A 57671-nucleotide genomic window follows, 5' to 3' on the forward strand; every position below is an offset into this window, starting at 1 on the left:
GGCGACGGCGCTGATGCGCTGCAAGCCTTGCCCAGAGCGAGTTTTGCGCATGGCAAGCAACTTTCTTGGCTGAGGGATGGGGCTAATCAGGACAACTATTGGACCGCCGAAATGCGGTGTTGCGCTGAGTATCCTCGATCGCTGGCGCTTTGTGAATGGGGGAAATCTTAGCCGCGATCACGGGATTGCAAGACGGCAAGCGGCCGCGACCATGCAGATGCTTGCGGTGTTATCCAGCAAGGACACAGACGTATGAATTACACCCCCAGCAACAATGGCGTAATAGCACGTCCGCTGACGCGGTTGCTCGATCAAGTGCGCGGCCATTTGCGCGCTCGGGACTACAGCCTGCGCACCGAGCAGCGTATTTCCGTTGGATGGCGTCACAGTGCAAAACCGTGCACGTACGACGTCCACCGCCAGAAACGAAAAAACCGCGCAATGCGCGGTTTTTTCGTCGGGCCACTTGCCAACCGATCAAGGACGCCGCGCCAGCGCCTCCACGTCCTTGGCCTTGGGCAGCAGGTCCTGCTTGGTCACCGCAAACGGCCCGATGCTCAGCATCGGCACGGCCACGATCACCGAGGAGATCACCACGATCACCGCTCCAATCATGTGGGTCTCGGCCAGGCCTTCCATCGACTCGCCGCCGTAGATGTACAACGCCATCGCCGACAGGAAGAACATCACCGCCGTAATCACCGTGCGCGACAGCGTCTGGTTGATCGAACGGTTGAGTACTTCCAGCGGTTCCACGCGCAGCGCGCGGAAGTTCTCGCGCACACGGTCGAACACCACGATGATGTCGTTGATCGCAAAGCCCATCACCGACAGCAGGCCGGCCAGCACGGTCAGGTCGAACTCGCGGCCAGTCAGCGACACGTAGGCCACCGTCACCAGCAGGTCGAACAGTGCGGTCAGGCTGGCGACCACCGCGAACTTCCATTCGAAGCGGAAGGCGATGTAGATCAAAAAGCCCACCAGCATGAACACCGTGGCGTAGACGCCGTTCAGGGCCAGGTCCTTGCCGACCTGCGGGCCGACGAATTCGCCAGGTTGCACGGTGGCCGGGTTCTCGTCGCTGGTCACCGCCTTGCGCACATCCTCGGCCACGGTGCGTGCGGCATCGTCGCGGTTGTTGTGCTGGCCGTGCGGCTGCAGGCGGATCATGACCTCGTTGCCGCCGCGAGCATTCTGGACCTGGGCGTTCTCGAACCCGGCCTTGGCCAGCTGCTCACGCACCCTGTCCACGTCCACGGTCTTCTGGAACGAGGTCTGCACCAGCGTGCCGCCGGTGAACTCCAGCGCGTAGTTGAAGCCCCTGCCGACGATGACGCCGATCGAGGCAACCGCGATCACCAGCATCAACACCAGCACCGGCTTGCGCAGGCGCATGAAGTCGATCTTGGTGTCGTTGGGAATCAGATGGAGCGGGAACAATTTCATGGAAAAGATCTTCCGTTTAGACGTTGCGCACCGTCAGGATGCGCAACGCTTGCGAAGGGATTCATCCCCCGCCCCTGGCAGCGCGCTGCCGGGGCAAGGCCGGACTCGCATCAGATGGCGACGGTCTTCAGCTTCTTGCGGCTGCCGTAGATCAGCACCGCCAGCGCACGCGATACGGTGATCGCGGTGAACATCGAGGCGAAAATACCGATCATCATGGTCAGCGCAAAGCCGCGCAGCGGGCCGGTGCCGAAGGCATACAAGGCCACTGCGACGATCAAGCCGGTGAGGTTGGCGTCGAGAATGGTGCCGCCTGCCTTTTCGTAACCGGCGGCGATCGCCGATTTGGCCGGTACACCCAGCCGCAGCTCTTCACGGATACGCTCGTTGATCAGCACGTTGGCGTCCACCGACAGACCGACCGACAGCGCAAGGCCGGCAAAGCCCGGCAACGTCATGGTGGCGCCGAACAGCGACATCACCGCCACCACGATCAGCAGGTTGAACAGCAGCGCCACCGAGGTAATCGCGCCGAACACGCGGTAGTAGATGGTGAAAAACACCAGCGTAAACAGGAACGAGTAGATCACCGCAGTGACACCGCGCTCCACGTTCTCTGCACCCAGGCTCGGGCCGATCACGTATTCCTCAACGAAGTCCATCGGCGCGGCCAGCGAGCCGGACTTCAGCAGCTTGGCCAGGTTCTCGGCCTCGGTCTTTTCCAGGCCGGTGGTCTGGAAGTTCTTGCCGAACACGCCGGCGATGCGAGTCGGCGACAAGGCTTCTTCCTTGACCCGCACACTGCGCACTTCCTTGCCGTCAACCATGGTCACCGTTGGGATGCGCTCGATGTAGACCACCGACATCGTCTTGCCGACGTTGGCGCTGGTGTAGTCGAACATGCGCTGGCCGGCGACGTTGTTGAGCGTCACCGCGACCGCCGGCATGCCGTTCTGGTCGGTGCTGACCGAGGCACTGACCATCTGGTCGCCGGTCACCAGTGCGCGCTTGTTGAGCAGCACCGGCGCGCCGGTATCACGTACGCGGTAGACCTTGGCCTCCGGCGGGATGGTGCCGCTGCGCACGGCATCTTCGGCGTTGCCTTCGACCACGGCGCGGAATTCCAGCGAGGCGGTGGCACCGATCAGGCGCTTGGCTTCGGCGGTGTCCTGCAAGCCGGGCAGTTCGACCACGATGCGGTCCTCGCCCTGGCGCTGGATGGTCGGCTCGGACACGCCCAGTGCATTGACGCGGTTACGCAAGGTGGTGAGATTCTGCTCGATCGCGCCACTGGCGATCTGCTTGAGCTCGGCCTCGGGCACCTTGACGGCAATGTTCTGGCCGCTGACGTCGTAGGTCAGGGTCGGCTGCGCCTTGGCCAGCGCCACGCGCGCGGCATCGGCGTTGGCGCCCTCGCCCAGGCTGACCTGGATGCTGTTGTCGCCGCGGCGCTCCACCGAGCGGTAGGCGATGCGGGCGTCGCGCAAGGTGGTGCGGATATCTTCGGCAAAGCCGTCCAGCCGCTTCTCCAGCGCGGCCTTCTGATCGACCTGCATGGCGAAGTGCACGCCGCCGACCAGGTCCAGACCCAGCACCATCGGCCGGCCGCCCAGCTTGGCCAGCCATTGCGGCACGGTGGACGCCAGGTTCAACGCCACGGTGTAATTCTCGCCCAGCTGCTGACGCAATACGTCGTTGGCGCGGGTCTGCGCCTGCAACGAGGGTAGGCGCACCATCAGGCTCTCGCCCTCTTTGGTGATCGCCTTGGGCGTGATGCCGGCGCTCTTGAGCTCGCCGTCGATGCGGCTGCGCAATGCGTCGTCGAGCTGCGCACCGCGGCTGGCGGCGGTGATCTGCACGGACGGGTCCTTCTGGTAGACGTTGGGCAGCGCATACAGCGCGCTGACCGCCAGTACCAGCAGGATCAGGAAATACTTCCAGCGAGGAAATTCGAGCATTGCGACAGTCCCGCGCAACACCGTCCCGGCGCCGCGCCTAGCAGTGGGAACGACTTCAGGCGACCGACACGAGGTCGCCAGCAGTCATCCGGTGGATGCGAGCAGTACGCGGAAACCGCAGCACCAGGGTGCGATGCGGCTCCTTGCACCGACTGCGCCCGCCTGACGGTGCGCGCAGCAGTGATGTTGCGGATGGTGCAAAGCGAACAACGGCAGGCACAAACGGCCGGTCAAGCGTCGGTGGCGCAGCGATCACGGAGTGTACGAGGGGTTCCTGCCGTTTTCGAGCGCCGACCGGGCGGCGCTCAGCTGGCCGACTTCAGCGTGCCCTTGGGCAGCACATGGCCAACGGCGCTGCGCTGTACGCGAATACGCACATTGTCGGCCACTTCCACGGTGATGAAGTTTTCGCCGATATCGGTAATCACGCCGGCGACGCCGCCGGAGGTGATGACTTCATCGCCACGGGCCAGCTTGTCCAGCAGCGCCTTGTGCTCTTTCTGGCGCTTCATCTGCGGGCGGATCATCAGGAAGTACATGACCGCGATCAGGATGATCGGCAGCGCGAAGGTGGACAGGCCGCCCACCGAGCCGGGTGCCGCTGCGCCGCCGGCCGCTTGGGCCTGGGCCGCGGGAATCAGGAAATCGAGCAAATTCATTCAATGCATCCTAGTTTGGTGCCAGCGCACCCACCGGCGCGCTCGCTATTCAGGTACCGCCTTGGCGGAACAGCCGGGAATTATGCCACGCAGGGTCCACCCCGTCCGCGTCGGGCACGGACGGCAGGGCTCAGCTGGTCTCCCCCGGCAACGGCGGCGTGGTGGCGCCGCGTGCCGCATAGAAGGACCGCCGGAACTGCACAAAGGTTCCCGCCGCGATGGCTTCGCGCATGTCGGCCATCAGTTTTTCGTAGTACCAGAGGTTGTGCAGGGTGCCCAGCATTGGCGCCAGCATCTCGTTGCAGCGGTCCAGGTGACGCAGATAGGCGCGCGTATAGCCACTGCTGCAGGCGTGGCAACCGCAGCCTGGCTCGATGGTGTCCAGGTCACGTTCGTATTTGGCGTTGCGGATCCGCACCGTGCCGAACGAGGTGAAATAGTGGCCGTTGCGCGCATTGCGGGTGGGCATCACGCAGTCGAACATGTCCACCCCGCGCGCCACGCCTTCCACCAGGTCTTCCGGCCGGCCCACGCCCATCAGGTAGCGCGGGCGCTCGGCCGGCAGCCGCGGATGCAGGTGTTCGAGCATGGCATTGCGCTCGTGCTCGGGCTCGCCCACCGCCAGCCCGCCGATGGCGTAGCCGTCGAAGCCGATTCCTTGCAGGCCCTCCAGCGAGCGACTACGCAGGTCCGGATGCACCCCGCCCTGCACGATGCCGAACAGCGCCGCATCGTTGCCCAGCCCGTCGTGCGCATCGCGGGAGCGCTGCGCCCAGCGCAGGCTCAGCTCCATCGAGCGGCGCGCCACCTCTTCGGTGGCCGGGTATGGCGTGCACTCGTCGAAGATCATCACGATATCCGAATCGAGCACCTTCTGGATCTGCATGCTCTCTTCCGGCCCCAGGAACACCCGCGCGCCATCGGTGGGCGAGGAGAAGGTCACGCCCTGCTCGGTGATCTTGCGGCGATGTGCCAGCGAGAACACCTGGAAACCACCGGAATCGGTGAGGATCGGCCCGTCCCAGCGCGCAAAGCCATGCAGGCCGCCGTGGTCGCCGATCACCTCCAGGCCCGGGCGCAGGTACAGATGGAAGGTATTGCCCAGGATGATCTCCGCCCCCAGCGCGCGGATCTGCTCGGGCAGGATGCCCTTGACCGACCCGTAGGTGCCTACCGGCATGAACGCCGGCGTTTCCACCGTGCCGCGCGGAAAGGTCAGGCGGCCACGGCGCGCGTGGCCGTCGGTGGTCTGGAGCTGGAACTGGAGTCGGGACATTGAGGGGCCGGGAATGGGGAATGGGGAATGGGGAATCGGGAATGGAGAATCGGAAAAGCGGTTTGCAGGCGGCTGATCGTTTGGCGGATACCGCCTTACGATTCCCCATTCCCGATTCCCGATTCCCCGCCCCACAGCAACATCGCATCGCCATACGAAAAGAAGCGATAGCGCTGCGCGATGGCGTGCTGGTAGGCGGCGAAGATGCGCTCGCGGCCGGCGAAGGCCGAGACCATCATCAGCAGCGTGCTTTCGGGCAGGTGGAAGTTGGTGACCATCGCATCGACACTGCGGATGCGGTAGCCGGGCAGGATGAAGATCCGGGTTTCGCCGGCGAACGGCTGCAATTCGCCCTCGGGCGCGGCATCGGTGATGCGCCAGGCGCTTTCCAGCGAGCGCACCACCGTGGTGCCCACCGCGACTACGCGGCCGCCGCGCGCCCGGGTGCGGCGCACCTGCTCCACCAGTGCCGCGCCCACGTTGAGCCATTCGGTATGCATCACGTGCTGGTCCAGCCTGTCCACGCGCACCGGCTGGAAGGTGCCGGCGCCCACATGCAGGGTGACGTGGCCGAACTCCACCCCGCGCTCGCGCAGGCGCGCCAGCAGGGCCTCGTCGAAATGCAGGCCGGCGGTGGGTGCGGCCACCGCGCCGACTTCGCGGGCGAACACGGTCTGGTAGCGCTCGCGATCCTCCACACCCGGCTCGCGGCGGATGTACGGGGGCAGCGGCAGGCGGCCGGCCTCGGGCAACCACTGCTGCAGCGGCACCGGGATATCGAACCGCAGCAGGTAGAATTCGCCATCGCGGCCCAGCACCTCGGCCTGGCCGCCGGCATCGAGCGCGATCAGGCTACCGGCCTTGGGCGACTTGCTGGCGCCGATCTGCACCCGCGCTTCGCGTTCGCCCAGCAGCCGCTCGATCAGGATCTCCACCCGCCCGCCGCTGGCCTTCTGCCCGAACAACCGCGCCGGAATGACCCGGGTGTCATTGAAGATCAGCAGGTCACCGGGCTGCAGCAGCTCCGGCAGATCGCGCACCTGGCGGTCGCTGAAGGCCGCCGGCGCCGGCGGCACCACCAGCAGGCGGCTGGCCGCCCGCTCGGCCAGCGGCGCCTGGGCGATCAGGTCTTCGGGCAGTGCGTAGTTGAAATCGGACTTCTTCAAGGCCGCAGGATCGGTTGGCTGGGGAGCCGGGCATTGTAACTGCGGCCGGGAATGGAGAATCGGGAATGGGGAATCGTAAGAGCGGTGAGCCGGGCGCAGCACTGGTGACGGTGAAGCGCTATTGCTGTTGCTGTTACGATTCCCGATTCCCGATTCACCGCTCGAACTTGGTCGACAGAATGATCGAACTGGTGGTGCGCTCCACCCCGTCGATGGCGCCGATGGCATCGGTGAGCACGTCCATCTCGTTGACGCCGCCCACCACGCCCAGGGCGATCAGGTCGTAGGCGCCGCTGACCGAGTGCAGCAGGCGTACCTCGGGGATGTCGCGCAGCGCCTTGACCACCGCCGGCATCTTCTTGGGCAGGACGGTAATCAGGATATGCGCACGGATGCGCCCCTGGTCGTAGGCGTCGTGGGTGCGCACCGTGTAACCGCTGATGACGCCATCGCGCTCGAGCTTTTCGATGCGGCTCTGCACGGTGGTGCGCGACAAACCGAGCCGGCGCGCGATCTGCGCGGTGGAGGCGCGGGCGTCCTCGCGCAGTAGCGACAACAAGCGCTCATCGGAGGGGGTGACTTTCATTTTTGCGCAATGATTTCGGCGAATCGACGAAAATAGCGCACATCTCGCCAGATTTCACGCTGCCAAACGCCGATCTCCTGCCGATAATAGGAAGACAATGCCATCTTGCTGGAGAAGCGCCATGTCCGTCCTCGCCCCGCTCGCCCCGCTGCGCGCCCATACCGGCCGTCGTCTGACCGATGGCCTGGACGATGCCGCCATCGTGCGCTTGGCCGGCAACCACCCGGACCTGGCGCAGGCCATCACCGCTGCCGCTGCCGAATACGCCCAGGTGCGTGAAGAGGCCGGCGACCTGCTCGAGCTGGACGAAGAGGCGCAGATCGCCGCCGTACAGGACGGTTTCATCAACTTCTACGCCGATGATGCGATCACGCCGTACGTGGCGCTGGCCGCACGCGGACCGTGGGTGGTCACGCTCAAGGGCGCGGTGCTGTACGACGCCGGCGGCTACGGCATGCTGGGCTTCGGCCACACCCCTGCCGCGGTACTGCAGTCCATGGCGCGCCCGCAGGTGATGGCCAATGTGATGACGCCCAGCCTGTCGCAGCGCCGGCTCGACCGCGCCCTGCGTGCCGAGATCGGCCATACCCGTGGCGGCTGCCCGTTCGCGCGCTTCATGTGCCTCAATTCCGGCTCGGAGGCGGTCGGCCTGGCCGCGCGTATCGTCGATACCAACGCCAAGCTGCACACCGACCCGGGCGCGCGCCACGCCGGCGCCCGTATCAAGCGGCTGGTGGTCAAGGGGAGCTTCCACGGCCGTACCGACCGCCCGGGGCTGTATTCCGATTCCAGCCGCAAGACCTACACCAAGTACCTGGCCAGCTATCGCGACGAGGATTCGGTGATCGCCATCGCCCCGTACGACGTGGCGGCACTGCAGCACGCCTTCGACGAGGCCGCGCGCAATCACTGGTTCATCGAGGCGGTGTTCCTGGAGCCGGTGATGGGCGAAGGCGATCCGGGCCGCGCCCTGCCGGCCGAGTTCTACGCCGCCGCGCGGGCGCTCACCCGCAGCCATGGCAGCCTGTTGCTGGTGGACTCCATCCAGGCCGGGTTGCGCGCGCACGGCGTGCTGTCGGTGGTGGACTATCCCGGCTTCGAGCAGCTCGACCCGCCGGACCTGGAAACCTATTCCAAGGCACTCAACGCCGCGCAGTACCCACTGTCGGTCCTGGCCGTGACCGAGCATGCCGCGCAGGTCTATCGCAAGGGCACCTACGGCAACACCATGACCACCAACCCGCGCGCACTCGATGTCGCCTGCGCCACGCTGGCCTTGTTCACCCCGCAGGTGCGCCAGAACATCCGTGTGCGCGGCGCACAGGCGATCGCCAAACTGCAGACACTGCAAGCGGAGCTGGGCGGGCCGATCACCAAGGTGCAGGGCACCGGCCTGCTGTTCTCCTGCGAGCTTGCGCCGCAGTACAAGTGCTACGGCGCTGGCTCCACCGAGGAATGGCTGCGCCAGCGTGGCGTCAACGTGATCCACGGCGGCGAGAATTCGCTGCGTTTCACCCCGCATTTCGCCATGGACGAAGACGAGCTGGACCTGCTGGTCGGCCTGATCGCGCGTGCCTTGCAGGAAGGCCCGCGCCAAGCCCAGGCGCAGGCGGCCTGACCCGGCGCCGCCGCATCGCCCATCAGCAGGCGTCGCGCCGCCGGTCAGTGCCGGCGGCGCCAGCGCAGCAGGCGGCGCACGGCCGTCAAGGCGCGCATGTCTTCAAGCGCAGGCTGCGCGCCACATCGCGCCAGTCGAAGGCCGCCACGGCCTGATCGTCGTGCAGCGCATAGAACACCCCGCCCGGGAAGCGCGCATCGCCACGTTGGTCCAGCCACACGCCATCGGTATTGGCGGTCACCCGGCCGGCAAAGGCGCCCACATGCGCCAGTGTCTTGCGATCGAAGACCTGGAACACGCTGCGGTCCTTGAACTGGTCGGTGGCGATCCAATAGCCGCTGCCATCGGGGCACTGCAGCAGGGTCAGGCCTTCGGCCTGCGCCTTGAACAGCCCGGTGCCGACGTTGCGCCCGCGATAGCGCCCATCCATCCCGTACTCGCGCAGTTGCGTGCCCACTGCCACGTCTTCTTCGGCGATCATCAGACGGCCATTGGCCTCATCGCCGAATACCGACTCGGCAATGCGGATTGCGCCGGCCTCGGTGGTGTCGCCGAAGGTCTGCGTCAAGCGCGCTTGCCAGCCCGCTGCGGCCGCATTCAACTGATAGCGGCGGAAGCGCTGCCCCAACTCGGCCAGCGGCGGCGGCTGGTCCTTGTTGCCCGGCGACATGTAGTTGTCGCTGACCACCACCTCGTAGTCGCCGTCGTGCTTGCGTACCCACAACCCGTAGGGTTCGCGCAGCGCATCCTGGCCAAAGCTGGTCAGCGGCGTGAATTCCGGCAGCGAGAACACCTGCACCCGGCGGTTGTCACGCTCCACCACGAACAGCAGGTCGTCCACCACCGAGATCCCGTTCGGGCGATCCAGCTTGCCCGGCGCCTTGCCCTTGCCGCCCACCACCCGCAAGCGCGTGCCGCTATCGCCATCGAAGACCACCAGCGTATGGGTAGCCTTGGCGGTGGCAATGATCCAACGCTTGCCCTCCGGGCTGATCCAGCTGGCCGGCGAATCCAGGTTGTCCGACGGCGTGGACACAGTGATGAAGGCTTCCGGCACCACCTCATGGGCCACGTTCGCTGCAACCAGCGTGGGGTCGGTGAGCAGTGCTTCATCGGCTTCGCGATCGACCGGTTTGCTTGCACAGCCGGCCAGGACCATCGCGCTGGCCAGCACGGTGGTTTGCAGCCGCATCCGCGCGCCCATCACAGCGCCACCTTCAGGCCAAGTGCATAGGTCCGGCCATATTCCTCGTTCTGCAACGTGCGCGAGCGCACGCCCTGGTACAGCTCCAATGGCGCGTCCAGCAGGTTCTGCGCTTCCAGGTACAGGCTGATGTGGGGATTGAACTGATAACTCATGCTGACATCCAGTTGGGTGTGCGGGGCGACATAGATATCGTAGGCGCGGGCCTGACCGATGGTGTCCAGGTACTCGCTGCGGTGCACCGCCGCCACGCGGGTGCTGAGGCCATATTTCTCATAGCCCAGGTGACCGCTGTAGATCCGCCTGGACGAGCGCGGCAACGTGAAATCCTCGCCGGCGCGGTCGCTCAGGCCCGGATCGAAGTCGCTGGCCAGGGCGGTGGCGCTGGCACCGACCAGCAGCCCGTTCCAGCCCTCCGGCAGGAAATCCAACGTCTGTTGCCAGTTGAACTCGGCACCGCGCACCTTGGCGGTGTCGCCATTGATCGCGCGCGTCACCTGCAGGCCGGGGAACTGCGCATCGGTGGTGGTCAGGGTCTGCACGATGTAATCGTCGATCGATTTGTCGAACACGCCCAGCGACACCACGCCGGTGCTGCCGATGTATTTTTCGACAGACAGATCCAGGTTGGTGGAGCGATACGGGTTGAGCTGTGGGTTGCCGATGCTTACTGCGTTGTCGCCACGATTGATGCTCACGCGTGGGGACACATCGCCAAACGCCGGGCGCGACAAGGTCTTGTTGGCTGCAACGCGCAGCACCCAGTCATTGCCGCTGTCATAGCGCAGGTGCAATCCCGGCAACACATTACTGTAGCTGCTGGATGCCTCGCGCGGGGTGACCGTGGCGGTACGGCCATTGGGCGCCACGTCCACCTGGTTGCCGGTGGCGTTGAACTGGGTATTTTCCACGCGCACGCCGGCGATCATGCGCAAGGCGCCGATATCCCAGGTGCCCATTGCGTAGGCGGCAAAGACGTTTTCGCTCGCGGTGTAGTCATCCTGCAACGACAACTGCTGGTTGCCGCCAACATCCTGTGGGCGCGCACTGTACAGATCACCGGACGCACGCCAGTAGTCACGCATGGTATCGGAGCTGAGGCTTTCGCCCAGCGTGCCACCGCGGTGCTCCGGCGCTGCCGTGGTCCAGCTGCTCAGATCGATCGCCGGGCCGCGACGCAGCTCGCGTTCGTCCACGTTGACATCGCGCTCGCGCCAGCGGCCGAGCACACCCATTTTCAGACTGGAATGCTCGCCGTCGAAACGCACGTTGACCTGCGCGCTGTGCTCGTCGTCGTCTACCTGCTTGGGCGCGATGACGAAGCGGTCGAACACGAAGTCCTGGTTGCGCTGCCAGCCGTTATCGGAAAATCCCAGGCGCGGGATGCTGCTGCGCTGATCCACCGTGGCCGCCAGATCGTCGCCGTCGTAGTTGAAGCGCGCTTCCATCTCGTCGTTCACGCGCTCGGTGGTCTTGGTATAGCCAACCTTGTAATCGACGGTGGCGCTGCGCAGGCGGTTCTCGCCACCAGCGCTGATCGCCATGTTGTCTTCCTTCTTGGTGCGGAAGCGCACCCGCTTGGAGATGCTGCTCGCCGGCAGAGCGGCCACGGTGTAGGTGCCGTCGCCATTGGCGGTGACCTGCCCATCGGCCAGCCCGAAGGCGGTGAGCTGACGCGTTTCGGCATCGTCGAAGCGGCTGTACAACGAGCGCAGGTAGTAGCGATTATCCGCATCCGGCCGCCAGTCCAGATTGACATTGGCGCCCGTGCGGGTGCGCTCGATGAAGTATTTGCGCCGTTGCACCCGGCCTGCGAACAGATCGTCTTCGGCGCCACCATCGAAGCTGTCGTAGGCCACTTCGGTGTTGTCCGATTCGAACTGGCGATCCTGGTGGTTCACCCCCACGGCCACGCCAAGGGTGCCGCCGAAGATGTCGCTGTAATTGAACGCACCCTTGGGGCTGGTCTTGCCGGACAGCGACTGGTGGCTTCCTTCGATCGAACCACGCAGCGTGCGTCCATCGCGATCGAAAGCAGAGGTGGATTCCACCTGGATCGCGCCGCCGATCGAGTCGCCCGGCATGTCCGGGGTTGGTGACTTCACCACCTTCAGGCGCTCGGTCGAATCGGAAGGAATCACGTCCAGCGGCGTGGAACGCGTGCCGTCTTCAGGCGTGCCCATGTTCATGCCGTCGATGGTGACGCTGTTGAGCGATGCATCCAGACCGCGAATCACCACGAAACGACCCTCGCCCTGGTCGCGGGTGACGCTGACACCCGGCAGGCGCTGCAGGGACTCTGCAACATTCTTGTCGGGATAGCGGCCCAGCGCATCGGAGGCGACCGCATCCTGGATCGCATCGGAAGCGCGCTTGAGATCGACTGCGCGCTCCTGCGCTTCCAGCTGCGGGCGCACTTCCAGCCGTTCAAGCTCCACGGCCGCCGCGCTGGTGGCGGCGCCAGACGGGACAGCCACTTCTGCCGCATGTGCCTGCCCGCCAAGGCTGGCGGTTGCCAGCGTCAGCGTGATCGCCAGGCAGAGCGGAGTCTTGTTCAACACGCAGGCATCCCCTATCGGTCAAGAATGGGTGTGCACACTATGTCTGCGACGTTTCATCGACATGACATGTGCCAGCGCAAGTGCCTGCGTGTGTGGCAACGCCGCACATGGCTGCGGCACACTGTGCTTCTTTCCTGCCTGTCGCCGCCCATGAAAATTGTCGAAGTCCGCCACCCGCTCGTCCAACACAAGATCGGCTTGTTGCGCGACGCAGCCTTGAGTACCAAAGGCTTTCGCGAACTGGTCACCGAACTGGGCACCTTGCTGGCCTACGAGGCCACGGCGAACCTGGACACCGAGTCGCATGTGCAACCCGGCTGGGCCGGTCCGGTGAACGTGCAGCGCATCGCCGGCGCCAAGATCACCCTGGTACCGATCCTGCGTGCGGGCCTTGGCATGTTGCCGGGCGTGCTGGCGCTGATCCCGGCTGCGCGGGTCAGCGTGGTCGGCCTGCAGCGCGATGAGGAAACCCTGCAACCGGTGCCCTACTTCGAACGCCTCACCGGCCGCTTGGAAGAACGCGATGCACTGATTCTGGACCCGATGCTGGCCACCGGCGGCACCTTGATCGCCACCGTCGACATGCTCAAGCGCGCCGGTGCGCGCCGCATCAAGGGCATCTTCCTGGTTGCCGCGCCGGAGGGCCTGAGGGCGCTGGAAGCCGTGCACCCGGACGTGGAGGTGTATACCGCCGCCATCGACGATCACCTCAACGAAAAGGGCTACATCCTGCCCGGCCTGGGCGATGCCGGCGACCGAATTTTTGGCACGCGGGTGGAGTGAACTGCGCTGGCTTGAAGCCCCTCTCCCCTCGGGAGAGGGGTTGGGGTGAGGGTACGGTGCGTCAGTGTTCCTGCCAACGCCGCACCCTCATCCGGCGCTACGCGCCACCTTCTCCCGATGGGAGAAGGAAGAGCACTGAAGCCCGCCTCAGCGCGTCAACGCCTGGATCGCCGCACTGACATACACCAGCGGCGCGTTCCAGTTGATCGCCACCTCGTTGGTCGCGTAACTGCAGGCATCATCCAGGTACGACAGCGCCGGCCGCCTGGACGGATACGCCACCTTGCAATCCTTGGCATCCTGATGGCCCGGCTGCGGCCCGCCCACCAGCCAGCCAGGCACTGGCGCAGCGATGCCATCGGCCTCCGAAGGGCGATGGTGGATATGCATCGGCGTGCGCTGCCCCACCCCGGTGACGAACGACAGCCCCAGCGGGTTGCGTCCCAGGATGTAGTCCAGCTGCGACTGCGCGGCATCCAGGTAACCGCGGTGCTGCGTCACGCGATAGCCCTGCAACAGCATCATCGCCTGATTGAGGACGACCGCATTGCTGCCCCAGACGAAATCGGTATCGGTCATCGCCAACCGCCACGGCGATGCCTGCCACTGCTCGGCCAGGCGCTGCGCAAGGCCGGTGACCTCACCGAGGATGCGCGCACGATCCGCGTGCGGGGTGAGTGTGTCGCGATGCGCGGCCAGCGACATCCACGCCAGCCCGCCCACGTTGCTCCAACCCGGCACGCTGGCGGGCACGTTGCGCGCCAGCATGGCGTCGTAGTACCCATCTTCGCCGGTGGTGACATACAGCTCGGCCGCCGCCCAGGCGAATTCATCGGCCACCTGTGCATCGTCGTAACCACCGGTGCGCACGTCGTCGGGCTGGCGATAGATCACATCCGGATGCTGTTGCGCCCACGCCCAGGCGGCACGCGAAGCCTTCAACATGCGCGCGGACACGCCCGGATACTGTTTGTCGAACGGGGCGTACACGCGGCTGGCGGCCGCCATCACCGCCGCAAAATCCAGCGTAGCCGCAGTGGCCTTCATCACCACATAGCGCTGCTGCCTGGCCTGCGCCGGCATCACCAACCCATCGAACTGCTTGTCGGTGAGCTTGTGGTAGACCCCGCCATCGGCCGGGTCCTGCATGGCCAGCATCCATTCCAGGTTCCACCAGGTTTCCTGCAGGATGCCGGGCACGCCGGGCGCGTCATTGGGAATGCTCACCGCCTGCGCCTTGAACAGCGCCGGGTAATGCTCGTAGGCCGCCAACACGGTGTAGGTGCTGATGCCGGAGTTGACGATGTACTTGTTGTAATCGCCGGCGTCGTACCAGCCCTTGGGCGCGCTGATGGTGCTGTCTGCCGGCCGCGTGGCCGAGGCGGCCGTGGGGTGGATGCGCACATCGGTATCCGGATGCCCGGCCGCGCGCATAGCGCCCGGCGAACTGCACCGGCAACGCGGTACTGGCACGGTTAAAATAGAACGCCTTCAGCGCCGAGTCGATCACCGGCTGGTAGGCCGAGGCGTTGATCGGGAAGGCATCCGACGGCGGCAGCCCATCGATCTTCAAACGGTAGGTTCCGGCTGCACGCACGCTGGAAAAATCCGCCACCCGGGCCTGTTGCCCGGCCGGCGGCCACGCTGCGACAGGCTGCAACGTGCCCTGCAACACGCGCCGACCTTGCGCATCTTCGAGGGTGAAGCGATCCGCGCGGATTGCTGTGCCTTGTGGCAGCCCGAGCACGGCAAGTTTTTCCGAGCCCGGTAGATAGCCGAGTTGGTTGACGTGGATTTCCGCACCGGAGCCAGCTATTGCGGGCTCAGCAGTACAAGCAGCCGATGGGACGGCTAGCGCAGCGGCAATCGATAAAGCGGTAAATTTTTTCATATCTCATGGTGTCCGCACTGCACCGCTACTACAAGGCCGATCAGCGAAGGCGATTACAGCTGAGCGACGGAACCAATCTCTTGGTCAGCACTTGGGCTTGCTGACCAGTTTCGAATTCACTGAGTAAACAAGCAAGTTCCAGGATTCAACAACGGCTCGCCAAGACGGTGATATCGATACCTTCGGTTCAGTGTACTGCCGGCTGTTTCGCAGTCCTTCGGTAATTGCACCGAAGCGATTGGCCGACGCCGCCTAAACGCCGCCCAAGCATGGCGACGCGCAGCTACATCGCATCGAAACGGCCAAAACTTCCGTGATTTACGCCAATTCTTCGCGCCGATACCAACCTACTTTGGCGCTGCGGTGATGCCGCGCACCACCGCAGTGCAGGCCCAACTGGAAGCTCACTACATCCAACGGGCTCTACAGCAGACCATTCTCTATGCAAAGGATGAACACATGACAATCCTGTTGACCGCTCCCTCTTTTTTCTCCTACCGCAGCGCATGCCAGCCGCACCCCTCGCAACGACATCTAAGCGGAGCAAGAAGTCTCGCCATCGTGCTGTCCATAGGGCTGCTCAGCTTGAGCCAGGCCGCGCTCGCCACCAAGGTATGGAATGCCAGCCCCAACCAGGTTCAGAACAACTGGATTTCCGGGATGTACGCCAACATCAGCGGCCCGTTGAAGGCGACGTTGCAACAGTGCGAGGCGGCTGCGCAGCCGGCATGTGAGGTAACGATTGAGGCCAATGGCGGTGTCCATGCAAGCGCAGACAAGAGGCAGCACTTCACGGTACGGTTCACCGGCAACGCTGCTGCGTATACCGCCTGCCACGTCTATCCGAGAACGCCAGACACTCCCGGCAGCATAGGTCTGGAAGGCGCTAACTGCTACAACGGGGGCAGACCCACCTACTTCAAACTCAACTGATGCAGGCGGCGGTCGCTGGATGCTTGCAACATGCGCGCGGCCATCGCAATGCGGCCGGTTGCCTGACACAACACGGGGTGGGCTTTCGCCACCCCGTGTTGCGGTCCCTGTTTGCCATCCGCCCTGCGGCGGCGCGCGCAGCAGACCTGCGTGCGTTACTGCGCAGGCGTGCCCAGCTGCACTTGCGCCTTGCCCACCGGGTTACGCGGGTCGCTGCCGCCACTGAGCACGTTGCGGCGCTTGTCCCATTCCACCGTCTGCAGGTTGCCCCACACATGGCTGGAACCGCGCCCGCCTTCGGCGCTGTCGCCCGGCTGTTTCAGCGCGTGCCCCATTGCCTGCAAGCCGTTGGCGGTCTGCGGCGAGAACGCATTGCTTTCGGCATCGATGACGTCCGGCAACCACTGGTGGTGGTAGCGCGGCAGCGCGCTGACCGCCTGCGCATCCAGCCCGGCGTCGTAGCCCAGAATACCCAACAGCACCATGGTGATGATGCGGCTTCCGCCCGGTGTACCGAGTACGATCGCCTTGTCGGCCGATTCCATGAAGGTCGGCGTCATCGAGCTGAGCATGCGCTTACCCGGCTTGGGGGCATTGGCGTCGTAGCCCATCACGCCAAACGCGTTCGGCGTGCCTGGCTTGAGCGCAAAGTCGTCCATCTCGTTGTTGAGCAGCACGCCGGTGCCCTTGGGGATCAAGCCCGAGCCATACAGCAGGTTGACGGTCTGGGTGCCGCCGACGCGGTTGCCCTCGCCGTCGATGATGGAGAAGTGCGTGGTTTCGTCGTCTTCCAGCGGGGTCGGATTGCCCGACAGCAGATCGCTGGGCGTGGCCTTGTCCGGGTTGATGGTGGCACGCAGGCCTTGTGCGTAATCCTTGCTGGTCAGCACGCGCTGCGGCACATCGACAAAGTCCGGGTCGCCCAGGAAGAACGTGCGGTCGCGGTAGGCACGGCGCATCGATTCCACCACCAGATGGGTGCGATGCACCTCATCGAGTTTGTTCACGTCCCAGCCTTCCAGAATCTGCAGCATGGCCGCGAGCGCGATACCACCAGAGGACGGCGGCGGTGCGGTGGTGATTTTCCAGCCGCGATAATCGAACTGGATCGGCGCGCGCGCTTTCACCGTGTAACCGGCCAGCTCGGCCGCCGTCCAGCGCCCGCCCGCCTGCTTGACGCCGGCGATCAGCTTCCTGGCGGTTTCGCCTTTGTAGAAGCCGTCGAAGCCCTTGTCGCCCAGCAACGTGAGCGTGCGCGCCAGCTCGGGCTGCTTGAAGATGTCGCCTTCGGCGATGGGCTTGCCACCGCGCAGGTACACCTCGCGCGTGCCGGGGTAGCGCTCCATCACCTCGCGCCGCGAAGCGTAGCCCTTGGCCATGCGCGCATACACCGGGAAGCCCTCGCTGGCAATACGGATCGACGGCGCCAGCGATTGCTTGAGCGGCAGCCGGCCATGCTTGGCCGCCAGCTCCACCAGCGCGGCCGGCAGGCCGGGAATGCCGGCCGACCACGGGCCGTTGACCGAGCGGTCGCGATCCAGCTCGCCCTGCTGGTTGAGGAATTTTTCCGGTGTGGCCGATTCGGGCGCGTACTCGCGCGCGTCCAGCATCACGTCCTTGTCGGTCCTGGCGTCGTGCAGCAGAAAGAACCCGCCGCCGCCCAGGCCGGAGCTGATCGGCTCGACCACCGCCAGGGTGGAGGACACCGCAATCGCCGCATCGAAGGCATTGCCGCCCTCACGCAGGATCTGCAGCCCCGCATCGGTGGCCAGGGCATGGCCGCTAGCCACCGCCGCGCCAGGTGGATGTGCGGCCGCTGCGGTGTTGGTGGCGGCGGGCCTGGCGGCATCGGCGGCCCAGGCCGGCGGTGCCAGCACCAGGGCCAGCAGCCACAGGCCGCGCACGGAAAAACGTCGGGAGAAAGTGCTCACGGGATGGGGGGCTCCTGTTCGTACAGTTCGGGATGATCGCGCTGCAGCTGCATGAGCTTGGCCAGCAATTGATCGTGGGTTTCCGGAATGTCCGGATCCGGGTCGATGCACTCGACCGGGCACACCACCACGCACTGTGCCTCGTCGAAATGCCCCACGCACTCGGTGCAGCGCGCCGGGTCGATCACGTAGATGGTTTCGCCCATCGAGATCGCCTGATTCGGACAGGCCGGCTCGCAGACGTCGCAGTTGACGCACAGTTCGTTGATCTTCAGCGACATGGCGGCAACTCGCAGGGCAGCGCCGGGCACCGGCAGTGAGCGCGCTGCCGCAGGCGGGCGCGCAGCTCCGCAACGCCGAGGGCGTTGCCGGGAACCGGCCAGCAGTGGCCGGCCCCGATGGAGTGCGACATCAGCAACATGGTGCGTGTCCACGCCGCGGCCGGCTGCGCCCTCCCGCGCATCCGGCCTGGCACGGCATTACTTGGCTTCAACGAAGGTGTATTCCGCGCCCTTGGGCTGGACGATGGTCTGCACGCGCGCGTTCTCGGCCGCATCGCCGATGAACAGCACGCGCACGCCCTTCATCGAATCCGGCGGCACGTCCTTGAATGCGGCCTCGATCAGGTCGGCCATCTTGGCGGAGGCCGACGAACCGAAAGCCAGCATGTTGCCCGGCGTCACGCCACGCGCCAGCGCGGTCTTGACGCTTTCCAGCTGGCGCTCGTAGCTGCCGGTGAACTCGGCATCGGACTCCGGTGGCAAGTAATACAGGAACGGGCTGTTGGTGGTGGTGCCCAGATTCTGGCCGACGACTTCCGGCAGGTACTTCTTCCAGCCGGCATTGTCGTCCTTGGCCGGCGCCTTCAGCGGCGCGGGCGCCGCGGCAGCGGTCGGCGCGGCCTCTTCCTTCTTGCAGGCGGTGACCGCCAGCGCGGCGATCGAAGCGAGCGCCAGAGCGCGCATGGTGTGTTTCATGAAACTCCTCCCGTTGAAAAGCGTGTGGTGATGTAACGAACGATCGGATCAGGCCTGGGCGCGGGATGCGCGCACCTGGCGCAGTGCCTCGACCACCGAAGCCGGAACGAAACCGGAAACATCGCCGCCCAGCCGCGCGATCTCGCGCACCAGCGACGACGAAATGAAGCTGTACTGCTCGGCCGGGGTGAGGAACAGGGTTTCCACCTCCGGGATCAGATGGCGGTTCATGCTGGCCATCTGGAACTCGTATTCGAAATCCGACACCGCGCGCAGGCCGCGCAGCAGCACCCCGGCGTTCATGTCGCGCACGAAATGGGCCAGCAGCGTATCGAAGCCGCGCACCTCCACATTGGTGTGCGCCGCCAGGGCTTCCTGCGCCAGCGCGACGCGCTTTTCCAACGGCAGGGCCGGCCCCTTGGACGGGCTGTAGGCCACGCCCACCACCACGCGCTCGAACAGCGGCGCGGCGCGGTTCACCAGGTCGATATGGCCATTGGTGATCGGGTCGAAGGTACCGGGATAGACGGCGGTGCGGCTATTGGCCACGCTCATACGGAAACTACCGGGGTCGGATCGCCGTTCAGTGTAGCAGCGGCCCGGCGATACAGCGCATAGCGCACCTGCCGGGTACCGCCCTCGCGGTGCAGCTGCCAGCTGGCCGGCAGCTGCAGGACCGCATCGGCCGGCGCTTCCAGGTACAGCCATGCCTCGGCGGCCAGGTGCGCGGGCAGGCGTTCGAGCACGCCGGCCCACAGGCCGTCCGCGAACGGCGGGTCGACGAACACGATATCGGCTGCGGCCGCAGGCGCGCGCTCCAGCCAGCGCAGCGCGTCCTCCTGCAGCACCTGTACCTGCTCGGCCGCACCCAGCCGGGCCACATGCTCGCGCAGGCGCTGCGCCAGCCCTGGGTCGCGCTCGATCAAGGTGGCGTGTGCCGCCCCGCGCGAGACCGATTCCAGGCCCAGCGCGCCGGAGCCGGCGAACAGGTCCAGCACGCGCGCACCGGGCAGGCGCGGCATCAGCCAGTTGAACACCGTCTCGCGCACGCGGTCGCTGCTCGGCCGCAGGCCCGGTGCCTCGGGCACCGCCAGCCGCGTATTGCGCCAGCGCCCACCCACGATCCGCACCTGGCCCTCCACGCCACGCGGCGCCGGCCGCGCCGGGCGGCTCATCGCGGCCTGCCGCTGGCGGGCCGAAACAGGTGGAGCATGACGGGATCGAGTGACGGCATGGCTCAAGGCGCGACCAGGGAGCGCCCATGATACCGCCGTCGCTGACGCCCCCGCCCTCCCCGACGCGGCAGCACTGCACGACACATTCGTGCCCATGCGCCTTGAAAAAACCTGCCCACGGCCACATCCCCCAAGCCATCGGCCGACATGCGGCCTGGACCACCACGGAGCACGACCCCAATGACCGTTGACACCGACAAGCAGACGCTGGGCTTCCAGACCGAGGTCAAGCAGCTGCTGCAGCTGATGATCCATTCGCTGTACTCCAACAAGGAAATCTTCCTGCGCGAGCTGGTCTCCAATGCCGCCGACGCCGCCGACAAGCTGCGCTTCGAAGCCTTGGTCAAGCCCGAACTGCTGGAAGGCGGCGGCGAGTTGCGCATCCGTGTGGAATGCGACAAGGACGCCCGCACGGTCACCATCGACGACAACGGCATCGGCATGAGCCGCGAGGATGCCGTCTCGCACCTGGGCACCATTGCCAAGTCCGGCACCGCCGACTTCCTCAAGCACCTGAGCGGCGACCAGAAGAAGGACGCCAACCTGATCGGCCAGTTCGGCGTGGGTTTCTACAGCGCCTTCATCGTCGCCGACCAGGTGGATGTGTACTCGCGCCGCGCCGGCCTGCCCGCCAACGAAGGCGTGCATTGGTCCTCGCGTGGCGAAGGCGAATTCGAAGTGGCCGGCATCGACAAGCCCGAGCGCGGCACCCGCATCGTGCTGCACCTGAAGGACGGCGAAGACGCGTTTGCCGACGGCTGGACCCTGCGCAACATCCTCAAGAAGTACTCCGACCACATCGGCCTGCCGATCGAGATGCGCAAGGAGCATTACGGCGAAGAGGCCGACAAGCCCGCAGAGCCGGAGTGGGAAGTGGTCAACCGCGCCAGCGCGCTGTGGACGCGACCCAAGTCCGAGATCAAGGATGAGGAATACCAGGAGTTCTACAAGCACATCGCGCATGACGCCGGCAACCCGCTGGCATGGAGCCATAACAAGGTCGAAGGCAAGCTGGATTACACCTCGCTGCTGTTCGTGCCTGGCCGTGCCCCGTTCGACCTGTACCACCGCGACTCGGCCAAGGGCCTGAAACTGTACGTGCAGCGCGTCTTCGTGCTGGACCAGGCCGAACAATTCCTACCGCTGTACCTGCGCTTCATCAAGGGCGTGGTGGATTCCTCGGACCTGTCGCTCAATGTTTCGCGCGAACTTCTGCAATCGGGCCCGGTGGTGGACTCGATGAAGTCCGCGCTGACCAAGCGGGCGCTGGACATGCTGGAAAAACTCGCCAAGGACAAGCCCGACGATTATGTGACGTTCTGGCGCAACTTCGGCCAGGCGCTGAAGGAAGGCCCGGCCGAGGACTATGCTAACCGCGAAAAGATCGCCGGCCTGCTGCGCTTCTCTTCCACGCACGACACCACCGGCGCGCAGAGCATCGGCCTGACCGATTACGTGAGCCGGTTGGCCGAAGGCCAGGACAAGCTGTACTACCTCACCGGCGAGAGCTACGCGCAGATCAAGGACAGCCCGCATCTGGAAGTGTTCCGCAAGAAGGGCATCGAAGTGCTGCTGCTCACCGACCGCATCGACGAATGGCTGATGAGCTATCTCACCGAGTTCGACGGCAAGTCGTTCGTGGACGTGGCCCGCGGCGACCTGGACCTGGGCAAGCTGGACTCGGAAGAAGACAAGAAGGCGCAGGAAGAAGTGGCCAAGTCGAAGGAAGGCCTGGCCTCGCGCATCAAGGCCGCACTTGGCGACGAGGTGGCTGAAGTGCGCGTCTCGCACCGCCTGACCGATTCGCCGGCTATTCTGGCCATCGGCCAAGGCGACCTGGGCCTGCAAATGCGCCAACTGCTGGAGGCCAGCGGTCAGGCCGTACCGGAAAGCAAGCCGGTGTTCGAATTCAACCCTGGCCACCCGCTGATCGAGAAACTCGATGCGGAGCAGGATATGGACCGCTTCGGCGACCTGAGCCGCGTGCTGTTCGATCAGGCCGCATTGGCCGCAGGCGATAGCCTCAAGGACCCGGCCGGGTATGTGCGGCGGTTGAACAAGCTGTTGCTGGAATTATCGGCGTAGTCGCCGCTGCCAGGATGCAGAGGAAAGACCGGCATTGATGCCGGTCTTTTTTTGCTCGCGTGACGACCTTGCAAGGGTACTGGATCAGGCGTTGCGGCCGTCCTCCAGCACCCAGCACCCAAACGCCGGCCCTGCCGAATAACCGGTCTCCGGCTCGATACGGATCTGCAAGGTGGCGCGGCCTGCGACCGCTGCGGGCAAGGCGTAGTCCACATCGACGAAGTCCAGGCCGCGGTTGCCGTCGAGGCGTTCGTTGGCGATGAGTTCGCCATCGGCGAGGAGGCGGAAGCGGCGACGGGTTTCGTCGCCCCAGTAGCGCAAGCGCAGGATGCGGGCCTGGGCGGTGTTGCGCAAGGTGAAAGCGATGAAGCCGCCAGTGCGCGCGTCGCGGCCGGCACGCCTGCGGTAACTGAGGGCGTAGGAGCTGGCGCTGGTCAGGGAGTGGGCCTTCTCGGAGGCTTCGTCGCCCAGGGCCATGTAGTCGAGCGCACTGGCATCCAGCGTCTGCTGTCGATGCGCGGCGGCGGCCTGCTCGACCTGGCGTTGCTGCCAGGCGACGGCATCGCGGTGTTCGAGATAGACCGCGCTGCGGCGGTCGAACTGGGCGTAGAACGGCGACAGGCGCCATTGCTGCGTGCCGTTGAGATACTGGTAATGGCCATGCGCCGGTAGCGGCTGCAGGCGCTGCAAGACCTCGTCGCCGCCGATCAAGGCCGGCGTCTGTTGGTTCCATGGTTTGGCAGCGTCGCCAAGATCGGCGGCCAACACCAGCGGGCCGCGCATGACCGTCACCCACGCAGGATCGTCGGGGGTGGGCTCCAGACGCAGTGGCATCTCCAGTTGCAGCGACACCGTGTCGCCAGCAGCCCATACCCGTTCGATGCGCAGATAGCCGTCGATCGGCTGCAAGCCCTGCAACTGATTGTTGACCCGTAGCGTGAATGCGCTGGCCCAGCCGGGCACACGTAGCGCGAGCGTGCGCGCCGCTGCCGGCGCCGCATCGACCTGCAGCGTGACCTGGCCCTGTTCGGGCAGTGTGCTGCGCAGGCTGAGCGCGAAACCGGCCGCATCGCGCACCGTGGAGGGCACATACAGGTTGACGTACACGCCCTGCCCGTCTTCCCAATAGATCGAGTCACCAAACTGCGCATGCGATTCCATGCCGCTACCGACGCAGCACCAGAAATCACCGAACGGCGACGACCAGGCGCGCGCCTCGCCGGCCAGCAACGGTGTCATGTAGGTGAACATGCCGGTGCGCGGATGCTGCTGGGCCATCACATGATTGAGCAAGGTGCGTTCGTAGTAGTCGAAGAACGCCGCTTGCGGCCCCCACTGATGCAGGTGGCGGGTGAGCTTGAGCATGTTGTAGCTGGCGCAATGTTCGCAGGTCTGCTCGGTGAGAAACTTCGAAATACTGTTGGGTTGCTGGAAGTATTCGCGGTCGCCATTGCCGCCAATCACGTAGGTATGCTGGTCGGTCACGGTATGCCAGAAGAAGCGCGCCGCCGCGCCGGCAGCCGCATCGCCGGTGACTTCGTACTCGCGGGCCAGGCCGATGAGCTTGGGAATATTGGTATTGGAATGCTGGTGCACCAGTTCATCGCGCTGGGCGATCAAGGGGTCGAGCACGGCGTGGTGATGCAGCCGTCGCGCCACTGTCAGCCACTGCGTCTCGCCGGTGCGCAGATGCAGTTCGACGAACGATTCGTTGAGGCCGCCGAACTCGCAGGACAGCACCTGTTGCAACTGCGCATCGTCCAGTGCCGAGAACACATCTTGCAGATAACCAGCCAGGCCAACGGCCACCTGTAGCGCCTGCGCGCTGTCGCAGTGCGCGTGCACATCGAGCAGGCCGGCAAACAGCTTGTGCCAGGTGTACAAGGGCGCCCAGCTTCCGTTGAGGTAGAACGGCGCAGGATCGATCTTGCCGCGTTTGAGCTCGTCGAACACCGCGCGCCCACTCTCGATCTGCCCGGCTGCATTCTTGCGGGTGAAGCCGGCCACGTATCCATCGCCGGCATGCGCCTGGCAACGCGCCAGTTCGCTGACCAGATAGGTAGCGCGTGCCGCACATTGCACATCGCCGGTCTGCGCATGCATCAGCGCCAGCGCACTGAGGTAATGGCCCAGTGTATGGCCGGCGATGGTGTCCGCCTCCCACCCCCCGTACGCCGGCGCCTTGGGATCGAGCCCGGCGTACAAGACGAAGTTGTGCAGCAACCGATCCGGTTCCAGCTGCATCAGGTAGCGGCGATTGACGTGCAGTGCGTCCAGGAACAGCGAAGGTACCAGCCGCACCTGCTTCAGCGGCACCGCACGCATGCTGCCCGGCTGGGCAGCGGCGGCATCGGCGGGAAAACGTAGAAAGCCGGCGGCCACCGCAAGACTGCTCCACGCCAGGAAACGTCGCCGCGACAGGCGACCAGCCTGATGGTGGAGTCCATTGTGATCGAATACGTCGGTCATTGGCTCAGTTCAAGCTCCGGTCAATGGAGGCGTTGGGTGACGAACATGCCCAGGCATGCCATTCAACGATGCATCCCGCCGCCAGGATAAACGCATCGGGATGCATAACCATACGTCTGCTGGTCAGAACTTCACCGTAGCACGCGCCCAGTAGAAACGCCCAAGTACATCGTAGGTGGCCACATCGGTGTTGGCGTTGCCCGCGTTGTTGGAGTAATACAGCGGCGGCTGTTTATTGGCGATATTGTCCACGCCCACTTCGAAGCGGGTGTGCCAGGGCTGCACGTTGTAGCCCAGCTGCAGGTTGTTGTAGACATAGGCACCGACCTTGCGCACCACGCCCGGCTGGCCGGCATCGGCAGACAGGCTTTGATCCGGGTCCGTGCTACCGATGGCGGTATTGCCCACGTAACGGATGCGCCAGGTAGCACTCCAGTCATCCAGCGACCAGCTCACCGTGCACAGGCCCCGCCAACGTGGGAAATTGCCATATGCCTGGGTGTAGCGACCCACGTTGTGGATGGTGACCGAGCTGGGATCGGTGGTATCGGGCAGCACGTCGTAGCGTGTCAGATAGGTCCCGTTGAGGCCGGCGACCAAGTTGCCCCAGGACGTGGATGGCAGGCGATAGGTCAGGTTGAAGTCCATGCCCTTGGCCCAGAGCTTGCCCAGATTGACCGTGGGTTCGGCGATATAGTTGATGGTGCCGTTGCCGTTGCGATGGATCAATGCGCAGAATGCGCTGGCCGAGTTGGCATAACACTGGTTGAGCACCGTCTGCGCCGAGACCGTGGTGATGGTGTCTGCCAGGTCGATCCGCCACCAGTCGGCGCTGAGCGAGAGCCCATCGATCCATTGCGGGTCGTAGACCAGGCCCACATCGTAGGAAGTACCGGTCTCGGGCTTGAGCTGGTAGCCAGCCACGGCCGCACCGGACGCCTTGCCCGCCACCTGGCCGTCCGCCTGCCGGTAGCTGCCATCGATGGGCACATTGGCGCAGGCCACGGCATTGCCGCCGGTGTAGCCATTGCACGGGTCGTTGACGGTGGCCGAATCGCCGGCCACGCCGGCATACAACTCGTTGATGTTGGGTGCGCGGAACACCTGCGACACGGTGCCGCGCAGCAGCAGGTCTGCGACCGGCCGATACTCCAGCGACAGCTTGCTATTGGTCTTGCTGCCGACCGAGCTGTAGTCGGAAAAACGCGTGCCCAGGGTGATGTTGAGTGCGTTGATGCCTGGCAGGTCCTTGAGCAGCGGGAACAGGGCTTCCGCATAGGCTTCCTTGACGTCGAAGCTGCCACTCAAGGTGGACGAGCAGAATTCGATCACACCGCACAAGCCGTTCTCATCGCCTGTCCATAGCGCGTCCGATGCCGTGCTGGAGCGCTCCTTCCGATAGGAAAGACCGGCTGCAAGACTCACCCCGCCTGCAGGCAGGTCGAACAGCGTGCCATTGGCATTGGCTTCGAACTGTTTGACGGTATAGACACTGGTGACGATGGGATTGACCACCTTTCCCTGCAAGGTCGCAAGATTGGACGGGTCGTTGAGGTTGAAGAAATTGAGCGGCGTGCAGCCGGCAATCGGTGCACCTGCACTGCCGCAACGGACAGTGCCGTCGCTATCGAGGAACGATGGGCCGATGGCGCGATTGAATTGCGCATAGTCAAGAAACCCGTTGTTGATCGATTTCTGCTTGACCTTGCCGTAGTTGAAGGTGGCATCCCATTGCCAAGAGCTGTCACCGAAACTCCCGCGCAGCCCGGGGCTGATCTGGAAGTTGTAGGTGTTGTACTGGTAACTGCGGTTTCCCAGCACCGTGGCGCGCGTATTGAGGTCGTTGTATGACGTCCCGGTGCTGCGATCGGTGCCGAAGTTCACGCCGAACGGGTTGTAGTAGCTCTGCGAGGACACCAGGATGTTGTCGCCATTGGAGAAGATCGGAATCGGCGCGATGATGGATGCGGATTCGGTCTTGCTGAACCATGTATTGACATAGCCCTCCACGCGGTCACTGAAGCGATAGGTGCCGAGCAAGAACGCGTTGGTGCGCTTTTGTGGGGTCTGCAATAGGTTGAAGGGTTGGTAGTTGTAGGAATCGGCAGCGGCGTTGTAGCAATGAAAATCGCCTGGGCCGGCGCGGCCGCTGACACCGCTGTTGAGGGTGACGCGCCCGCAGCCGTTGGCCTGCGCAAGTTGCATGGACTGCGCAGATCCATCGTTGAAGTTGACCGTGCCGGTGGGTGTAGCGGACGAGCCCTGCTTCACCGGCTGGCCATCGATCAAGGCCAATGCGTCCTTGGAGTAGGCGCGTGCGCCGGCCGACACCGGGTCGATGCTGTGATACGAGAGCCCGCCGATCAGGCTGCCGCGCTCCCAGCTGTGGCCGGCGGTGAGCGCGAAGTTGCGACGATTTCCATCACGCTCGCTGCTGGTACCGAAGTCGCTGCTGAACTGCACGCCATCGAAGCGCGTGCGCAGGATGAAATTGACCACGCCGCCAATGGCATCGGAGCCGTAAACGGCAGAGGCACCATCGCTGAGCACCTCGATGCGTTCGATCATGCTGGCCGGAATGGCGTTGACGTCGTTGTAGGCCAGCCGGATACCGTTGACCAGTACCAACGTGCGTTTGTCGCCCAATCCGCGCAATGAAATCGCCGATGCACCGGTGCCACCGCCGTTGTTGGTATAGGGATTGGTGGCATTGCCGGCAATGGACGGCAGCTCCTGCAGCAGGTCGCCCACCGTGGCCTTGCCGGTGGCCGCGATCTGCTCCTGGCTAACGGTCACTACCGGGTTGGCGGTTTCGGTATCCACACGGCGCAGACGCGAACCGGTGACCACCACGCTGTCCAGGGTCTGCGTTGCATCGCCGCCAGTCGTTTGCTGCGCATGCACCGGCGCCATGGCAGCGAGAGACAGCACGGCCATCAGTGCGCTGGCGAGCGTGCTCCGTGCCGGGTGCGTGCTGGCAAACGCGGCGTGGGAGTGAGACAACGGCAACATCGGCATGCAGAACTCCTGGTTGGGACGACAGACGTGCGGCAACACACGCCCGAGCCGGCATGCACCAGCGCGGGTCGGAACAGATGGCAGGCGGTCCCGGATGCAGCAGGCCGCGATCAGGCGCTGCGGACGCAGGAAAACAGCGCAAAGCGCACACCGGCAAGTGGTGTTGCCGCAACGCGCGGTCTCTCAACGAAGTGGATACGTAGCGGAGTCGCCCATGCGCCCCGCTTTCATCAGTTGGTCACAATGTGCCTGCGTACACGCCCTGGCGTCTTGTCGCAATTGGCGACAAGGCATGCGGAAAACTGCATGTTCCAGATATTGATGGTCATGCAATGAGGTATGCGGTGCAGCGGTCTGTACCGCAGCACGCATAATCGACCAATGCTGCGCAACGGCAACCTGTGCGCGTTGGCAGCACGCCTGGTTGGGCGTGCCTGGAAAACCTGCGTGCGTTCAGCACCGACCCGGCTTGGTCGGATGCAGCGGTGCCTCAGGGCCGCAGTGCCAGCAGAACCACACCATGTGCTGCCACCCGCACGCTTCGGGTGGATGGCCCCAGGCGGCGTCCGCGCCAGAGGTCACGCACCTGGGCGATGTGCGCCAAGCCTGCGTCTGCGGGCGTAAACGTCACATCCCGTGCCTGCGTGCCGCGATTGAACACGCCCAACGCCACCCTGCCATCAGCAAGCGGCTTGGACCACAGTTCGATGCCGTCGGCCTTGCGCACCGCGCGCCCCTGCCGGCCAAGCGGGTCCTGATCGATCGCCAGAACATCCTGGTTGCGCAACAGCCGCAAGGTGGCTGGCGACATCGCCCGCAGATCGTTGCCCAGCAGCAGTGGCGCAGCCGACAGTGCCCACAGACTCATGTGTGTGCGGTACTCCTCTTCCTGCATGCCGCCGTTGCCGATCTCCAACATGTCCGGGTCGTTCCAGCCACCCGGTCCGGCGTCGTCAGGGTTGCCGTTGCTGTCGAAGCCAATCCGCGCCATCGATGCGTAGTGGTCTTCGATATCACCGGTGGTGCGCCACAGATGTCCGCCGACCTCGCGGCCCCAACGGCCGACACTGTCGCGGCCGTACTGGCACAGGCTGTAGACCATCGGCCGGCCGGTGGCGCGCAATGCCTGGCCCATCTGCTGATAGGCACGCCTGCGCGTGTCGGCGCTCCGAAAGATGCCCTCGCCCGAGCACAGGTCGTATTTGAGATAGTCGATGCCCCATCCCGCCCAGGTGGCGGCATCCTGCTCGACATGCCCGTAGCTGCCGATGTAGCCAGCACAGGTCTTGGGGCCGGGCGAGCTATACAGGCCCAGTTTCAATCCGCGCGCATGCACGTAGTCGGCCAGTGCACGCATGTCGGGAAAGCGCGCATTGGGATGCAGCACGCCGGCGGCATCGCGCTCGCCTTGCCAGCCGTCGTCGATATTGACGTAGCGGTAGCCGGCATCGCGCAAGCCGGAAGACACCAGCGCATCGGCGATGGCACGGATGGTTGCTGCGTCGATCTTGTCGCCGAAGCGGTTCCAACTGCTCCAGCCCATCGGCGGCGTACGCGCCTGGCCATCGGGCGCAAGCCGTTGCAATGGCGGCAGCGGCGCGCTGTGGAACGCCAGACGCTGCGCATCGGCGGCACTGCCCCGTCGGCCGACGACATCCACCTCGGTGTGCCAGATGCGTCCGCTCACCCGCAGCTGCCCGTCGCGCACGCTGGCCACCCACGGTAGCGGCGGCAATCTGGCATTGCCATTATCGATCTGGAACTGCGCCACCCCGTCGACGATACGCAGCTGGTTCATTGGCAGATCGCCATACCAGTCGGTGGTGATGCTGCCTTGCAGCTGCCCGTCGCGCCGTTCGATCCGCAGCAGGCGCGCACCGGGAAACGACGGCCCATCGCCAAGGATCCAGATGCCTTCCAGGGCAGTGGCGGGGGCCTGGGCGGCTGGTGCCGTAGCGGCACCGACCTGCCCATGACAACCTGCTGTCAGCACTACCGCAATGACCAGCAGTGTGGTCACAACCGCAGCGCGGAGCAACCGCAGGTGGCGGGTGGACACAGGAGACACCCGGCCACGGCGCTGCAAGCGCGAGGATTCGCCGGGACGACAGATGCGCGCGGTACTCATGCCGGCACCAACCAACCACCGAACAACGGGCCGGCCGTATCGCCATGTTGTGGCTCGAAACGAATCGTCAGTTGTTTCGCACCACGGGTCAGCGCATGCGGTAACGCATAGTCACGGTCAACAAAATCGATGACCTGGCTCCGTGCAACGGCCACTTCCGCAGCAAGCTTGCCATTGACCAGGATGTTGAAGCGGCCCTGGTCGCTGCCCCAGAAACGCAGGCGCATCGCCAGTGGCCGATCGTCGCCTCGCATGTGGAATTCGACAAACCCCTTGCCACGCACGTCGCGACATGCGCGGCGGCGGTAGGCACCGCCGAAGGAAGTATCGCTGCGCAAGCCATGCGCCTGCTCGGACGCCTCGTCACCGAACTGAATCATGTCCACTGCGCTGGCCTGCATGGCGGCGAATGCGTCCTTCTCGCGCTGGCGACGTGCAGACTCGCGATCCCACTGCGCGGAATCCATGCGCTTGAGATACAGCGCGCTGCGGCGGTCGTACTGGGAATAAAACGGCACGAAGGTCAATCCCTGCGGGCGCGAGGTACTGGCCAGATAGGTGCCCGGTTCGGGCAGCTCCACGAACCCCGCAAGCGGCGAGGCGTCGGCCACCAGTGCCGGCTCCAACGCCGTGTCGTCCTGCTCCACCGGCCCCAGATCGGCGGCAAGCGCCAGCGGCCCGCGTAGCACCACCACGGTGTCGGCGTCGCCGGGCGCCTGTTCCAGGTACAACGGCATCTCGAAATCGGCCTGGATCACGTCACCGGCTGCCCAACGCCGCTGCAGCCGCGCGTAGCCATTCTTGTCGGCCTTTACATCACTGACAACGCCATTGACCCGCAGCTGGAACCTGCCCTGGCACCAGGCAGGAACGCGCAGCGCCAGCCGCGTCGGTGCCGCAGCATCCACGCGTTCCAGGCTCAGCCGTACCTTGCCGTTCTCCGGCACGCCACTGTCCAGCGTCAACTGCACGCCGCGCTCGCTCCAGTCCAGACGGGAGGGAATGTAGAGATTGACGTACAGCGTGTCCGCATCGGCCCAGTAGATCGCGTCACCGAACTGTGCATGTGCCTCCATGCCGCTACCCACGCAGCACCAGAACGAATTGAACTTGTCCGACCAGCCACGTTCGGCGCCAGCGATCATCGGCGTCATGTAGGTGAACATGCCGGTCTGCGGATGCTGCGCGGCCATGGTGTGGTTGTACAGCGTGCGCTCGTAGTAATCGAAATACCGGGCCTGCGGCGTCCACTGATACAGATGCCGGGTGAGCTTGAGCATGTTGTAGCTGTTGCAGTGCTCGCAGGTCTGCTCGGTCAGGAAGCTGGCGATACTGTCCGGCGCCTGGAAATATTCGCGATCGGCATTGCCGCCGATCACGTAGCTGTAGTGGCGGGTCACGGTTTCCCAGAAGAACCGCGCCGCAGCGGCGGCATCGACATCGCCGGCCACCTCGAACTGACGCGCTGCGCCGATGAACTTGGGCACCTGGGTGTTGGCATGGTGATGCGGCAGATCGTCCTTGCCGGCTTGTGCCGGATCGATCACCGCCTCGTGCCGCAAACGCCGCCCGATCTCGATCCAGCGCTGATTACCGGTCCGCGCGCCCAGCTCCAGATACGACTCGTTGAGACCACCGAATTCGCTGCCCAGCAGGGTCTGCATCTGGGCATGGCTGAGCGTGTCGAACACGCCGGCCAGATAGCTGGCCAGCAACTGCAGCACCTGCAAGGCCTGGGTGTTGCCGGCAAGCGCGTTGGCGTCCAGCAGGCCGGCGAACAACTTGTGCACGGTATACAGCGGCGACCAGCTACCGTTGAGATTGAACGCGCTGGCGTTTATCACGCCGCGGCGCAACTCCTCGAAGACCTGCTTGCCCGCCTCGACCTGATCGCTGGCGTTCTTGCGGGTCAAGCCGCCAACATACCCGTCGGCGTCCTTTGCCTGCGCACGCGCCAGTTCGGCAACGATGTAGTCCACCCGCTTGCGCAGCTCGGCATCTCCGGTCTGCGCAGACATCTTGGACAACGCGCTGAGGTAATGGCCAAGGCTATGGCCGGCGATGGTGTCGCCCTCCCAGCCACCATAGACCTCGCCCTTGGCCGGCAGGCCCGCATACTGCAGAAAATTGTGTAGCAGCCGGTCAGGCTCCAACTCCAACAGATAGCGGCGGTTGGTCTGCAGCGATTCCAGGAACAGCGACGGTTTCAGCCTGACGGCCTGCAGCGGCGCTGCATTGACCGCGCCAGCCTGGCTTGCAGCGGCCTCCAGCGGAAAGCGCAACCAGCCCGCAGCCACCGCCAATGCGCTCCACTGCAGCAGCCGTCGGCGCGAAGCATCGATGGGCGACTGGCCCGCGTCGGTCGCGGGTACATGCCCGCATGCCGCTTGCCCAGTCCCATGCTGCACAGGCGCCTCAGATTCATCATGCATATCGATTCAATTCCAGTTGTAGCGCAAGATCAGGCCGGTCGTGCGCGGGTAGATTTCCCTCTTGGCGCCGTAATATCTGTCGCGCTCCCAGGTAGGTTGGCCATTGACCTGGCCGGCGTAGCTTCCATAAAACGGGACCGAGGCCACCTCGGTATCCTGATTCAGCAGATTGTTCACAAGCAGCTCCAGCCGCAGCATCTGCGGGCCCCAATGGCGTTCGTAGGCAGCATTCATATCCAGCGTCCACCAGCTGGGAAACCGGCCCAGGCTGCCACGCGAAACCGCCACCCCGTCGCAGTAAAACGCGGAAGGACCCGCGTCGTAGGCCGCGTCGGTGGGGTCCGGATACTGGCTGTAGCACGAACGGGGTGCCCCGCTCTGCCAGACCGCACCAAGCCCGAGCGACAGACCGCTGGCGCCAAAGGTGTGCGAGCCATTGAAACGCAGCACATGACGCACGTCCGCCGGCAAATCACCGTTGTTGCCCGCCGACAACGATGCATAGCGAAAGTTCGGCGCCCCCAGCACGTTGCCGTTGGTCTCGCCGTAATAGCCCTCGTAATTGCCGTACACATGTTTCCAGGTATAGCCGAACAGCAAGAACACCGGTTGCTCCGGAGTCTCCGGGTGCACCAGCTCCAGACTGGTGCTATAGATCTCGCGACGTGGCTTGGCAAGCCCGGTGGCAAGTCCAGGGAGGGTCACCCGCTCACGCTGTCCATCGCCATTGAGATCGTTGTCAATGACTACCGCACTGCCCGGGTTGACCAGCATATTATTGGTCAGATGCGGATCGGCAAACCCGAGTGATTGAAGATACTTGTACGCAGGGCTGGACAGACCGCTACTGAGATCGTTCCACACCGCCAGCGCACGCTTGACCGAGGAATGATTGAATTCCAGCGTGCTGGACCAATGCGGCAGCAGCTGGTTGTCCTGCAGATACAGGGTATAGCTGTCCTGGCGCGCATTGCGCAGATTACGCGAGGTCAGGGTCACCGGCTCGCCGATGATGCTGGCATTGGTATAAGTGCCGATCTGACGCGGTGCGATCGGCGTGCCATCCGGATTGATACCGGCGTAGGTAGAGGCAACATAGGCATCACTGAAGTCGTTGAACAGGCTCGTCAAGATCACGCCCGGCACCGGCATGGTGTAGATACCCGCACTGGCGCCGAGTTTCATCGTGCTGTCGCCACGTACATCCCAGGACACGCCCAACCGAGGCGATGTGGTGTACAGGTCGAGCACATTGCGCCCGTTGGCCAGGCGCGCGCCGCTGTTGTCGCGGCGCACGCCGCCGTAGACCACCCAATGATCGGCAGCCTGCCAATAATCTTCCACGTAACCGCCGCGATTCACTTGCCCCAGTGGCCCGCCACTTCTGCCGACATGGGTGAGCAGGATCGGCGTATTGGCCGGCACCACCAGATCACCGACCACGGCACGGTCCTGGTCACGGCCATAGTTCAGGTAGGTGTAATCGCCATTGCGGCCGAACAGACTGAGGCTGTCGAACGACAGGTCGTAGTGCTCGGCGCCCAGTTGCAGCTTGTGCTCACCCAACTGCCAGGTGTAATCGGCGCGAAACCCGCGCTTGTGATAAGTAACCGGCTCTTCCGAGTCGCGCACACCGTTGGCTAACACATTCGCCACTCCGCCCGGCTCGTCGAAACGCACGGCGTACAGTCCGGAGTCGGAGAAGCTGTTCTTTTCCATATGGCTGAAATAACCGGCCATCAGCGAAAGATTCATCGTGTCGTTGAGCTGCCACCGGTAGCGCCCCAGGTAGAACGCGTCATGACTCTCAAACAGTATATCGCGCAGATAGCTACGCTCTGACGCGGGATTGGATGGCTCGGCCAGGGTGCTAATGCTTGTGTAGTTTTTGCGATCCGAACGCGCAGCAGTGAGGTCGAACTGCTGCGCGTCGCTGATGACCCAGCTCAGGTTGAGCGCGGGGTTGTTGTAGGCAGAACGGAAGGTGCGCCATTCTTCGCCCACCTCGCCGGCCATGAAGCTGCTCTGCGACTGCGGGCGATTGTTCTGCAGCACCACATTGAAGAACAGCTTGTCGTTCAGCAACGGACCAGAGAGAAAGTAGGTATTGTTGAACGACGTTTCGGTACTGCCGTTGGTGCTTTGGTCCTGGTAGTAATAGCGATTGACGCCGTTGCGTTGTTCGATCAGATACGGGCGCACCCTGGGATTGAGCGTGCGCGATGGTGGCAGGCCGATTGACGATGCAAAGCCCGCACGCAGGGTATTGTCGCCGGACTTGGTCGTGGCCGATACCGACCCGCCCATTGCATTGGAATACTTTGCCGATGCGCCATTGGCGATGACCTGTGCCGAGCCGATCATATCCCCCGGCACTGAACTGGCGCCTGCGCCGGTGTAGTCGAAGGTCGTATCGAACTCGTTGATGTAGTAACGGGTTTCGGTCCCCGACCCGCCATTGAACGATGCCAGTCCGGAACCCTGCCCCGTGGTGACCTGCGCCATGTAGATCTGCGGCAATTGGGTGAGCAGATTGTTGTAACTCCCACCATCGCTTGCGCCACTGGTGTCCACGCCCGTCTTGCGGAACAGCGCCTCACTGTATTGGCGCACCAGCACCGGCGTGGTGACATCGATGGGGACGGTATTGTCTGCCGCGTTGTTCACCGCATCCGCACGGACCTGCACCGTATCCAGCGTGGCGGCCTGCTTGTCGCCGGATGCCAGCTCCGCCACCTGCGTGGCACTGCCAGGCCTGACCACTACATCCTGCACATCCAGGCTTCGGCCTGCGACCTGCAGCTCCACCCGATACTGGCCCGGTACCAGACCGTCGACGCTGAACCTGCCATCACGGTTGGGCGTGCGTGTCTGGCTGGCGCCGGTGCCGGTGTTGCGGATCACCACCTGTGCGGCTTCATTGGTGGAGACGGTGCCGTAAAGGGTGCCAGTCGCCTGCTGCGCAACGGCATGTTCGGTGGGCAGCAACGCCATGGCGATGGCGAGGCCAGTCAACAGAGGAATACAGCGACGACACGAACGACGTGCATCTTGCATGGATCACCTCATGAGCCGCTATGGAGACATGCCCCCGTCCACAGTCGCCTGGGATCTCTCCACAGATGCGCTATCGCGTTGGCCGATGATGATTTGCAGTACCCACCCTCTGGCATGCTGAACCCTCTCCAACGCAACTTCTTGCAGAAAAACTGCAATTTTCATGCTGATTACCACCAAACGGTCGCGGCATGGCGCTGTCGGCATGTGCGAGACAAGCGCATGCCCGCCTGTGCAACGCAGCACTCCCGTCTAGCGCGACGCGACGCCAGCTTTGGCACGTCGCGCTGGCGGCAGCGCATGCGCACATGCCGCAACCACGAAACCACTCATGACTTTGGTGCAGCAGCAGCGCTTGCGTCGAGGCGATTCCAGTCCGGCGTTGACGCCTGCTGCATCCAGCGCACGAAGAAGTCCAGCAGACGGCGTCTGCCATAGTCGCCGCCAGCACCATGATCGCCACCCGGCACCACCAGCAGGTCGAAATCCTTGCCCGCCTTGATGAGACGATCGGCGACCTGGAAGGTGCTCGCCGGATCCACATTCATGTCCATGTCGCCGGTGATGAGCAGCAAATGCCCCTGTAAACGCGCGGCATTTTCAACGTTCGACGATTCAGCGTACCACGGCCCTACCGGCCATCCCATCCATTGCTCATTCCACCAGATCTTGTCCATGCGGTTGTCGTGACAGCCGGAATTGGCCACGCCCGCAACGTAGAACTCTGGATGAAACAGCAGTGCACCCAAGGCATTCTGCCCGCCGGCCGAGGTGCCGTAGACGCCCACGCCGCCTTCGATGTCATACCACGGGTATTGCGCGGCGGCGGCCTTGTGCCAGGCGATGCGATCGGGCAGGCCGGCATCCTTGAGATTGCGCCACGCCACATCGTGAAACGCGCGCGACCGATTATTGGTGCCCATGCCGTCGATCTGTGCGACCGCGAACCCTAGCGCAGTCAACGAGGAGACCCTGGGACTGAACGTCTTTGGCACGAATGAGCCTTGCGGGCCAGCGTAAATATTCTCGACGACGCGGTAGCGTTGGTGCGAATCGAACCGCTGGGGCCGATGGATGACGCCCCATATCTCGGTCTTGCCATCACGCCCGACACTGTGGAAGGGCAGTGGCGGTTGCCACCCGCTGGCCAGCAAGCGGCTCAGATCGGTTTTTTCGACGGTCTGCACCAGCCCGCCATCGGCGCTGCGACGCAGCTCAAGCACCGGGCCCAGGTCCACGCGCGAAGACAGGTCTACAAACCACTTTCCATCTGGCGAATAGCTCACCTGATGATCGGCCGCCGTGGGCGTCAGCGCGGTCAGACCGCTGCCATCCAGACCAATGCGGTACGCGTGCCGGTAATACGGGTCTTCTCCGGCCTGCATGCCCGATGCAGTGAAATACAGCTGCCCGGTGGCCTGATCGACATGGTCGATCTTGCGTACGACCCAATCGCCACGCGTCACCTGGCGGATCACCTCACCGCGGTGTCCGTCGTAGAGATACACATGCTCCCAGCCGTCGCGTTCGGAGGCCCACAGGATCTGCTTGCCATCGGCTAGATCCTCGCGCGCATATTTGCCGCCATTCTCGTGGTCGCCGCTGAGTGGGGAATATTCGATGAAGGTGGGCGATGTTTCCTCGATCAAGGTGCGCGCCACTGCCGTGCGCGCATCCACCTCGATCACGCGATACAGCTGGTGCCCGCGCGCGTTGTACTCGAAGGTGAAGCCGCGGCTGTCCTTCCACCACTGAATGTTCTTCAGCGTAAAGGCGTTGGGCAGCAGCGTCATCGCCACCGGATGGGCCGCACCGCTGCTGATGTCGAACAACACCGGCTGCATCACCGGCAGCGCATCGCCTGGCTTGGGATAGATCTGCTGATGCAGCTTGGGCTGCACGCGATCGGCCGGCGCCGATTCGATGTAGTACACGATATGCGGCGGCGGCGCTTTGACCCGATAGGCGGCCAGGTGCTGAGAGTCGGGCGACCATTCCACGCTATCAATGGCGTAGTAGTCGCCGCTGCTGCCGTCGCGGCTGAGAACCCGCCGTTTGCCGCCGCTTGTGGGCGCAATCATCAGGTTGCCCTGCTCCACCCAGGCGCGCCAGCGCCCATCCGGCGACGCCTTGGCGGTGTGCTCGCCCTGCTTGAGCGGCAGCGCCATGTCCATCGTTTCGGGCTGTTCGTCCTCGTCGGGTTGATGCTCGCAGCGATAACGTGCCAGATCGCATTGCCAGCCCCGGCGCGCCAGTTGGAAGCCCAGGCGCTGCTGCGCAAGGGTTGGCTGTTTCAGTGCCAGTGCGGCTGCATCGACGTCGTGCGCGCCGGCCTGCGTCAGGGCCGCCGCCAGCCGCGCATGGTCGAAGGCCAGCGTGTTGCGACCGCTGGCGGCATCCACCAGGCGATACTCGATGCCGGGCGCCTGATTGGCGCGCGCCACGCCGCGCTGATACAGGAAGTGCCCCGCATCCACCCACACCGGCTCGGTGGGTTGCCGATCGACCAGCGAGGCATAATGATCGGACAGACCAATGGCCTGCGCATATTGCGCGGCCGTCGGTGCAGCCGTGGCGAACGCAAGGCCCGGCCACAGCGCAACGCCCAGACACCACGCAGCGATGCGGCAATGACGACGAGTTGATGGGTGCGACATGTGCATCCTCATGCAGGCACTGGTACGAAAGAGCGCTCAGCGCGCATCACAGCGTGCGGCATCGGCGGCAGTGGCGGTTGGTAGACGCTGCGGTTGCGGCGCCAGGACTTCCCATTCCTGTACGGCAAGCGCAGCGTGTTGGCCTTCGGTGCCGGAAGCATCCAGCATCACCCGCACACAGCGCGTGGTCACCGGTGCAAACGACACCGCGGCATCGAGACTGCTGGGGCCGTCATGCGAGTGTTTGGGCTGCACCGGTTGCCACCGTCCGTCCTGGCGGAACTCCAGCTGCCAATGCGCCGGTGGGGCCACACCAATGGACGCACCGGCCGGCTGGTCAGCCCAGAACACGATGCGTGTGCGATCCAGCGTCACCGGCTGCGCCCAGCTGTATTGAAGCCACTGCTGGGGTGGATTGTCGGGTGTCCAGCTGCCCCACATCTGCGGTGGCAACGGGTTGGCTTTGACAACGCCGTCGTTGAGCGCGGCCATCCAGTACTGCACGGGAATATCCGGGCCGTTGGACGCGCTGGCATAGGCAAATGGCGCCTGATTGCGCTGCGGCGGTGTCGGCGGCACCGGGCGCCGGGTCGGGATGACAGGACGGATGCTGGCCGGCTGGGTCGTGTCGTCCCACTCCAGGCGGTCGATGGCCACGCTGCGCCTGAAATGCCCGCCTCCATGCGCATCGGCGGTGTGATACACCAGATACCACTGGCCTTTGAACGCAACGATGCCCGGGTGCGAGGTGGTCGATGACACCGGCGGCAGCACGATGCCGCGATACGTCCATGGACCGAGCGGCGTCGGTGCGCTGGCGTAGGCAATGCACGCGTGATAGCGCGTGGGTGTACACGCCGAGCGACGCCCAGCGTTGTTGGCCGCATACGCCAGGTAGTAACTGCCGTTGCGTTTGAACAGCCAAGGCGCTTCAAAATAGCCTTCAAGCGTATCGACCCGCACCGGGCTGCCCTTGAAACTCACCATGTCGCGCTGCAGCTCCACGCCGTACAACGCGCCAAAGGTGCCCCAGTACAGATACACGCGCCCGTCGTCGTCCACCAGCACGGTGGGGTCGATGTTCTGGATGGTGTTGGCCGTGGGTACCGACTGGGACACCACCGGCCCTTGCGGATGCACATCGGTCCACGGGCCGAGCGGGCTGTCGGACACCGCCACGCCGATCGCGAACGGATCTTGATTGGTCGACTTGCGCTGCTGCACCGGTGCATACAGGTAATAGCGTCGGTCCGGGCCTTGCACGATCTGTGCGGCATAGGCGTAACGCTTTTCCGCCCAGGCGAAGACCTGCTGCGGTTGCAGGAAATCGCGGTAATGCGTCCACTGCCCGCTGGCCGGGTCGCTGCTGACGAACATCTGCCAGCCGGGCATGTCGAAGGCATTGAGATCGGGTGCAGCGGTGTCGCGCCCTGCCACGATGTATAACTTGCCGTCCGCCACCAAGGGCGCCGGATCCGCCGAATACCCACTACCGTCGGCAAGAATCGGGTTGCCGGGCGCGTCTAGATGTTCACCTTGCAGGGTGACTGCGCTGCACGCTGGAACAGCGCAAGTAGCCAACGCGCATACCAGTGCGACACGACGAGTGAGCATGCCGATCATGGCGTGGCCGACGTGATCTGCAACGTGAGTGGCACCGACATCTGCCCGGTGGGTGCACGCCCCTGCGCCGTCCCGGTGAGCGTGATGGTGCCGGGCTGCGCATACCGCGACGGCGGCAGCGCAGGCCATTGCACGGCAAGGCGCTCACGTGAGCCGTCGTTGTATTGCACGGTGACAAAGCCCGGCAGCGTCGGCGTGCGCCCCGCAACGGCGGTCACCACCGGCAATGCCTGCACGGTATTGATCTGCCCCGGTGGCGTTGCGCGTACCCAGATGGTGGCCTTGACCGGCATGACGCCTTCCAGCAAGCCTTGCAGTTCCACCGCGCCCTCGCTGGAGAGCCGGCTCAGCGGCAGTTCGGGCCACTGCACCGCAACCGGCAACACGCTGCCATCGGCAAAGAAAGCGGTGACCGTTTGTGGCAGGGCCGGCAGCTGGCCAGGAGCGGTGCGCAGCGCGATCTCTTCCACGCGACTGGGCAGCTCTGACTCCACCTGCCACTCATCCACCCCTAGCGCTGCATGTCCGTTCGAAGTGGTCTGGGTGGCCAGGACCGCGCGCAGGCCGGTGGTGATGACGGGCGCGAAACTGGCCGTGCTGGCCGTTCCCGGCGCGGCAATCGGATAACCGCCAGCGCTTGCGATGTCCTGCCACTGCCCTTCGCGCAGGTATTGCAGCTTCCAGTTGCCCGGTGGTGCAACGCCGCCACCGGGTTGGTCATCCCACAGATACAGCGCGCTGGACGATATCCGTACCGGCAACGCCCACTGGTACTGCAACCAGACCGACGCCGGTTGCGCGCGGCCGTAACTCCCCCAGCGCCGTGCGTTGTTGGGTACGCTCCCTGTGGGCGGGAGGAAGCCATCGTTGAGCGCCTCAACACGATGATGCGCACTGGTGACTTCGGCGCTGACGGTTGCCAGGCCTTGTAACGGAATGCTGCGCAATGCAGGCGCTGCGGGCGCATCCACGTGCACATCGGCATGCCCTTCGCCCGTGCCATCGCTGGCGGTCAAGCGCAGTACGTAGTGCCCGGCATGGGTAAACCGCACCGCTGTCTGCAATGCGGCCGGATCGGCAAACAACGCATCGCCACCGTCCGGGCCGTGCTGCATCTGCCACCGCAGGCGCAGCGGCTCGCCGGAGACGTCACTGGCACCGACGCGGCCGCGCAGCACAACGCTCTCGGGCGCGGCCGGGTCGTCCAGTTGCCGTGCCTGCACCTGCGGTGGCACAGGGCCGCTCGCTGCTGGTACCGCAGCGCCGGTGTGGAAAAGCTGCAGTTCCTTGATCCCCGTCCGTGCACTGCCCGCGTGCCTGACGACCACGCGCAGGAACTGTGCCCGAATCGCCGGGAAGCGCACCCGATTGCGATTGCCCTGCGCAAATGGCGTATCGCGCACCTGTCCCGGCACCGCTTTCCACTCGGTACCGAGCCGATACTGCAGCGTGTAGCTCCATGGCGCGGCATAACCAGCACGCGTGCCAGAGGGAAAGCCGTGATGTGTCCCTTCAGGCGAAGAGCTCCGATAGAAATACAGCACCACCTGATCCAGCTCTTGAGCGCTGCCCAGATCCAGTGCAATCCAGTCACTGTCGGTGGGTGAGCCACGCGTGCCCCAGAACGGCAAGCTGGCAGTGCTGCCGTCTACCGCAGCGGCCGCAGCAAGACCCGGTGCTGCAAAGCTCGCGCTGACCGCCGCGCCTTCGGCAAGGTTTCGGCTTGCGGCGCCGGTGAGTGCCACATCCATGCCAGCCTTGGCCAGAATCTGGGCCGTGCGCGAGCCGGCGGCAATGCCCACCTGCGCCATCGGCGCCAGCTGGGCGCGATGCGATTCCAGCACCTGCACAGGCTCGTTGCCATTGACCGCATCCGGCGCCGCGCTCACCTGCCCGCTTTCCGGGTCGAAGATGACATGCGCCAGACGATCCACGCGAAAGGCCAGATTGCCATCCAGAAAGACGCTATAGCCCTTGCCGACCTTGCTGCCGTAATGGGTACCGTCGCGGTCCCAGACGATGGTCAGATTACGGTCGCGATAGCGCAGATTGTCGGCGGCGAAATGATCCCAGCCGATATCGATGGGATACAGCTCGATCTTGGTGTCGCTGCGTGGACGCAGGCCCATCGCATCTTCGATCATGCTGAAATTGGTGGCACCCAGCTGGGTATGGTGAATCCACGAACGATAGCCGATGCTGCCGCCATCGGCCGCACTGCCCTTGGCCCAGAACTCGTTCTGGTCCGGATACCGGTTGTCGCCATTGATGTAGGGCGCCCAGGCGTTCCAGTACAGCAGGCTACGGTAGCTCTTGGCGCTGAGATACTGGTTGGGATAGTCGCGCAATGCCGCACCCAACAAGCGAAACGCCACGGTCGCGTTGATGGTGGAAAAATTATTGCTGCCCGCCTCGCCGCCCTTGGCGCGCGCCTGCATATCGAACTGATTGGCGGTGTAGAACGGAAACAGCGGGTACTGCGCTGAATCGGCAAACAAGCGTAGTGCACGCACGTACTTGGGAGAGTAGTCCGCATCACCCTGCTTGGGCATCAGGCCCACGCTGAACGGGTAGTAGTTATTGGTTTCCTTCCAATCCACCGGCAGCAGCGGCCCACTGGCCTGGCGGTGCTTGAGCAGCTCGCCATGCAGCCCCACCGAATCGGCCGCCGCGCTATGGTCTTGCCACAGCACGTCCAGCACGGCCTGGCGGATGCGCCGCGCGGTGGCCTGCATGCGCTGCGCGGTGGCGATATCGCCGGCCAGCAAGGCCGCCTGGGCAGCCGCCTGCGCGTTGGCATACACGTAGGCACTTTCGGTGCGATCCATGCGGATTTCACCATGCCGCTTCGCCCAATCGAAGGACACCGCATCGGCATCGTTACCGGTCATCGCCGCCCAGTCGTATTCGATCAACCCGTTGTGATTGAGATCGTAAGCGGCAAGTAGCCCGTCCACATCGCCGCTGCCGTAGCGGGCGAGCTTTTGGGCCAGTGCGACCGGGCCGCCATGCACCTGCATCGATCGCCACGCCGAGTCGGTGACGTACTGCGCATAGGAGTTGGACCAGTTTTCCGGCGAGCCAGGATTGTCGGTGTACTTGCCGCCGCCAGCGGTTTCTCCGGTACTGAGCCAACTGCCGTAGGCGTACACCGGATCGCGCAGGTATTTCAGATCGTCCAGAAACATGCAGGTGGTCAGCACGATGGCGTTGTTGTAGCCGAGCACACCCTCGATGGCGACCGGAAACTGGTAATCGTTGCCCGGCACGTTGGCATCGAGCAGGTTGAAGCGCAGCAGCCACCAGCGATAGAACAGGCTTTTGGTGATGCTTTCGTTGGGCGTGTCCAGATATGGAAGGTTGTCCACCCACCAGCGGTTGTAGGCGGTCACCTGCTGCTGATAGGCCTGCTGCGGCGATTGCGCGGCAATGCGCTGGTACTCGGCACGCGCCTCGGGCAACTCATCGGTCAGCAGGCCCAGTTGCAGCTTGATGGCGGGCGCGTCGCCAGCGGCAGGCACGGCCACCTCGCGCACCAGGCGCTTGCCATCGACCCGAAAACCATCACCGGATAGCCGTGGAAACACCGTGGTGATGGCGTTGTAGGCATCGAATGCACCGGTCAGTTCGTTGCCTTGGGCATGCTGGGCCATTGGCGAGAGCGCCTGCACCGACAAGGTATGCGCCGCACCGTCCAGGCTGGAGAACACCATGCTGGCCACCGCCACGTTCTGCTCAGTGATGTACTTGACCAGGCGCATCCGCACGCCGGCCGTGGCATCGTCGAACACGGTGCTGAAATAGCTCGGCGTCTGGCGCCGCTGGCCTGCACGCTCCTTCCACTGCACGGCGGCCGTGCCCTGGGTGGATTCAATCCGGAACAGCGCGTCGAAATCGGTGGCATGCCAGTACGCAGCCTGCCCGACGAAGCCGGGAATCTCTGGCGCATGCGCAGACAGATAGGCCGCACGCCCACGCGAGAACAACCAATTGTTCGACTCGTCGAAGCCACCTTCGGTGCCCTCGCGCGCCAGCATGCGATCGATCCAGAAATCGTTACCCGGTGTCTGCCCCGCCCCTCGCGCAAGATCGGCAGCGTAGATTCTGGCCAACTGTCCATCGGGGGCGAACTCCGCCCCCGTCTCCGGCAGCGGATGCGCCAGCCCACGAAACTTCGGCTCGCCTATCGCTGCATTGGTCATGGCCACCAGCGGGGCATGCACCTGCTTGGCGATGACCGACATCGCCATCAGCAGGCTGGGCACCCATAGGAGCGTGATGAGCAGGTAGCGCCCTCGCACAGCCGAAGCACACCACTGCTGGCGCACCAATGCCCCCAGACCACGGATCAACATGCAGACGGCTCCCCCGGACGTGAATATAGACAACGCCCGCGGACAGTTGCATCTTGCCGATCAGGCATCAGGACCACCATCGCTGCGGGTGAGCTGCAGGTCCTTTGCCAACAGGCGCCCCTGCATGCACGCGAACGAACGCGCCGCCATGCATGGAGCACCGCCCCTCAGGCCACCCGTGCTGCAGTGCTATTGCATCGGATTGATTCACGCGCGTCCACTGCACTGCGCCGCAGGCATGACTGGTGCGTGCGGCGCTACCACAAGCATCGGCGCCTCTCAAAATTCCACCCGCAGCCGGCTCCAGAAATAGCGCCCCAGCGTGTCGTAGGTGGAGGCCTCGGTGTTGGCTGCATTGGAGTAGCTGTAGAAGCGTGGCGGCGCACGATTGCCCACGTTGTCTATCCCCAACGCAAGCGTGCTGTGCAGTGCGGCAAACTTCCGGCTCACCGATGCATCGTGGTACACCACCGAGCCGATCTTGAAATAGCGGCAACTGCCATCGGCATTGGTGTCGGCGCAGAAGTTCTGGTACTGGCTGCCGTTGACGGTGTGCCCCAGGTAGCGCGTACTCCAGCTCGCATGCCACGGGCCGTTGTCCCAGGCCAGGTTGGCCACCGCACGCCAACGCGGCATGTTGCCCCAACTGGAATTTTCACCAACGTAGTTGTGCGGGTCGCCCGCAAAGCTGTAGTTGGAGAAGAAGGTCGCATCCAGCCCGGCGGACAGATCGCCCCAGGCGGTCTTGGTCAGCGTGTAGTGAATGCCGGCGTCATAGCCTCGCACGTCGACCTTGCCACTGTTGTAGGCAAACGGCACCGACACGCGGGTCAAGTTGCCGGCGGCATCGCGCTGGATCAGTGGGCAGAACCCAGGTTGGCGTCCCTCAAAGCAATCGTTGATGACTTGCTGGAATCCGAGCCCGGCCAGCATGTCGTCCAGCACCACCCGCCAGCTGTCGGCGTTGAGCGACAACCCGCTCACAAACTCAGGGTCGTACACGATGCCGACATTGTAGGAGCGGCCGCGCTCGGGCTTGAGCTGGAAACCAACATTATTGGAGCCGGATGTCACCAGATTGAACCGCTCGGTATTGGTGAAACTGCCATTATTGGGCACGTTGACGCAGGCTGGATTACCCGGGCCGGTGTAGCCATTGCACGGGTCCTGGAAGCCGCTGGTGTTATCGACAATGCCGCTGAACGGCGACCCGTAGAGATCTCCCAGCGCTGGCGCACGGAAGACCTGCGAGCCGGTGGCGCGAACCAGCAGATTGGCAATCGGCCGCCATTCGATCGCCACCTTGCTGTTGGTCGTACTGCCCCAGGCATCGTAGTTGGAATAGCGCGAGCCCAGGTTCAAGTTCAAGCTGCTGGCCAGCGGCACGTCCGTGAGCAAGGGCACCAGCAGCTCCGCATAGGCCTCACGCACCGACTCGCCACGCCCCTGCTTGAGGATACAGCCGTCGTTGTAGTCGCAATTGCCGTTGGCGTCGGCAGCGGCCACCGTGCTGCTGGTGCCTTGTGCAAACGAGTTGGTGCGGTAGACCAGGCCCACCGCCGCCTGCACGGCACCGGCCGGCAGCTTGAACAGATCGCCGTTGGCGCTGATATCGACAAACCGCATCTGGCTCCTGTCGATCAGGTCGACCGGCCGCTGCGTTCCGCGCAATGCAGCAATGGTTGCCGGGTCGTTGGGGTTGAACACGTTGATCGGTGTACAGCCGGCAATTACCGCGCCCGGTGCGCCGCACCTGACCACACCATCACTATCCAGGAATGACGGCCCCACCGCGTTGTTCAAGATGGACGTCACCGAAAAACCGGTGCGTACCAGCGTGTCCTTGTAACGCGCAGAACCGGCTGCAGCATCCCATTGCCAACTGGTGTCCTGCACGCGCCCGCGCAAGCCGGCGACGATATTGGTCTGGAACATGTTTGCGGTGTAGACGCGCTGGTTGGCCTGCGTGGAGCGCAACAGATAACGGTCGAGCTGGTCGCCGAAGGGGTTGTAGTAATTGTCGACCGCGCCCTGCATCTCCAGGCCGAACGCATCCAGCCGCGAGATGGTCTCGCTACTGGTCCAGAACACGTCCATGTAGCCCTGCACGTTCGGGGTGAAATCGAAGCTGCCGTGCAACGAGGCGTTGGTGCGCGTGATCGGGGTAATTAGATATTGGGCATCATAGACGTTGTAGCCATCGGTCGCGCTTTGATAGGGGCGGAACGCCGATTGATCCACCGGTCCAGGCGCAACACCATCTGCTGGCGTGAAGATCCGCCCGTCCTTCAGAAAGGCACGCGTGTTGCCGCCACGGTCTTCGACGATCTGCCCATCAAGGAATTGCACCGCCTTGGCCGCGTAGCTGCGGTCACGATTGAACACCGGATTCATCGAGTTGCGGCTGAGCCCCAGGATCAATCCACCGCGCTCCCAGGTCTTGCCCCACTCCAGCCCGAGGGTGCGGCGGTTGGCATCCCCGTGCATGCTCTGTGCGTAATCCACCGTCGCCGCAAAACCGTCGTACTTGTCCTTGAGGATGATGTTGACCACACCGCCAATCGCATCGGAACCATAGACCGATGACGCGCCATCGGTCAGGACTTCCACACGTTCCACCATCGCCACCGGAATCGCATTGACGTCCACGCCCGGCGCCGAGGCCACGCTGCTGGCAGGGCCAGCCATGCGATGGCCATTGACCAGCACCAGGGTGCGCTCGGCGCCCAGATTACGCAGCGAGACCAATGCGCGACCATGGCTGAACCCGGAATTGAACGCCGGGCCGGGCATGAAACCGGCCATCGCCGGCATCCGTTGCAGCAACTGTCCCAGCGTGTTCTGACCGCTGTCTTCGATGCGCTGGCGATCGATGACGATGACCGGACTGGCGGTTTCGGCATCAACACGCCGTAAATGGGTGCCGGTGACGTTGATCTGGTCCAGCGTCTGAGTGACGTTGTCCGTGGTGTCGGTGCGCTGCTGCGCTGCAGCAGGTAGCGCAGCCAGCGGCAAGGCCAGCAAGATGGCGTTGCGCAGGCAAGTCGTTTTCAGAAGAGGACATCGCGGCGCAGCAACGAAGCGACTCGGTGACATCGAGAATCCTTAAGTGCTTTCACAAGAGAAAGGCTCATCCAACGGGCACGGCATTGCCGCACCGCGACGGTGCCAGATGAGAGAACGATCACCACAGAAAACATCACCACCCTGCCGATAGAGCGCAGGTATCCATCACGCTGCAGCGCTGCCCCCTGGGAGCGCATGCTCGACCACTGTCGAGCCGGGTGAAAAAAGCTTGCGACAACCTCAAGACAGCGTCTTGACGAATTTATGCAACTGACATGCGGAAATTTGTGGGTTTACCGTGTTTGTCGGCATGGGAGCCTATAACGGCTCATCATTGCAGCGATTAACTGGTTGAGACACATGCCCGCAGCGGTCGACATGACAGCCACGCCGCTGCGTGCAGCGCTGACACAACGGATATGCGATAGGGACGCAGCTTGCATCAAACGCCGATTGACTGGCCGTCGATCAACAAGCGCACAGCGGTTGGCAAACCCGCTGCAGCCGATCGATCATTGCACGGCCAGCACGCACGGCCAGTGGCAACGGGTGCATCGGCAATGCACGATGCCCTGCCACCCGCCGGTGCTGCGGCGACTCAGCCATACCACGCCTGTACGTTCACCGTGGCCGCGCCTGTCGGCAGCGCCACGCGGTCGGCATGCCGCCCCTGCAGGGCTGCCGGCGTATCGCCGATCAACACCCGCTGCAACCGCGTGCCCGCTGGCGTGCGCAATGTAAGCCAGGTGCGTTCTGGTGCCTGCTCCGGCAACTGCACCTGTGCATCGATACGACGCGCCTGAACATCGGTGCGCAGCGTCAGGCTGACCTTGCCCCAGCGTGTGGGCGCAGCGGTCATACTCACCGCCGCACCACTGCCCAGCCATGCGCGCGGCACGGCGCGCGCCAGAAACAGCTCATTGCCCGCACTGTCCTCGCTGACCAGCATCCAGCGCAGCAGGAGCGGAATGGTCATCTGCGCGGGCATGCAGAACAGTGGCATACCGCCGGTGATGCCGCTGACCTCGCCTGCCGTCCAGCTGCCCCGCGTATGCACCTGGTAGCGGTGCGCATACACGAACAGCAGGTACTCCTCGATGCGGTCCAGGCGCAAGAGTTGTTGCGCATAGCCGTAGGAGATAAAGCCAAGCAGGTCGCGACTGCCCGGCTCGGGGGGGGCGATGTTGGCCACCACGCCGATGCTGGTGCCGCCATGGCCGCGCAGGCAGTCGATGACCAGGTGGGCCAGGTCATCGGGCAGCACGTCGGCCTGCAGCAACTCGGCATAGGCGCGATGCGGCCATTGCTGTTCGCTGGGCTTTTCCTGCAGCAATGATTGGCGAAAGGTCAGCGTGGTGCCCGGCAGTGGGCCCACGTACGGCGGTGACAGGTCGCGGCGCACGTTCGCACGCAGGCTGCGCTCAAGGCGTGCGCGCACCTGCCCGGCGCGGCGCTGCCATTGCGCAGCCGTCGCCGCATCGCCGCCCAGCGTGCTCCAGACCTGTGCAATGTCTTCCCAGCCGCGGATCGCCAGCGCGCTGTTGGCGTAGTACGGCTTCCACCATAACGACGGATCGGGAAACAGACAGGCATCGGATTCGTTCCAGCCATGCAGCAAGCCGTACCCGTGCGCCTTGCGCGGCAGCGCCAGGGCCTGGTCGTGCAGGTCGCACAAGACCTGCGCGGTGGCGGCGATCTTGGGCAGCAGCCGGCGCAGGCGCGTTGCATCGCCGGTATAGCGCAGATAGCGCGCCAGCAGCGCCAGGGTCAGCCCGAACTGCCCCACCTCCGGCCCGCGCATGTTCGGCAGGCCATTGTCCTGCACGAACGCGTCGAAGTAGTTGTCGAGCACCGCCGCCGCCTGCGCGAAGCGCCCCCATTCCAGGTTGGCGTACAACGAACTGGTGAAGGTGTCCTGGAAGCCGTCGTACTCGTTGCCGTAGTAGTCGCGTTCCACCGCACCGTACTTGGGATAGTCGCCACCGGGCCGCACCACCAGCTCGCGCGCGAAGGCGAACTGCGCCATGTCGTTCCAGCTGGCATCGGGCAGCTGTGCCTGTCGCGTGCCGGCCAGCGCCTGCTGCCAATACGCGGCGAAATCAAGCAACGCCGCATAGAACTGCTCGGCCGTGGCGGCAGTGCGGGTGGTGCCGAAGGCCGGGTAACTGTGGGTGTAGTGCGCGGCGACGATCTGCCCACCGCGCACCTGCAGCGTGCGGTGCCAGGTCTGCACCACGAAGCGGTCGGTGGCGCGCACATCGGCGAAGACCAGCACCTCGTACCAGGCATCGGCTTCGCCCTCGCGGCGCATCACCTTGCGTGCGGCCGGCATCCAACCGCCCAGCATGCCTTCGGCGCGGCGTTTGATGAGGGCTTCTTCGCCCAGTTCGGCAAAGGCGTGTTCCGGCCGCGCGGTCCGACTGCGGCCGTTGGGCAGGATGGGCATGGTGTCCAGCGCTTCGCGCGTGCCGACGAAGGTGGTCCATGGCCAGCGGCCGCCGTTGTCTTTGGGATCGAGCAACGACGCCGGCGGCGGCGCCACATCGCGCACCTGCGCTTCGTCCGGGTCGCCATCGCGCAACAGGCGGTCGGCGAGCAGGTCCGCGTCGGCCATGGCCACATGCGCCAGTGGCAGGCCGAAGTACGGCGGGGTCGCCGCCGGATACGCCGCTTCCAGGCGCTTGCCCAGCCGCAGCACACCGGCATCGGTGCACAGCATCAGGGCGCCTTGCGGATCATCCAGCTGCTCGTAGACCGTCCAGTCCTGTTGCAGATGCCGAAAACTGCAGAGCCTGCTACCCGATTGGGTGGCCGATGACTGCGTCTCCAGCTGCGGGACCGCGACCGCCAGCGGCGCAGCGGCCGCTGCCGCACCAGCAGGCGCCGCCCATGCCGCGCCGACGCCAACCGCCGCGGTCGCCACCACGCCCTGCTGCAGAAAGGTTCTCCGGTCCATCATTGCGCCCTTGAAGGATTCCCCCTGCATCCTGCGCGTGGGTACCGGCCACGTCTTGTGGCACATGCCTGGAGCGCATGCGGAAATGCGCATACAACGCGTCAATCGCACGCCCCTGGCCGGCCATCGCGCGTCACATGCCGCTAGGCAGTGGCGTCATCGGGCGAGCGAGGTTTGTCCCGGATCGTGACCACAGCCATCCAAATCGAAATCGAGCGTCGCCGCCCTCTCGTTCGCCCCCGGGTGCCTTGCGGCGTACTCACGCCTCCGGCAGGCGTGGACCAGCACCGTGGCCTGCTGGAGGCATCTGCCCGCACCGGACCACGGTGCGGACGCTAATCAGGCCAACACGTCCAACAGGCTGCCCAACGCCGCGTCGGAGCGGCGCAGCACTGCGGCGTTGGCCTGGAAATCGTTGCGTGCCGACAACCCATCGACCAGGTCCGTGACCGGTGCGGCGGGATCGGAGGGCGCCTCCACCACACGGGCCGCCACGCCGCCATTGGCCTGCGTGCTGGCCGCCACCGCCTGGCGTGGGCTGCCGTCCACCGGCTGCCGGGCCACGTTACTGGCGGCAACCTGCTGGCGCAGCGCGGCGGCCTGCATTCCGGAACTGGCGATGGTGCTGATGCTCATGGAGGTTCCGCTGCGTGAGTGAGTGAAGTCATGCGGTCGTCAACGCGAGTAGACAACCAAGCTACCGTAACCGTCAGTCAGTAGGTGCCGACACGCACCCGCAGCACCACCGGCTCCGGGCTGCTGGGGCCACCACGGCCAAAATTGAGCCCGTAGTCGGTCTGGTCGCCGTTGAGCTGCTTGTCCACCTGCCAGCGTCCGTCGACGTACCGCCCCTGCTCCACCCGCAACAGTTGCCCATGACGGGTATCGGCCGCCTCGCGGAAAAATTCAATGCGCGCGGCCATCCCGGTGACCAGGAAGTCCTCCGGCCCCAGCTGCGCCACCAGCAGGCGCCCGGCGTGATCGTCGTTGCCCGGCAGGATCGCCGGCGCATCGCCCCACATCGGCGCGCCGAACGACACCCTGGCCTGCCAATCGCCAAAGCGCAGCGTGCGTTGCGGCAGGCCGGGCTGTTCGGCCACGCCCTGTAGCCGGCCTTCGAACGCGGCCAGCGCCAGCACCCGCTGCAACGGCGCCAGCAACTGGAAATTGGCCGCATGCGCGGCGGTGGCGGCGCGATTGGCCTCGGTGTCCGGGTTGCCATCCATGCCGAACACCGAAAACCCCACTCCGCCCTGCCCCAGCACATGGAACAGGTATGGCGCGGTCGCCGCTTCGAACCCGGTCTCCGACACCCAGGCCGGGTTGTCCGGCCGCGCATACTGGCCGATGACCTTGGTGTATTCGTTGTAATCGTTGGTGTAGATGTCGGTCCCGATGAAATCGATCGACGGCGTGGCCGCGCGCCACAGCGCAAACACGTTCACCGTGGCCCCGCCGGACGGATAATCCAGGCCCGGATAACGCTTGCCCTTGTAGCGCAACCAGGTATTGACGTAGAGCGGCAGCGGATACACACGCTTGCCGGCAGCGGCCACCTGTTCGATGTACGCCGCCGTGGCGTGCGCGTTGAACGCCTCGGCGGCCTCCGCGCCGAACAGCTGCTGCCAGCTGCCGGCGGGCTTGCCCAGTGCCGTGGCGATGGCGGCCGGCACCGGCTGCGCAAACGCCGCCTCGCCCACCGCACTGTGGTCACGCACCGTCCCGATCGCACCGGGTTCGTTCTCCACCTGCACCAGGATCACCGTGTGGCGGTCGCCATCGACCTTGCGCAGGTGCTGCATCAGCGCAGTGAACGCGCGCGCATCGGCCTGCACGTTGGCCGCCACATGCGGCGACAGCACGTCCACCGGCTCGCCATTGGCATCGCGCATGCGCGGGTAGCTGGCTTCGTCGCGCTTGATCCATTCGGGCACGTAATGCATCTGCCCGTTCTTCCAGCTGCCGAACCACAGCAGCGCCACGCGCAACCCACGCTTGCGCGCACCGGCGATCAACGCATCCACGTTGGTGGTATCGAACCGGCCAGGCGCCGGTTCGAACTGTTCCCAATACACCGGTGCTTCCACCGTGTTGGCGTGCAGGGCAACCACCTGATCCAGCGCCTTTGGCAATACCGCCGGCCAGGCGCTGGAATTGTGCAGCTGAGCGGCCAATATCGTGTACGGCGCGCCATCGACGAAGACCGCGTGGCGGCCGTTCTGGCTGACGAAACGTGGCAGTTCTTCCGCGCCAGCCGCCGGCGAGAACGCACCAGCCAGCAACCCCAGCACACCCACCGCAAGCGCCGCCTGAGAACGCTGCAACGCTGCACGCCATCGGACCAGAGGCATCATTGAACCTTCTGGCGATTCCAGCGCGGCGTGGGCTCGCCCAACAGATGGCGCACGAAAAAGTCGTACTGGCGACGTTGTACATAATCGATCGGGCCGCTGGAGCGCCCCACCGAATGTTCGCCGCCGGGCACGTTGAGCAAGTCGAAGTCCTTGCCGGCCTTAATCAGCGCATCGACCACCTGCGCGGTGGAGGCCGGGTCCACATTGCTGTCCTGCTCGCCGACGATCAACAGCAGCTCGCCCTGCAGCTTGGCCGCATTGACCACGCCTGATGCCGCCGCATAACTGTCGTCCACCGGCCAGCCCATCCACTGTTCATTCCAGCTGATCTTGTCCATGCGGTTGTCGTAGCAGCCGGCGAACGCCACGCCCACCTTGTAGAACTCCGGGTGACGTTCCAGTGCACCCAGCGTGCTCTGCCCTCCAGCCGACGCGCCATAGATGCCAACCCGGCTGATGTCGTACGACGGGTCTTTCGCGGCCAGCGCACGATGCCAGGCAATGCGATCGGCAAAGCCGGAATCGCCCAGGTTTTTCCACGCCACATCCTGGAAGGCCTTGGAGCGGTTGGCGGTGCCCATGCCATCGATCATCACCACGATGAAACCCAGATCGGCCTGCGCCTGCATGCCGATCTGCTTGTCGCCGCCGGAGTGGTACCCGAATGGCCAGAACGTCTTGGGCACGAAGGAATCGTGCGGCCCGGCGTAGATGTTCTCGATCACCGGATATCTCCTGCGCGGGTTGTAATCGCGCGGGCGCACCACCATGCCCCAAATGTCGGTCTTGCCATCTCGGCCCTTGGCCACGAAGGTCTGCGGTGCGCGCCAGCCGGCCGCCAGGAGCCGATCAATATTGCCCTGCTCCACTTGCTGCAGCAGCCGGCCATCGATGGCATGCAGCTCCATCACCGGCGGCAGATCCGGGCGCGAGTAGACATCGACGTAATGCCGGCCATCGTCTGCAATGGCCACATCGTGGTCGGCATCGGCATGGCTGAGCCGGGTGAGCTTGCGGCCGTCGAAATCCACGCTGTAGAGCTGTCGGTAGTATGGGTCCTTTCCGGCATCCATCCCGCTGGCGGTGAACCAGATGCGGCGCTGCGCGTCGTCCACGCGCAGCACCTCGCGCACGATCCATTGCCCGCGCGTGAGCTGACGTTTGGGCTTGCCGTTGCGGCCATCGAACAGATACAGGTGCCGCCAGCCGTCGCGTTCGGAGATCCACAGGATCTCGTCGCCATGCGCATCCACCTCATGACGAAAGCTGCGGTCGGCATGGACGAAGGTGCGTGCATCCTCGCCAACGGCCACATGCGCACGCGCGCTGCGGGCATCCACTGCAATCACCCGCATGTGCTGAAAACCACGCTGCACATACTCAAAGCCCACACTGCGTCCATCCGCCCGCCATTGCAGTGGCGACAGCGAATACGGCATCGCGAACAAGGCGTTATCCACCACGCGCCGGCTGCCATCCACGGCCAGCAGCACCGGCCGCTCCACATCGACCGCATCGCCTGGCTTGGGATAGAGCTGGGTGTGCACCAGCGGCTGAAGGCGGCCGGACGGTGCGGCCTCCACACGGATGACCCGGCGCGCAGTGCCCGGGCGCACCCGATACACCGCCAGCTGCTGCGAATCCGGCGACCAGGCAACGCTGTCCGGGTCGAAGTAATCTGCCGCGCGGCCATCATCGGTGCGCTGCACGAGCCGGCCATCGGCCACCCGGCGCACGACCAGGTTCCAGCCATCGGCCAGCGCCTCCCACTGCCCATCGGGCGAGCGGCGCGGGGTGGTGTCGGCCGCCACGTCCGGGTCGCGCACCACGCCAAAGCCGCGCGGTCGCTGCCGCAGCTGCGGCTGCCGGCCGGGGGCATCGTGCGCGCAGCGATACGTGGTCAACGTGCAGCGCCAAGGGGCATCTTCGATGGCGAACACGATCGCGCCGTCTTCGCGACCACCTTCCTGCGAGTAGGTAAACGTCTCGAACGGCAACGCCAACGCCGCATACGCCGTCCCGGTGGCTGCCTGCAGCGCCTGGGCCACGCGCACCTGGTCGAAGGCCGGTTGCTTGTGCAGCGTCGCCACGTCCGCGCGGATGAAGGCGAACCCGCCGGGCACGGTCTTGCGGTAGTAGAACGTGCCGTCGTCCTTCCATTGCGCCGGCCAGGTCACATTCTCGGTCAGCGTGTTCCAGTGCGCGCGCAGGCCGAGCGAGCGCTGGTAGTCGGCCACGCCGGGTGCCGCCTGTGCAGCGGCAGCAAGCACCAGCAGGCACGCTGCCAGCGCGCGCGATGCCCGCAGGCTCCATGCACCCGGCCACGCCTCATTCGCCATCGTCTTCCTCCAGCGCCAGCTCGTCGCTGCGCAAGCCGCTGCGTGCGCCCCAGTGGTAGATGAAGAACGCAATCACCGCCACGCTCAGCGTGTCGAACGGATGCGCGATCCAGCCGTGCCCACCGAAGGTGCCGGCCCAGGAGATCGTCATCACCAGCACAAAGAACACGATCAACCACAGCGATGCGCGCACCTGACGCAACAGTCGCGCACGCCCGTCGCGCGAGGGCAGCCGATAGAGCACGTACAGCGCGAACGCCAGCACTTGTAAGCCGAGCAGCCACGACAGGGTCGGCCAGGTGGACCAGTACACGATCAACGCGGCCACGATGAACGACAGCGGCCCCAGCACGCTCAGGCCACGCACGAAGAACGGCCGCGGCAGCTCGGGTGCACTGCGCCGCAGGGCCGCCACCGTTACCGGCGCCACGGCATAGCTCAGCACCAGCGCGGCAGACACGACGCCGATCAGGGTTTCCCACGAGGGGAACGGCAGCGTCCAGAAGATCGACAGCCCCAGGCTCAGCCACAACGCCGGCCGCGGAATGCCCGAAGCCGGGTCCACCCGCGTCAGCACCGGCAAAAACCCGCCGCTGCGCGCCCAGCCGTACACCACGCGCGGAGTGGCATTCATGTAGATATTGCCGGTGCCGCTGGGCGAGACCATGGCATCGCAGATTACCAGCGCGGCCAGCCACGCCATGCCCAGCGCCAGCGCAATGTCGTGGTACGGCAACGAGAACGTTTTGTCAATGCCGCTCCAGCCTTGCGCCAGCTGCGCGGCGGGGATGCTGCCCAGAAAGGCCAGCTGCAGCAGCACGTAGATCACCGTGGACAAGGCCACCGACAGGATCAAGGCGATGGGAATATTGCGCTGCGGGTCGCGTACCTCGCTGGCCACCGACACGATCGGCGTCAGCCCGAGGTACGCAAAGATGATGCCACCGGCGGAGATCGCCGCTTCCACCCCGGCCATGCCCGAGGGCGCGAAGCCATGCACGGTCAGGTTGCCTGCATTGAAATGCTCCAGCAACAGCACGATCACCAGCATCGGTACCAGAAACTTGAAGATGCTGACGATATTGTTGGCCAGCGCAAAGGTCTTGACGCTGAAGTAGTTGAGTACGAAGAACAGCAGCAGCAATGCCAGCTGCACCAACCAGCCCCAGATACTGGGATGATTACTGCCCGCCTGATTGAGCACCGGAAACCACGCCGCCGCATATTGCCGCGCCGCTTCCACCTCGATGGCGATCAGGCTGGAAAATGCGATCAAGGTGATGAAGCCGGTCAACGATCCCAGCAGCGCGCCATGCGAATACTCCGGGTAGCGCACCACCCCACCCGCACGCGGCAATGCCGCGCCGAGTTCGCAATACACCAGCCCCAGCAACAAGACCGCAACGCCGCCAAGGATCCACGAGACAATGCCGGCCGGACCGGCAATCGAAGAGACGTGGCTGGCGGCGAACAACCACCCCGAGCCGAAGATGGAACCCAACCCGATGAAAGTTAGGTCGGTCAGGCTCAGCCGCTTGTGGAACTTGCCTTGCGTGGTCGCACCGGGTGTGGTCATAACTGGCCTCGAACGATTGGAAAACGCGGTTGCTGCGGAGGATGGCACGGTGGCGCATGCCGTGTGGCAGTCAGTGGTGGTGCGATGTACTCAGCCGTGCGCGGTGGTCCTGCACACGCCGCCGCGCACCGATGTCAGCGCGCGTACCCAGCAAGTGGTCCAGGCGCGTATGGCAGCACTCAGTCATCGGCACCTGCCCCTGCATCGGCGGAGTCTGTCGCGGCGTCGTCCGGAGACGGCGACACACCGCCATCGGCGATGAAGCGGTCGATGCGCGCTTCCAGCACCGGCAGCGGCACCGAACCGGTCTGCAACACCGCATCGTGGAAGTGGCGCAGGTCGAATTTCTCGCCCAGCGCGGCTTCGGCCTTGTGCCGTAATTCGAGAATCTTCAACTCGCCCAGGTAATACGACAGCGCCTGCCCGGGCCAGGCGATGTACCGATCCACCTCGGTGGTCACTTCATGCTCGCTCAGCGCGGTGTTGTCGCGCAGATACGCCTGCGCCTGTTCGCGCGTCCAGCCCTTGTGGTGGATGCCGGTGTCGATCACCAGGCGGCAGGCACGCCACGCCTGATAGGTGAGATAACCGAAGCGGTCGTAGGGCGTGTCGTACATGCCCATTTCCTGACCCAGGTACTCCGAGTACACCGCCCAGCCTTCGCCATAGGCCGAGATGAACGTGTAACGACGAAAATCCGGCAGGCTCTGCGTTTCTGCGGCCAGCGGCATCTGCAGCGCGTGCCCGGGCGAGGACTCGTGTAGGGTCAGCGCGGTCAGGTTGTACAGCGGCCGCGATGGCAGATCGTAGGTATTGACCAGGTAGATCCCCGGCCCCCCGCGGCCGCCGGTATAGAACGGTGCCAGCTCCGGCGGCACCGGTTCGATGGCGAAGCGGCGCCGTGGCAGGCGGCCGATATAGTTGCCCACCTTGGCATCCACGCGCTTGGCGATCCATGCCGCCTGCTTGAGCAATTCTTCCGGCGTCTTGGTATAGAACTGCGGGTCGGTGCGCAGGAAATGCAGGAACGCCGGAAACACCGGCTGCCCGGCCGGCGGCTTGAAGCCGCTCTCCACGATGGTAGCGTCCATCTGCTTGCGCAGCTTGGCGACCTCCTGCAGGCCGATCTGGTGGATCTGCTCGGGACTCAGGTCCAGCGTGGTGAACTCGCGGATCTGCGCGCGGTAATAGGCCTTGCCATCGGGCAAGGCTTCGCCGGCCAGCGTGGCGCGCGCGCGCGGCTGGTACTCGTTGCGGATGAAGTCCAGCAAGCCGGCATAGGCCGGCACCACCTGGGTGTCGATGGTCTGCACCGCCTGCTGCCGCAACTGC

Annotated in this window: 31 protein-coding genes and 2 pseudogenes (1 of these 33 running past the window's edge); 4 read left to right on the forward strand and 29 right to left on the reverse strand. The window is 64.7% G+C overall.

The genetic code is table 11. The features are described from left to right. Positions 1-477: 477 nt before the first annotated feature. The 6 genes from secF to XcuCFBP2542_RS06135 form a co-directional block, all read right to left on the reverse strand. Entirely contained in the window at positions 478-1446 is a 969-nt protein-coding gene (gene secF / locus XcuCFBP2542_RS06110) for a protein translocase subunit SecF (RefSeq protein ID WP_104602727.1), read from the reverse strand. A gap of 110 nt (positions 1447-1556) precedes the next feature. Then, entirely contained in the window at positions 1557-3404 is a 1848-nt protein-coding gene (gene secD, locus XcuCFBP2542_RS06115) for a protein translocase subunit SecD (RefSeq protein ID WP_104602728.1), read from the reverse strand. Between the two features lie 305 nt (positions 3405-3709). Then, positions 3710-4063, reverse strand: coding sequence for a preprotein translocase subunit YajC (gene yajC, locus XcuCFBP2542_RS06120; protein ID WP_104602729.1), 354 nt, complete (start codon positions 4061-4063; stop codon positions 3710-3712). Positions 4064-4193: 130 nt separating this feature from the next. Then, the gene (gene tgt / locus XcuCFBP2542_RS06125; protein WP_104602730.1) at positions 4194-5339 is read right to left on the reverse strand and encodes a tRNA guanosine(34) transglycosylase Tgt; all 1146 of its coding nucleotides are present in this window, start codon (positions 5337-5339) and stop codon (positions 4194-4196) included. A gap of 95 nt (positions 5340-5434) precedes the next feature. Beyond that, on the reverse strand, positions 5435-6505 hold the full coding sequence (gene queA, locus XcuCFBP2542_RS06130) for a tRNA preQ1(34) S-adenosylmethionine ribosyltransferase-isomerase QueA (protein ID WP_104602731.1): 1071 nt from the start codon (positions 6503-6505) through the stop codon (positions 5435-5437). A 154-nt stretch (positions 6506-6659) separates the two neighbouring features. Beyond that, on the reverse strand, positions 6660-7091 hold the full coding sequence (locus tag XcuCFBP2542_RS06135) for an Lrp/AsnC family transcriptional regulator (protein WP_104602732.1): 432 nt from the start codon (positions 7089-7091) through the stop codon (positions 6660-6662). A gap of 121 nt (positions 7092-7212) precedes the next feature. Here XcuCFBP2542_RS06135 and XcuCFBP2542_RS06140 point away from each other — a divergent pair, with 121 nt between their 5' ends. Next, positions 7213-8709, forward strand: a complete 1497-nt coding sequence (locus XcuCFBP2542_RS06140) for an aminotransferase class III-fold pyridoxal phosphate-dependent enzyme (RefSeq protein ID WP_104602733.1) — start codon at positions 7213-7215, stop codon at positions 8707-8709. A gap of 85 nt (positions 8710-8794) precedes the next feature. Here the strand turns inward: XcuCFBP2542_RS06140 and XcuCFBP2542_RS06145 are convergent, their stop codons facing one another. After that, positions 8795-9913, reverse strand: coding sequence for a phytase (locus tag XcuCFBP2542_RS06145; RefSeq protein ID WP_104602734.1), 1119 nt, complete (start codon positions 9911-9913; stop codon positions 8795-8797). Continuing rightward, on the reverse strand, positions 9913-12474 hold the full coding sequence (locus XcuCFBP2542_RS06150; protein ID WP_167526887.1) for a TonB-dependent receptor: 2562 nt from the start codon (positions 12472-12474) through the stop codon (positions 9913-9915). Before XcuCFBP2542_RS06150 ends, XcuCFBP2542_RS06145 begins: the two co-directional genes overlap by 1 nt. A gap of 150 nt (positions 12475-12624) precedes the next feature. On the opposite strand from XcuCFBP2542_RS06150, the gene upp reads away from it, so the two are divergent. After that, entirely contained in the window at positions 12625-13257 is a 633-nt protein-coding gene (gene upp, locus XcuCFBP2542_RS06155; RefSeq protein WP_104602735.1) for a uracil phosphoribosyltransferase, read from the forward strand. A gap of 147 nt (positions 13258-13404) precedes the next feature. Here the strand turns inward: upp and XcuCFBP2542_RS06160 are convergent. Next, positions 13405-15148: pseudogene (locus tag XcuCFBP2542_RS06160) on the reverse strand (glycoside hydrolase family 9 protein). 366 nt (positions 15149-15514) lie between these two features. Between XcuCFBP2542_RS06160 and XcuCFBP2542_RS06165 the strand changes: the two are divergent. Beyond that, the gene (locus tag XcuCFBP2542_RS06165; protein ID WP_104602736.1) at positions 15515-16081 is read left to right on the forward strand and encodes a hypothetical protein; all 567 of its coding nucleotides are present in this window, start codon (positions 15515-15517) and stop codon (positions 16079-16081) included. A gap of 155 nt (positions 16082-16236) precedes the next feature. Here the strand turns inward: XcuCFBP2542_RS06165 and ggt are convergent, their stop codons facing one another. From ggt to rsmD, 5 genes are all read right to left on the reverse strand, one after another. Continuing rightward, on the reverse strand, positions 16237-18012 hold the full coding sequence (gene ggt, locus XcuCFBP2542_RS06170) for a gamma-glutamyltransferase (protein ID WP_104602737.1): 1776 nt from the start codon (positions 18010-18012) through the stop codon (positions 16237-16239). Beyond that, positions 18009-18293 (reverse strand): YfhL family 4Fe-4S dicluster ferredoxin, encoded by a 285-nt coding sequence (locus XcuCFBP2542_RS06175; protein ID WP_104602738.1) that lies wholly within the window; start codon positions 18291-18293, stop codon positions 18009-18011. Before XcuCFBP2542_RS06175 ends, ggt begins: the two co-directional genes overlap by 4 nt. 198 nt (positions 18294-18491) lie before the next feature. After that, complete coding sequence (locus XcuCFBP2542_RS06185; protein WP_170066956.1) at positions 18492-18989, reverse strand: hypothetical protein; 498 nt, start codon at positions 18987-18989, stop codon at positions 18492-18494. Positions 18990-19037: 48 nt separating this feature from the next. Beyond that, positions 19038-19544 carry a pantetheine-phosphate adenylyltransferase gene (coaD, locus tag XcuCFBP2542_RS06190; protein WP_104602741.1) on the reverse strand — a complete coding sequence of 169 codons (507 nt, stop codon included), beginning with the start codon at positions 19542-19544 and terminating at the stop codon, positions 19038-19040. Next, the gene (gene rsmD / locus XcuCFBP2542_RS06195) at positions 19541-20164 is read right to left on the reverse strand and encodes a 16S rRNA (guanine(966)-N(2))-methyltransferase RsmD (RefSeq protein ID WP_104602742.1); all 624 of its coding nucleotides are present in this window, start codon (positions 20162-20164) and stop codon (positions 19541-19543) included. Before rsmD ends, coaD begins: the two co-directional genes overlap by 4 nt. A 240-nt stretch (positions 20165-20404) precedes the next feature. Here rsmD and htpG point away from each other — a divergent pair, with 240 nt between their 5' ends. After that, positions 20405-22309, forward strand: a complete 1905-nt coding sequence (gene htpG, locus XcuCFBP2542_RS06200) for a molecular chaperone HtpG (RefSeq protein ID WP_104602743.1) — start codon at positions 20405-20407, stop codon at positions 22307-22309. Between the two features lie 84 nt (positions 22310-22393). Here htpG and XcuCFBP2542_RS06205 read toward each other — a convergent pair whose 3' ends face one another. The 15 genes and pseudogenes from XcuCFBP2542_RS06205 to XcuCFBP2542_RS06275 form a co-directional block, all read right to left on the reverse strand. After that, positions 22394-24778, reverse strand: a complete 2385-nt coding sequence (locus tag XcuCFBP2542_RS06205; protein WP_104602744.1) for a glycoside hydrolase family 127 protein — start codon at positions 24776-24778, stop codon at positions 22394-22396. A 123-nt stretch (positions 24779-24901) separates the two neighbouring features. Further along, positions 24902-27796 (reverse strand): TonB-dependent receptor domain-containing protein, encoded by a 2895-nt coding sequence (locus XcuCFBP2542_RS06210; protein ID WP_104602745.1) that lies wholly within the window; start codon positions 27794-27796, stop codon positions 24902-24904. A gap of 490 nt (positions 27797-28286) precedes the next feature. Then, positions 28287-29924 carry a glycoside hydrolase family 27 protein gene (locus XcuCFBP2542_RS06215; RefSeq protein WP_104602802.1) on the reverse strand — a complete coding sequence of 546 codons (1638 nt, stop codon included), beginning with the start codon at positions 29922-29924 and terminating at the stop codon, positions 28287-28289. Further along, complete coding sequence (locus tag XcuCFBP2542_RS06220) at positions 29921-32356, reverse strand: glycoside hydrolase family 127 protein (RefSeq protein ID WP_104602746.1); 2436 nt, start codon at positions 32354-32356, stop codon at positions 29921-29923. The genes XcuCFBP2542_RS06215 and XcuCFBP2542_RS06220 overlap by 4 nt, the downstream gene beginning before the upstream one ends. A 6-nt stretch (positions 32357-32362) precedes the next feature. Continuing rightward, complete coding sequence (locus XcuCFBP2542_RS06225; RefSeq protein WP_158251437.1) at positions 32363-35350, reverse strand: TonB-dependent receptor; 2988 nt, start codon at positions 35348-35350, stop codon at positions 32363-32365. Positions 35351-35742: 392 nt separating this feature from the next. Then, complete coding sequence (locus XcuCFBP2542_RS06230) at positions 35743-38070, reverse strand: S9 family peptidase (protein ID WP_208800553.1); 2328 nt, start codon at positions 38068-38070, stop codon at positions 35743-35745. A gap of 36 nt (positions 38071-38106) precedes the next feature. After that, positions 38107-39693: a family 43 glycosylhydrolase gene (locus XcuCFBP2542_RS06235; RefSeq protein WP_104602749.1), complete on the reverse strand. Its 1587-nt coding sequence runs from the start codon at positions 39691-39693 to the stop codon at positions 38107-38109. After that, a complete protein-coding gene (locus XcuCFBP2542_RS06240; protein ID WP_104602803.1) occupies positions 39690-43943 on the reverse strand; it encodes an Ig-like domain-containing protein in 4254 nt (1417 codons plus the stop codon). Before XcuCFBP2542_RS06240 ends, XcuCFBP2542_RS06235 begins: the two co-directional genes overlap by 4 nt. A 384-nt stretch (positions 43944-44327) precedes the next feature. Continuing rightward, the gene (locus tag XcuCFBP2542_RS06245; protein ID WP_104602750.1) at positions 44328-47144 is read right to left on the reverse strand and encodes a TonB-dependent receptor domain-containing protein; all 2817 of its coding nucleotides are present in this window, start codon (positions 47142-47144) and stop codon (positions 44328-44330) included. Positions 47145-47712: 568 nt separating this feature from the next. Further along, on the reverse strand, positions 47713-50070 hold the full coding sequence (locus XcuCFBP2542_RS06250; protein ID WP_104602804.1) for a glucosidase family protein: 2358 nt from the start codon (positions 50068-50070) through the stop codon (positions 47713-47715). Positions 50071-50409: 339 nt separating this feature from the next. Beyond that, positions 50410-50706: a flagellar basal body rod protein FlgC gene (locus tag XcuCFBP2542_RS06255; protein WP_104602751.1), complete on the reverse strand. Its 297-nt coding sequence runs from the start codon at positions 50704-50706 to the stop codon at positions 50410-50412. Positions 50707-50783: 77 nt separating this feature from the next. Then, positions 50784-52325 (reverse strand): annotated as a pseudogene (locus XcuCFBP2542_RS06260) (DUF5597 domain-containing protein); the annotation flags it as partial. 95 nt (positions 52326-52420) lie between these two features. Beyond that, positions 52421-54763, reverse strand: a complete 2343-nt coding sequence (locus tag XcuCFBP2542_RS06265; RefSeq protein ID WP_104602752.1) for a S9 family peptidase — start codon at positions 54761-54763, stop codon at positions 52421-52423. Then, positions 54753-56339 carry an APC family permease gene (locus XcuCFBP2542_RS06270; RefSeq protein ID WP_104602753.1) on the reverse strand — a complete coding sequence of 529 codons (1587 nt, stop codon included), beginning with the start codon at positions 56337-56339 and terminating at the stop codon, positions 54753-54755. The genes XcuCFBP2542_RS06265 and XcuCFBP2542_RS06270 overlap by 11 nt, the downstream gene beginning before the upstream one ends. A 179-nt stretch (positions 56340-56518) precedes the next feature. After that, positions 56519-57671, reverse strand: partial view of a DUF885 domain-containing protein gene (locus tag XcuCFBP2542_RS06275; RefSeq protein WP_104602754.1) — the 3' portion only. Its footprint extends 716 nt past the window's final position; 1153 of the gene's 1869 nt are visible here — the last part of the coding sequence; the start codon falls outside the window, past its right edge; the stop codon is at positions 56519-56521.

The sequence above is a fragment of the Xanthomonas cucurbitae genome (assembly GCF_002939885.1).
In the GTDB taxonomy this organism is placed as follows: Bacteria; Pseudomonadota; Gammaproteobacteria; order Xanthomonadales; family Xanthomonadaceae; genus Xanthomonas; species Xanthomonas cucurbitae.

Excerpts from the sequence above, each read along its gene's own strand:
- secF (WP_104602727.1), bottom strand. The coding sequence starts at position 1,446 with ATGAAATTGTTCCCGCTCCATCTGATTCCCAACGACACCAAGATCGAC.
- secD (WP_104602728.1), bottom strand. The coding sequence starts at position 3,404 with ATGCTCGAATTTCCTCGCTGGAAGTATTTCCTGATCCTGCTGGTACTG.
- yajC (WP_104602729.1), bottom strand. The coding sequence starts at position 4,063 with ATGAATTTGCTCGATTTCCTGATTCCCGCGGCCCAGGCCCAAGCGGCC.
- tgt (WP_104602730.1), bottom strand. The coding sequence starts at position 5,339 with ATGTCCCGACTCCAGTTCCAGCTCCAGACCACCGACGGCCACGCGCGC.
- XcuCFBP2542_RS06135 (WP_104602732.1), bottom strand. The coding sequence starts at position 7,091 with ATGAAAGTCACCCCCTCCGATGAGCGCTTGTTGTCGCTACTGCGCGAG.
- XcuCFBP2542_RS06140 (WP_104602733.1), top strand. The coding sequence starts at position 7,213 with ATGTCCGTCCTCGCCCCGCTCGCCCCGCTGCGCGCCCATACCGGCCGT.
- XcuCFBP2542_RS06145 (WP_104602734.1), bottom strand. The coding sequence starts at position 9,913 with ATGGGCGCGCGGATGCGGCTGCAAACCACCGTGCTGGCCAGCGCGATG.
- upp (WP_104602735.1), top strand. The coding sequence starts at position 12,625 with ATGAAAATTGTCGAAGTCCGCCACCCGCTCGTCCAACACAAGATCGGC.
- XcuCFBP2542_RS06165 (WP_104602736.1), top strand. The coding sequence starts at position 15,515 with ATGCCGCGCACCACCGCAGTGCAGGCCCAACTGGAAGCTCACTACATC.
- XcuCFBP2542_RS06175 (WP_104602738.1), bottom strand. The coding sequence starts at position 18,293 with ATGTCGCTGAAGATCAACGAACTGTGCGTCAACTGCGACGTCTGCGAG.
- XcuCFBP2542_RS06185 (WP_170066956.1), bottom strand. The coding sequence starts at position 18,989 with ATGAAACACACCATGCGCGCTCTGGCGCTCGCTTCGATCGCCGCGCTG.
- coaD (WP_104602741.1), bottom strand. The coding sequence starts at position 19,544 with ATGAGCGTGGCCAATAGCCGCACCGCCGTCTATCCCGGTACCTTCGAC.
- rsmD (WP_104602742.1), bottom strand. The coding sequence starts at position 20,164 with ATGAGCCGCCCGGCGCGGCCGGCGCCGCGTGGCGTGGAGGGCCAGGTG.
- htpG (WP_104602743.1), top strand. The coding sequence starts at position 20,405 with ATGACCGTTGACACCGACAAGCAGACGCTGGGCTTCCAGACCGAGGTC.
- XcuCFBP2542_RS06205 (WP_104602744.1), bottom strand. The coding sequence starts at position 24,778 with ATGACCGACGTATTCGATCACAATGGACTCCACCATCAGGCTGGTCGC.
- XcuCFBP2542_RS06210 (WP_104602745.1), bottom strand. The coding sequence starts at position 27,796 with ATGCCGATGTTGCCGTTGTCTCACTCCCACGCCGCGTTTGCCAGCACG.
- XcuCFBP2542_RS06215 (WP_104602802.1), bottom strand. The coding sequence starts at position 29,924 with ATGAGTACCGCGCGCATCTGTCGTCCCGGCGAATCCTCGCGCTTGCAG.
- XcuCFBP2542_RS06220 (WP_104602746.1), bottom strand. The coding sequence starts at position 32,356 with ATGCATGATGAATCTGAGGCGCCTGTGCAGCATGGGACTGGGCAAGCG.
- XcuCFBP2542_RS06225 (WP_158251437.1), bottom strand. The coding sequence starts at position 35,350 with ATGGCGTTGCTGCCCACCGAACATGCCGTTGCGCAGCAGGCGACTGGC.
- XcuCFBP2542_RS06230 (WP_208800553.1), bottom strand. The coding sequence starts at position 38,070 with ATGTCGCACCCATCAACTCGTCGTCATTGCCGCATCGCTGCGTGGTGT.
- XcuCFBP2542_RS06235 (WP_104602749.1), bottom strand. The coding sequence starts at position 39,693 with ATGATCGGCATGCTCACTCGTCGTGTCGCACTGGTATGCGCGTTGGCT.
- XcuCFBP2542_RS06240 (WP_104602803.1), bottom strand. The coding sequence starts at position 43,943 with ATGGCGATGTCGGTCATCGCCAAGCAGGTGCATGCCCCGCTGGTGGCC.
- XcuCFBP2542_RS06245 (WP_104602750.1), bottom strand. The coding sequence starts at position 47,144 with ATGTCACCGAGTCGCTTCGTTGCTGCGCCGCGATGTCCTCTTCTGAAA.
- XcuCFBP2542_RS06250 (WP_104602804.1), bottom strand. The coding sequence starts at position 50,070 with ATGGACCGGAGAACCTTTCTGCAGCAGGGCGTGGTGGCGACCGCGGCG.
- XcuCFBP2542_RS06255 (WP_104602751.1), bottom strand. The coding sequence starts at position 50,706 with ATGAGCATCAGCACCATCGCCAGTTCCGGAATGCAGGCCGCCGCGCTG.
- XcuCFBP2542_RS06265 (WP_104602752.1), bottom strand. The coding sequence starts at position 54,763 with ATGGCGAATGAGGCGTGGCCGGGTGCATGGAGCCTGCGGGCATCGCGC.
- XcuCFBP2542_RS06270 (WP_104602753.1), bottom strand. The coding sequence starts at position 56,339 with ATGACCACACCCGGTGCGACCACGCAAGGCAAGTTCCACAAGCGGCTG.